Annotated in this window: 65 protein-coding genes and 1 riboswitch (1 of these 66 running past the window's edge); of the genes, 34 read left to right on the top strand and 31 right to left on the bottom strand. The window is 64.7% G+C overall.

Going from position 1 to position 53,148, the window contains the following annotated elements; translation table 11 throughout:
• Positions 1–19 precede the first annotated feature (19 nt).
• Both AKL02_RS11330 and AKL02_RS11325 read right to left on the bottom strand, forming a co-directional pair.
• On the bottom strand, positions 20–928 hold the full coding sequence (locus tag AKL02_RS11330) for a formate/nitrite transporter family protein (protein ID WP_083077171.1): 909 nt from the start codon (positions 926–928) through the stop codon (positions 20–22).
• A 51-nt stretch (positions 929–979) separates the two neighbouring features.
• Positions 980–1,954 carry a Gfo/Idh/MocA family protein gene (locus AKL02_RS11325; protein WP_083077168.1) on the bottom strand — a complete coding sequence of 325 codons (975 nt, stop codon included), beginning with the start codon at positions 1,952–1,954 and terminating at the stop codon, positions 980–982.
• A gap of 124 nt (positions 1,955–2,078) precedes the next feature.
• Between AKL02_RS11325 and AKL02_RS11320 the strand changes: the two genes are divergently transcribed.
• Positions 2,079–2,306 (top strand): hypothetical protein, encoded by a 228-nt coding sequence (locus AKL02_RS11320; RefSeq protein WP_133051939.1) that lies wholly within the window; start codon positions 2,079–2,081, stop codon positions 2,304–2,306.
• Between the two features lie 79 nt (positions 2,307–2,385).
• On the opposite strand, the gene rpoH is transcribed toward AKL02_RS11320, so the two are convergent.
• The 3 genes from rpoH to AKL02_RS11305 all read right to left on the bottom strand — a co-directional run bounded on the left by rpoH (position 2,386) and on the right by AKL02_RS11305 (position 5,955).
• Positions 2,386–3,285 carry an RNA polymerase sigma factor RpoH gene (gene rpoH, locus AKL02_RS11315; RefSeq protein WP_078520844.1) on the bottom strand — a complete coding sequence of 300 codons (900 nt, stop codon included), beginning with the start codon at positions 3,283–3,285 and terminating at the stop codon, positions 2,386–2,388.
• A gap of 178 nt (positions 3,286–3,463) precedes the next feature.
• Positions 3,464–4,906: a cardiolipin synthase gene (cls, locus tag AKL02_RS11310; protein ID WP_165756952.1), complete on the bottom strand. Its 1,443-nt coding sequence runs from the start codon at positions 4,904–4,906 to the stop codon at positions 3,464–3,466.
• The gene (locus tag AKL02_RS11305) at positions 4,903–5,955 is read right to left on the bottom strand and encodes an RluA family pseudouridine synthase (protein ID WP_078540670.1); all 1,053 of its coding nucleotides are present in this window, start codon (positions 5,953–5,955) and stop codon (positions 4,903–4,905) included. Before AKL02_RS11305 ends, cls begins: the two co-directional genes overlap by 4 nt.
• On the opposite strand from AKL02_RS11305, the gene AKL02_RS11300 reads away from it, so the two are divergent.
• The 6 genes from AKL02_RS11300 to queF all read left to right on the top strand — a co-directional run bounded on the left by AKL02_RS11300 (position 5,954) and on the right by queF (position 11,307).
• Positions 5,954–6,289 (top strand): DUF6476 family protein, encoded by a 336-nt coding sequence (locus AKL02_RS11300; RefSeq protein ID WP_083077161.1) that lies wholly within the window; start codon positions 5,954–5,956, stop codon positions 6,287–6,289. The two genes, AKL02_RS11305 and AKL02_RS11300, sit on opposite strands and share 2 nt — an antisense overlap.
• Positions 6,279–6,776 carry an rRNA maturation RNase YbeY gene (ybeY, locus tag AKL02_RS11295; RefSeq protein WP_083077159.1) on the top strand — a complete coding sequence of 166 codons (498 nt, stop codon included), beginning with the start codon at positions 6,279–6,281 and terminating at the stop codon, positions 6,774–6,776. Before AKL02_RS11300 ends, ybeY begins: the two co-directional genes overlap by 11 nt.
• 39 nt (positions 6,777–6,815) lie before the next feature.
• Positions 6,816–7,706 carry a hemolysin family protein gene (locus tag AKL02_RS11290; RefSeq protein WP_075774962.1) on the top strand — a complete coding sequence of 297 codons (891 nt, stop codon included), beginning with the start codon at positions 6,816–6,818 and terminating at the stop codon, positions 7,704–7,706.
• A gap of 18 nt (positions 7,707–7,724) precedes the next feature.
• Positions 7,725–9,290: an apolipoprotein N-acyltransferase gene (gene lnt, locus AKL02_RS11285; RefSeq protein ID WP_083077156.1), complete on the top strand. Its 1,566-nt coding sequence runs from the start codon at positions 7,725–7,727 to the stop codon at positions 9,288–9,290.
• 10 nt (positions 9,291–9,300) lie between these two features.
• A riboswitch (SAM-SAH riboswitch) is annotated at positions 9,301–9,350 on the top strand.
• A 7-nt stretch (positions 9,351–9,357) separates the two neighbouring features.
• Positions 9,358–10,524 (top strand): methionine adenosyltransferase, encoded by a 1,167-nt coding sequence (gene metK / locus AKL02_RS11280; protein ID WP_078540675.1) that lies wholly within the window; start codon positions 9,358–9,360, stop codon positions 10,522–10,524.
• 321 nt (positions 10,525–10,845) lie between these two features.
• Entirely contained in the window at positions 10,846–11,307 is a 462-nt protein-coding gene (gene queF / locus AKL02_RS11275; protein WP_083077153.1) for a preQ(1) synthase, read from the top strand.
• A gap of 101 nt (positions 11,308–11,408) precedes the next feature.
• Here queF and AKL02_RS11270 read toward each other — a convergent pair whose 3' ends face one another.
• Complete coding sequence (locus tag AKL02_RS11270; RefSeq protein ID WP_078540679.1) at positions 11,409–11,840, bottom strand: DoxX family protein; 432 nt, start codon at positions 11,838–11,840, stop codon at positions 11,409–11,411.
• A gap of 195 nt (positions 11,841–12,035) precedes the next feature.
• Between AKL02_RS11270 and AKL02_RS11265 the strand changes: the two genes are divergently transcribed.
• From AKL02_RS11265 to AKL02_RS11195, 15 genes are all read left to right on the top strand, one after another.
• Entirely contained in the window at positions 12,036–12,482 is a 447-nt protein-coding gene (locus tag AKL02_RS11265; protein WP_078540681.1) for a DMT family transporter, read from the top strand.
• Between the two features lie 33 nt (positions 12,483–12,515).
• Positions 12,516–13,262 carry a tRNA (guanine(46)-N(7))-methyltransferase TrmB gene (trmB, locus tag AKL02_RS11260; protein WP_083077150.1) on the top strand — a complete coding sequence of 249 codons (747 nt, stop codon included), beginning with the start codon at positions 12,516–12,518 and terminating at the stop codon, positions 13,260–13,262.
• 59 nt (positions 13,263–13,321) lie between these two features.
• Positions 13,322–14,671: a 3-phosphoshikimate 1-carboxyvinyltransferase gene (gene aroA, locus AKL02_RS11255; protein ID WP_083077148.1), complete on the top strand. Its 1,350-nt coding sequence runs from the start codon at positions 13,322–13,324 to the stop codon at positions 14,669–14,671.
• Entirely contained in the window at positions 14,668–15,177 is a 510-nt protein-coding gene (locus AKL02_RS11250) for a hypothetical protein (protein WP_083077145.1), read from the top strand. Before aroA ends, AKL02_RS11250 begins: the two co-directional genes overlap by 4 nt.
• Positions 15,174–15,782 (top strand): (d)CMP kinase, encoded by a 609-nt coding sequence (locus tag AKL02_RS11245; protein WP_083077143.1) that lies wholly within the window; start codon positions 15,174–15,176, stop codon positions 15,780–15,782. The genes AKL02_RS11250 and AKL02_RS11245 overlap by 4 nt, the downstream gene beginning before the upstream one ends.
• Positions 15,783–15,791: 9 nt before the next feature.
• Positions 15,792–16,358 (top strand): hypothetical protein, encoded by a 567-nt coding sequence (locus AKL02_RS11240; protein WP_083077139.1) that lies wholly within the window; start codon positions 15,792–15,794, stop codon positions 16,356–16,358.
• 96 nt (positions 16,359–16,454) lie between these two features.
• Positions 16,455–17,060: a glutathione peroxidase gene (locus AKL02_RS11235; RefSeq protein ID WP_165756951.1), complete on the top strand. Its 606-nt coding sequence runs from the start codon at positions 16,455–16,457 to the stop codon at positions 17,058–17,060.
• A gap of 196 nt (positions 17,061–17,256) precedes the next feature.
• On the top strand, positions 17,257–18,936 hold the full coding sequence (gene rpsA, locus AKL02_RS11230) for a 30S ribosomal protein S1 (RefSeq protein WP_078520828.1): 1,680 nt from the start codon (positions 17,257–17,259) through the stop codon (positions 18,934–18,936).
• Between the two features lie 301 nt (positions 18,937–19,237).
• Positions 19,238–19,525, top strand: coding sequence for an integration host factor subunit beta (gene ihfB, locus AKL02_RS11225; RefSeq protein ID WP_075774953.1), 288 nt, complete (start codon positions 19,238–19,240; stop codon positions 19,523–19,525).
• Between the two features lie 6 nt (positions 19,526–19,531).
• Positions 19,532–19,888, top strand: coding sequence for a lipopolysaccharide assembly protein LapA domain-containing protein (locus AKL02_RS11220; RefSeq protein WP_232621602.1), 357 nt, complete (start codon positions 19,532–19,534; stop codon positions 19,886–19,888).
• A 1-nt stretch (position 19,889) separates the two neighbouring features.
• Positions 19,890–20,570: a phosphoribosylanthranilate isomerase gene (locus AKL02_RS11215; RefSeq protein WP_083077131.1), complete on the top strand. Its 681-nt coding sequence runs from the start codon at positions 19,890–19,892 to the stop codon at positions 20,568–20,570.
• A gap of 114 nt (positions 20,571–20,684) precedes the next feature.
• Positions 20,685–21,917, top strand: coding sequence for a tryptophan synthase subunit beta (gene trpB / locus AKL02_RS11210; RefSeq protein ID WP_083077127.1), 1,233 nt, complete (start codon positions 20,685–20,687; stop codon positions 21,915–21,917).
• Positions 21,918–22,056: 139 nt separating this feature from the next.
• A complete protein-coding gene (locus tag AKL02_RS11205; protein ID WP_083077124.1) occupies positions 22,057–22,590 on the top strand; it encodes a PepSY domain-containing protein in 534 nt (177 codons plus the stop codon).
• Between the two features lie 82 nt (positions 22,591–22,672).
• A complete protein-coding gene (locus AKL02_RS11200; RefSeq protein WP_083077121.1) occupies positions 22,673–23,182 on the top strand; it encodes a hypothetical protein in 510 nt (169 codons plus the stop codon).
• A 30-nt stretch (positions 23,183–23,212) separates the two neighbouring features.
• Positions 23,213–23,770, top strand: a complete 558-nt coding sequence (locus AKL02_RS11195) for a helix-turn-helix transcriptional regulator (RefSeq protein WP_083077119.1) — start codon at positions 23,213–23,215, stop codon at positions 23,768–23,770.
• A gap of 4 nt (positions 23,771–23,774) precedes the next feature.
• On the opposite strand, the gene AKL02_RS11190 is transcribed toward AKL02_RS11195, so the two are convergent.
• The gene (locus AKL02_RS11190) at positions 23,775–24,668 is read right to left on the bottom strand and encodes a LysR family transcriptional regulator (protein ID WP_083077117.1); all 894 of its coding nucleotides are present in this window, start codon (positions 24,666–24,668) and stop codon (positions 23,775–23,777) included.
• A 127-nt stretch (positions 24,669–24,795) separates the two neighbouring features.
• Here AKL02_RS11190 and AKL02_RS11185 point away from each other — a divergent pair, with 127 nt between their 5' ends.
• Positions 24,796–25,200, top strand: a complete 405-nt coding sequence (locus AKL02_RS11185; RefSeq protein ID WP_078605531.1) for a DoxX family protein — start codon at positions 24,796–24,798, stop codon at positions 25,198–25,200.
• 12 nt (positions 25,201–25,212) lie between these two features.
• Entirely contained in the window at positions 25,213–26,016 is an 804-nt protein-coding gene (locus AKL02_RS11180) for a VOC family protein (protein WP_083077115.1), read from the top strand.
• A 44-nt stretch (positions 26,017–26,060) separates the two neighbouring features.
• Here AKL02_RS11180 and AKL02_RS11175 read toward each other — a convergent pair whose 3' ends face one another.
• The 3 genes from AKL02_RS11175 to AKL02_RS11165 all read right to left on the bottom strand — a co-directional run bounded on the left by AKL02_RS11175 (position 26,061) and on the right by AKL02_RS11165 (position 27,923).
• Positions 26,061–27,125: a 5-(carboxyamino)imidazole ribonucleotide synthase gene (locus AKL02_RS11175; protein WP_083077113.1), complete on the bottom strand. Its 1,065-nt coding sequence runs from the start codon at positions 27,123–27,125 to the stop codon at positions 26,061–26,063.
• Positions 27,118–27,603, bottom strand: a complete 486-nt coding sequence (gene purE, locus AKL02_RS11170) for a 5-(carboxyamino)imidazole ribonucleotide mutase (protein WP_078520818.1) — start codon at positions 27,601–27,603, stop codon at positions 27,118–27,120. The genes AKL02_RS11175 and purE overlap by 8 nt, the downstream gene beginning before the upstream one ends.
• Before the next feature lie 101 nt (positions 27,604–27,704).
• Entirely contained in the window at positions 27,705–27,923 is a 219-nt protein-coding gene (locus tag AKL02_RS11165) for a YdcH family protein (protein ID WP_078520817.1), read from the bottom strand.
• 232 nt (positions 27,924–28,155) lie between these two features.
• Here AKL02_RS11165 and AKL02_RS11160 point away from each other — a divergent pair, with 232 nt between their 5' ends.
• Together AKL02_RS11160 and AKL02_RS11155 are read left to right on the top strand one after the other, a co-directional pair.
• Positions 28,156–28,566: an Hsp20 family protein gene (locus AKL02_RS11160; RefSeq protein WP_078540722.1), complete on the top strand. Its 411-nt coding sequence runs from the start codon at positions 28,156–28,158 to the stop codon at positions 28,564–28,566.
• Between the two features lie 23 nt (positions 28,567–28,589).
• Positions 28,590–28,817, top strand: a complete 228-nt coding sequence (locus AKL02_RS11155) for a DUF1150 family protein (RefSeq protein WP_078520815.1) — start codon at positions 28,590–28,592, stop codon at positions 28,815–28,817.
• 33 nt (positions 28,818–28,850) lie between these two features.
• Here the strand turns inward: AKL02_RS11155 and AKL02_RS11150 are convergent, their stop codons facing one another.
• From AKL02_RS11150 to AKL02_RS11120, 7 genes are all read right to left on the bottom strand, one after another.
• The gene (locus tag AKL02_RS11150) at positions 28,851–29,288 is read right to left on the bottom strand and encodes a paraquat-inducible protein A (protein WP_078520814.1); all 438 of its coding nucleotides are present in this window, start codon (positions 29,286–29,288) and stop codon (positions 28,851–28,853) included.
• Positions 29,289–29,324: 36 nt separating this feature from the next.
• The gene (locus AKL02_RS11145) at positions 29,325–30,098 is read right to left on the bottom strand and encodes a DNA repair protein (protein WP_232621601.1); all 774 of its coding nucleotides are present in this window, start codon (positions 30,096–30,098) and stop codon (positions 29,325–29,327) included.
• A 127-nt stretch (positions 30,099–30,225) separates the two neighbouring features.
• Positions 30,226–30,972 carry an ABC transporter ATP-binding protein gene (locus tag AKL02_RS11140; protein ID WP_083077111.1) on the bottom strand — a complete coding sequence of 249 codons (747 nt, stop codon included), beginning with the start codon at positions 30,970–30,972 and terminating at the stop codon, positions 30,226–30,228.
• Complete coding sequence (locus AKL02_RS11135) at positions 30,969–31,760, bottom strand: MlaE family ABC transporter permease (RefSeq protein ID WP_078520812.1); 792 nt, start codon at positions 31,758–31,760, stop codon at positions 30,969–30,971. Before AKL02_RS11135 ends, AKL02_RS11140 begins: the two co-directional genes overlap by 4 nt.
• Entirely contained in the window at positions 31,757–32,806 is a 1,050-nt protein-coding gene (gene alr / locus AKL02_RS11130) for an alanine racemase (protein ID WP_083077108.1), read from the bottom strand. Before alr ends, AKL02_RS11135 begins: the two co-directional genes overlap by 4 nt.
• Positions 32,807–32,875: 69 nt before the next feature.
• Positions 32,876–33,604, bottom strand: a complete 729-nt coding sequence (locus tag AKL02_RS11125) for a hypothetical protein (protein ID WP_133051938.1) — start codon at positions 33,602–33,604, stop codon at positions 32,876–32,878.
• A 20-nt stretch (positions 33,605–33,624) separates the two neighbouring features.
• Positions 33,625–34,380: an RNA methyltransferase gene (locus AKL02_RS11120; protein ID WP_083077101.1), complete on the bottom strand. Its 756-nt coding sequence runs from the start codon at positions 34,378–34,380 to the stop codon at positions 33,625–33,627.
• A gap of 100 nt (positions 34,381–34,480) precedes the next feature.
• Here AKL02_RS11120 and AKL02_RS11115 point away from each other — a divergent pair, with 100 nt between their 5' ends.
• Both AKL02_RS11115 and AKL02_RS11110 read left to right on the top strand, forming a co-directional pair.
• Entirely contained in the window at positions 34,481–35,098 is a 618-nt protein-coding gene (locus AKL02_RS11115) for a thiamine phosphate synthase (RefSeq protein ID WP_078520808.1), read from the top strand.
• Positions 35,098–35,772 carry a nucleoside/nucleotide kinase family protein gene (locus tag AKL02_RS11110; RefSeq protein WP_083077098.1) on the top strand — a complete coding sequence of 225 codons (675 nt, stop codon included), beginning with the start codon at positions 35,098–35,100 and terminating at the stop codon, positions 35,770–35,772. Before AKL02_RS11115 ends, AKL02_RS11110 begins: the two co-directional genes overlap by 1 nt.
• Positions 35,773–35,880: 108 nt before the next feature.
• Here the strand turns inward: AKL02_RS11110 and AKL02_RS11105 are convergent, their stop codons facing one another.
• The 11 genes from AKL02_RS11105 to AKL02_RS11055 form a co-directional block, all read right to left on the bottom strand.
• Complete coding sequence (locus AKL02_RS11105) at positions 35,881–37,254, bottom strand: cytochrome P450 (protein WP_083077094.1); 1,374 nt, start codon at positions 37,252–37,254, stop codon at positions 35,881–35,883.
• Positions 37,251–38,525 (bottom strand): hypothetical protein, encoded by a 1,275-nt coding sequence (locus AKL02_RS11100; protein WP_083077091.1) that lies wholly within the window; start codon positions 38,523–38,525, stop codon positions 37,251–37,253. The genes AKL02_RS11105 and AKL02_RS11100 overlap by 4 nt, the downstream gene beginning before the upstream one ends.
• A gap of 56 nt (positions 38,526–38,581) precedes the next feature.
• On the bottom strand, positions 38,582–39,274 hold the full coding sequence (locus tag AKL02_RS11095; protein WP_083077553.1) for a M48 family metallopeptidase: 693 nt from the start codon (positions 39,272–39,274) through the stop codon (positions 38,582–38,584).
• A gap of 47 nt (positions 39,275–39,321) precedes the next feature.
• Positions 39,322–39,942, bottom strand: coding sequence for a DedA family protein (locus AKL02_RS11090; RefSeq protein ID WP_078540758.1), 621 nt, complete (start codon positions 39,940–39,942; stop codon positions 39,322–39,324).
• Complete coding sequence (locus AKL02_RS11085; protein WP_152844342.1) at positions 39,939–40,313, bottom strand: hypothetical protein; 375 nt, start codon at positions 40,311–40,313, stop codon at positions 39,939–39,941. The genes AKL02_RS11090 and AKL02_RS11085 overlap by 4 nt, the downstream gene beginning before the upstream one ends.
• Complete coding sequence (locus AKL02_RS11080) at positions 40,310–41,491, bottom strand: vWA domain-containing protein (protein ID WP_083077083.1); 1,182 nt, start codon at positions 41,489–41,491, stop codon at positions 40,310–40,312. Before AKL02_RS11080 ends, AKL02_RS11085 begins: the two co-directional genes overlap by 4 nt.
• A 13-nt stretch (positions 41,492–41,504) precedes the next feature.
• Entirely contained in the window at positions 41,505–41,672 is a 168-nt protein-coding gene (locus tag AKL02_RS11075; RefSeq protein WP_165756950.1) for a hypothetical protein, read from the bottom strand.
• 52 nt (positions 41,673–41,724) lie between these two features.
• Entirely contained in the window at positions 41,725–43,215 is a 1,491-nt protein-coding gene (locus tag AKL02_RS11070; RefSeq protein WP_083077080.1) for a DUF2927 domain-containing protein, read from the bottom strand.
• 374 nt (positions 43,216–43,589) lie between these two features.
• Positions 43,590–44,576, bottom strand: coding sequence for a methyltetrahydrofolate cobalamin methyltransferase (locus AKL02_RS11065; protein ID WP_078540773.1), 987 nt, complete (start codon positions 44,574–44,576; stop codon positions 43,590–43,592).
• Positions 44,573–45,466, bottom strand: a complete 894-nt coding sequence (locus tag AKL02_RS11060) for a methylenetetrahydrofolate reductase (RefSeq protein WP_083077076.1) — start codon at positions 45,464–45,466, stop codon at positions 44,573–44,575. Before AKL02_RS11060 ends, AKL02_RS11065 begins: the two co-directional genes overlap by 4 nt.
• 14 nt (positions 45,467–45,480) lie before the next feature.
• On the bottom strand, positions 45,481–45,792 hold the full coding sequence (locus AKL02_RS11055; RefSeq protein ID WP_078550182.1) for a virulence factor: 312 nt from the start codon (positions 45,790–45,792) through the stop codon (positions 45,481–45,483).
• Between the two features lie 315 nt (positions 45,793–46,107).
• On the opposite strand from AKL02_RS11055, the gene AKL02_RS11050 reads away from it, so the two are divergent.
• Entirely contained in the window at positions 46,108–46,548 is a 441-nt protein-coding gene (locus AKL02_RS11050) for an EF-hand domain-containing protein (RefSeq protein ID WP_083077072.1), read from the top strand.
• A 54-nt stretch (positions 46,549–46,602) separates the two neighbouring features.
• Here the strand turns inward: AKL02_RS11050 and AKL02_RS11045 are convergent, their stop codons facing one another.
• The gene (locus AKL02_RS11045) at positions 46,603–47,517 is read right to left on the bottom strand and encodes a LysR family transcriptional regulator (RefSeq protein ID WP_078540777.1); all 915 of its coding nucleotides are present in this window, start codon (positions 47,515–47,517) and stop codon (positions 46,603–46,605) included.
• 373 nt (positions 47,518–47,890) lie between these two features.
• Here AKL02_RS11045 and AKL02_RS11040 point away from each other — a divergent pair, with 373 nt between their 5' ends.
• From AKL02_RS11040 to AKL02_RS11020, 5 genes are all read left to right on the top strand, one after another.
• Positions 47,891–49,108 carry an ABC transporter substrate-binding protein gene (locus AKL02_RS11040; protein ID WP_078520796.1) on the top strand — a complete coding sequence of 406 codons (1,218 nt, stop codon included), beginning with the start codon at positions 47,891–47,893 and terminating at the stop codon, positions 49,106–49,108.
• A gap of 72 nt (positions 49,109–49,180) precedes the next feature.
• Positions 49,181–49,954: an ABC transporter ATP-binding protein gene (locus AKL02_RS11035; protein WP_078540781.1), complete on the top strand. Its 774-nt coding sequence runs from the start codon at positions 49,181–49,183 to the stop codon at positions 49,952–49,954.
• A gap of 11 nt (positions 49,955–49,965) precedes the next feature.
• Positions 49,966–50,673 carry an ABC transporter ATP-binding protein gene (locus AKL02_RS11030; RefSeq protein WP_198453301.1) on the top strand — a complete coding sequence of 236 codons (708 nt, stop codon included), beginning with the start codon at positions 49,966–49,968 and terminating at the stop codon, positions 50,671–50,673.
• A 63-nt stretch (positions 50,674–50,736) separates the two neighbouring features.
• Entirely contained in the window at positions 50,737–51,633 is an 897-nt protein-coding gene (locus tag AKL02_RS11025) for a branched-chain amino acid ABC transporter permease (protein WP_232621600.1), read from the top strand.
• Positions 51,634–51,727: 94 nt separating this feature from the next.
• The gene (locus tag AKL02_RS11020) at positions 51,728–52,648 is read left to right on the top strand and encodes a branched-chain amino acid ABC transporter permease (protein ID WP_078521040.1); all 921 of its coding nucleotides are present in this window, start codon (positions 51,728–51,730) and stop codon (positions 52,646–52,648) included.
• A gap of 80 nt (positions 52,649–52,728) precedes the next feature.
• Here the strand turns inward: AKL02_RS11020 and AKL02_RS11015 are convergent, their stop codons facing one another.
• A complete protein-coding gene (locus tag AKL02_RS11015) occupies positions 52,729–52,911 on the bottom strand; it encodes a hypothetical protein (RefSeq protein ID WP_078540785.1) in 183 nt (60 codons plus the stop codon).
• Positions 52,908–53,148: the 3' portion of a hypoxanthine phosphoribosyltransferase gene (gene hpt, locus AKL02_RS11010; RefSeq protein WP_078520791.1), read on the bottom strand. Its footprint extends 308 nt past the window's final position; the window shows 241 of its 549 coding nt (coding positions 309–549); its start codon lies off the right edge, out of view; its stop codon occupies positions 52,908–52,910. Before hpt ends, AKL02_RS11015 begins: the two co-directional genes overlap by 4 nt.

Genomic DNA, 53,148 nt, shown 5'->3' with positions numbered 1-53,148 from the left:
CGCATCCGGCGGCGTTCGCTTATCGGTCGGATGCGGTCTCCGCCTCGTCCTGTTCGCCCGTCACCTCGTTCTTCACCTGACCCCATGTGAGCAGCGTGAAGACCGCCGTGCCGCCCGCGACATTGCCCGCCAGCACCGGCAGGAAGAACCGGCTGAACGCCTCGGCAAGGCTCATCTGGCCTGCCCAGACCAGCAGCCCCGCCTCGACCGAGCCCGCGATGACGTGGGCCGAGCCCGAGGCGGCGAGCAGCCATGTCATCGCGAGGATCACGAGGAAAGAGCTGCCCTGCGCGGCGGGCATGATCCACACAACGGCGGCAATGATGATCCCCGCAGGCATCGCGCGGTAGAAATTCTGCCCCATATCGCCATCGGTCGCGTGACGCGCCACCGCAAGCAGGCTGTCGGTCATCTCGTCGGGGATGACATGCGGGATGCTCAGGAAGCCCGAGGCGATCGCGCAGCCCAGCACGTTGGAGGCGAGCACGATCGCCCAGAGCCGCAGCATTTTCAGCAGGCAGGTCAGCGAGCGGTCCGCTACCACGGGCAGCACGGTCGTGATCGTGTTCTCGGTAAACAGCTGCATCCGCCCGAAGATCACCACCATGAACCCGGCCGAATAGCCAAGCGACTCGACCAGTATCCGCCAATCCTCGTCAGGCAGACGGGCATGCAGGCTCGCCTGCGCGATGACCGAGAGGCTGATGAGGATGCCAGCGGCGAGACCCGACCACACGAGCGAGATCAGCGGGCGGTTCAGCTCCTCGTCGCCGTCATGGCGGATCACGGCATAGATCAGCCGCGCCGAGAGGCGCGACGCCTGCATCACCGAGCGCTTTTCATGCCTTTCGCGCACGGCATTCGAGGCTTTCGCGCTCTCGTCGTCGGACTGGTTCTGATCGTTACTTTGGGAACTATGTGATTTCATTCATCCTGAACACCGTCAGGCGTTCTTTGTTCCCGAGGCGCGGTTGTCTCGTCACGACGCGCTGGCGAACACCTTGTCGATCATCGCCTGCGTGCCGCGCGCGTCCTCGAGCGTCCACATATAGGGGGCGCCCTCGGTGATATGGCGCACGAAGGCCTCCACCTGGATCACATATTGATTCACGCCCGGGTAGCGGACAACCTCGTCCGGTTTGCCCTTCCGGATCAGGGTGACTTCCGCCTGATCGAAGACATTCGCGTTGAACGGGCAGGTGAGGCGGATCAGACCCTCGGAGCCCTGAAACACCGCCTCCTGACGCGGGTGCAGCCGGGTCGAGGTCATCGCGCCATAGGTGAAGCGGCCCTTGTCGGAGATCATTTCGCCGGTGACCTGTGCGAAGGTGTCGACATCGTTCTCGCGGTGGATGATTGCGCGCAGATCGCCCGGCTCGGCGCGCGCAGCGAAGCGCACGCAGGAATAGGCATAGACGCCGATATCGGGGATCGAGCCGCCGCCCATCTCCGGCTTGTTGCGGATATTGGTGGGGTCGGGGTTGTTGAAGGTGAAGGCCACATCGGCGTGACGCAGCTCGCCGATCGCGCCCGCATCGAGCCAGTCGCGCACCTGCTGCCATTGCGGGTGATGCACGATCATATAGGCTTCGGTCGCGAACTTGCCGGCCGCGTCGCGCGCTGCGATCAGCCCGTCGATCTCCTCGGCCTTCATCGAGATCGGCTTTTCCGTCAGCACATGCTTGCCTGCCGCCAGGGCCTTCTTCGTCCATTCGACATGGAGGGTGTTGGGCAGTGGGATATAGACCACGTCGATCTCGGGGTCGGCGAGCAGCGCGTCATAGCTGTCATGGACTTTAAGATCGGGCGCGAAGGCCTTGAACGGATTGGATTTTTCGGGGCTCGACGTCGCAAGCGCCGCCAGCCGCGCGCCTTCAGCCGCGTGGATCGCCCGGCCCATATGCTCGCGCGCGAATTTCGCAGCTCCCAGAATGCCCCAGTTCAAAACGGTCATGTGATAGCCTCCCTTTCTCGCCGCGATGGTAGCGCAATCAGGACGGGGTGCAACGGGGGTGCGTTGACCGGGTGTCGCGCATCGCTAGGCTGGGTCGAAACGGAGGGGGGCGCCGGAGATGCGGGTGATCACTATGCTTCTCAGCTTTGCGCTGACGCTTGCCTTCGGCTATGCTTATTACGCGCAATATTTTCGCTGGCGGGGCTGCTTCAACGAAATGGGGCGCTGCTTCGATCCGGTGGAGGGCGTAGTCTATCATGCGCAATCCGGCGCGGTCTGGCTTGCTCTCGCCTGCGTAGCCTTCGCCATTTTCCTGTACCAGTTGCGGCACATGCCGCGGGCGCGGCGATAGCGACAGGCGCTGCGCAAAGAAAATCGCCGCCCCCAGTTGGGAACGGCGAGATACTTCGACACTCGTTACCGATCGCGCGTCAGTCGGGCACGTTCATACCTTTTTCGCGTGCCAATTCGGTCATGCGCTTTTGCAGCTTCTCAAAGGCGCGGACCTCGATCTGGCGGATACGCTCGCGCGAGACGTCATAGACGCCCGAAAGCTCCTCCAGCGTGACCGGGTCGTCGCGCAGGCGGCGCTGCATCAGGATGTCCTTCTCGCGATCGTTGAGGACATCCATCGCGTCCATCAGCATCTCGCGGCGGGCTTCCATCTCTTCGGTCTCGGCATAGGCCTCGGCCTGATCGGCATCCTCGTCTTCGAGCCAATCCTGCCACTGCGCGGCCCCGCCTTCGTCACCGGCGCCGATCTGCGCGTTCAGCGAAGCGTCCGAGCCCGACATGCGCCGGTTCATCGAGATCACTTCTTCCTCGGTCACGTTCAGATCGGTCGCGATCTGCTTGACGTTCTCGGGGCGCATATCGCCGTCTTCATAGGCGCCGATCTTGGACTTCGCCTTGCGCAGGTTGAAGAACAGCTTCTTCTGCGCCGAGGTGGTGCCCAGTTTCACGAGGCTCCACGAGCGCAGGATGTATTCCTGAATCGCGGCGCGGATCCACCACATCGCGTAGGTCGCGAGGCGGAAACCCTTCTCGGGATCGAAGCGCTTAACGGCCTGCATCAGACCGACATTGGCCTCCGAGATCACCTCGGCCTGCGGCAGGCCATAGCCGCGATAGCCCATCGCGATCTTCGCGGCGAGACGCAGGTGCGAGGTCACCATCTGGTGCGCGGCCTCGGTATCCTGATGATCGGCCCAACGCTTGGCCAGCATGTATTCTTGTTCCGGCTCCAGAAGCGGGAACTTCCGGATTTCCTGAAGATAGCGGTTCAGCCCCTGCTCAGGACTCGGGGCCGGAAGGTTTGTATAGCTCGTCATCGTCTCCCATGTCTCCCTTTTGGCGGCTGCTCAATATGGGGATATCTCCCCGTTCTTTCAAGAAACGCAGGGCAGTGGCGATTGGTTCACCGAAAGCCGCCCTGACGCAGTCGCATAGAAAGATCAACGTATCGTAACGGGATTTCCGTCGCGCATGTGTAAAAAAACATCTGACGCCTCACAAGATCGGGGCGAGGACCGACATCAGATTGTTGATGATTTTCCAGTGCAGGGGCCATTCCGCGATGCGCTCCGGGCCGATCCGGCGGGCCTGCGCGATCCAGTGACGCTGGCGTTCGCCAAGTGCGAGCCCCAGTTCGTGATCCTCGATCAGCACGCAATTCTCGTAATTCAGCTCGAAGCTGCGGCGGTCGAGATTGGCCGAGCCGAGGATCGCCACGCGGCCATCGGCTAGCAGCGTCTTGGCGTGGAGCAGGCCCGGCCCGTGCTCCCAGATCTCGACGCCCGCCTCGGCCAGCACCGGATAGAAGCTGCGCGCGGCATGGGCGACAAAGCGCGAGTCGTTGCGCCTTGGCACGATCACCTGCACCCGTACGCCCCGGCGTTTGGCGGCGCGCAGGGCGGAGGCGATTTCCTCGCCCGGCACGAAATAGGGGGTCGAGAGCGTCAGCGTCTCGCGCGCGGCCCCGATCACGGCAAGGAAGACATCCGGAACCCCGCGCGTGTCCAGCATCGGCCCCGTCGCGAAGGCGACCGCCGTTCCGGGCCGGGCGGTCGGTGCGGCGGGGGTCGGGAGCACGAGGTCCGAGATTTCCTCGTGGCTGTGCGTCACCCAGTCGGTCGCGAAGATATGCTGATGCTGGGCGGCGAGCGGCCCCTCGATCCGCAGCATCACATCGGTCCAGGGGGCGAAGCGCGCCTTGATGCGGAATTCCGGGTCGGCAATGTTGCGCGAGCCGGCATAGGCGACATGCCCGTCGATCACGGCGAGCTTGCGGTGATTGCGCAGATCGATCCGCATCGTCGCGAGCTTGAAAAGCGGCCAGCGGAAGGAAAAGGCGATCGCGGTCTTCACGCCGGCCTTCTTCATCGCCTTCCAGTGACGAGACTTGATGAAGGCGCGCGCGCCAAGCCCGTCGACGAGGATGCGCACCTGCACCCCGCGTTCCGCCGCGCGGGTCAGCGCTTCGGCCATGGCGATGCCGGTCAGATCGCTCAGCCAGATATAGGTGATCAGGTGCACGCTCTGGGTGGCGGCGTCGATATCGGCGATCAGCGGTTCGAGCTGGTCGGACGGGTCGGGCAGGAAGGTGATCGCATCGCCGGTGCTGGGCGCATAGCCGTTGATGGCGGCAGCCCGCGCGAAGGCGGCACGATATTCCGGCGTGACGGCCTCGAGGTCTTCGGGCTCGACCGGGTCGGGGGCGGGCAGGGCATCCACCGTCGCCTGCAGCTTGCGCGCGATGCGCTGGTTGAGCCGCGTCTCCCCGATCAGGATGTAGAGGATGACGCCGAGAAACGGCACCGACAGGATCAGCACGGTCCAGCTTGCGCGCACCGCAGGCGGTTTGTCGGGACGGGTGAGCACCCGCAAAAGCGCGAGCACCTGAGAGCCGAAGTGAATCAGCAGCGTCAGAAGCTCGGCCCACCAGACGTTCACGGGCCCGTGCCGCCGGTTGGGGGCGCGGAGGCCGCGCGCAATGCGTCGATCAGCGCGGTCATGTCCTCGGGCAGGGGCGCCTCGAAGGACAGCTCCTCCTCGGTGACCGGATGGATGAAGCCCAAAGTCGCCGCATGAAGCGCCTGACGCGGGAAGGCACGCACGGCCTCTGCCGCCGCAGCTCCGACCGCTTTTTCCGAGATCTTGCGTTTGCCGCCATAGGTCTGGTCGCCGATCAGCCCGTGGCCCGCATAGGCCATGTGGACGCGGATCTGGTGCGTGCGCCCGGTCTCCAGCCAGCAATCGATCAGCGCGGCCGTGCCGTTGAAATCCTCGATCGTGCGGGCGCGGGTGACGGCGTGACGGCCGCCATTGGCGACCACCGCCTGTTTCTGCCGGTCGGTCTTGTGGCGCGCAAGTTGCGTTACGATCTTCAGCACACCGCCTTGCTCGAAGCTGACGCCGTTAAGCCCGCGCAGACGCGGATCAGAGGCCTGCGGCACGCCGTGGCAGAGCGCGCGGTAATGGCGATGCACGGTATGCGCCTCGAATTGCGCAGCCAGCCCGTGATGCGCCCGGTCCGATTTCGCGACGACCAGCAGCCCGGACGTGTCCTTGTCGATGCGGTGGACGATGCCGGGGCGCGCTTCGCCGCCGATCCCTGAAAGATTGCCGCCGAAATGGTGCAGCAGCGCGTTCACGAGCGTGCCTTCGGGCGTGCCCGGCGCGGGGTGGGTGACCATGCCCGCAGGCTTGTTCACCACGATCAGGTCGTCATCTTCCCACAGAACTTCGAGCGGGATGTCCTGCGCGACCGTCTCGACCTCTTTCGGAGGCTCCAGCGCGATCTGATAGACCTCGCCCTCGGCGACCTTGGTTTTCTGATCGGTCACGGCCACACCCTCGCGGCTGACCGAGCCCTCCGCGATCAGTTTCGCCAGACGCGAGCGCGAGAGCGCCGCTTCCTCTGGCACAGCCGCCGCCAAGGCCTTATCAAGGCGGGGACCCATGCCGGGTCCGATCTCGATGCTGAGGATTTCCTTATTCATGTCCGACCTGCCTGACGAAGAGCCTGCCACCACGCTGCCACCCGATCTTCGCTTTCTCAAGATACTGGTGACCACGCTTGCGGCTGTGATGATCGTCGGGCTTGTAGCGATCGTGGCGCTGCTTGTCATCCGCTTGCAGCAACCCAATCCGCTGCCGCAACTGCCCGCCGCGATCACGCTGCCCGAAGGCGCTGCGACCGAGGCCGTGACCTTTGCGCGCAGCTATACGGTCGTGGTGACCGGTGGGGGGCAAGTGCTGGTCTATGACAAGTCCGGGCAGAAGGTCGGCGATCTGACGCTTGGGGCAGAGGGCGGAATGACCGATGGAAATTGATCTCGAGATCGAAGACGCCCGCTGGGAGACGGTCGGGCTGGAAGAGCTGATAAGCCGCGCCGCAACGCTGGTGCTGGAGGATCGCGGGATCGAGGCGGAGCTCTGCCGCCTCTCGGTTCTCGCCTGCGACGATGCCCGCATCGCCGAGCTGAACGGCGAATATCGCGACAAGGCGAAGCCCACCAATGTGCTCAGCTGGCCCGCCGAGGAGCGCGGCGCGGAAGATCCCGGTGCGCATCCCGAACCGCCCGCGCCCGATGTCTTCGGCGAAATCGAGCTTGGCGACCTCGCGATTGCCTATGAAACCTGCGCCCGAGAGGCTGAAGAACAAGGCAAATCCGTCGAAGATCACACGCTGCATTTGCTCATCCACGCGGTGCTGCATCTGTTGGGCTATGACCATATTCGCGACGAAGATGCGCAAGTTATGGAACAAATCGAAATCCGCCTTCTTGAAAGCGTAGGAATTCGTAACCCATATGTGTAAGACTAGACGCAACGCCGCGTCATCTTTCGGAAAGGAACAATGGGACAGGTCGCCGACGGAGTTACCTCCGCCAATACCGGTAGTTCGGAAAACGCAGAACCCGGTCAGTCTTCGGAGCCCGCTTCGCGCGGGTTGCTCAGCCGCTTCTTCGGGCAACGCCCCATGGAAGAAGAGGCCCCACAGGTAGAAATGCCGCCCAAACCCGCGCCAGCGCCGCTGGGGCTCGGGAACCTGCGCAAGATGCGGGTGGGCGATGTTGCCATTCCCAAAGTCGAGATCGAGGCCGTTCCGGTCTCCATCACCCGCGACGAGTTGGTGGAGAAGTTCCGCCAGCACGGCTATTCGCGCCTGCCGGTCTTCAAGGAAACGCTGGATACGCCGCTGGGCCTTGTCCACCTGAAGGACTTGGCGCTGGAATATGGGTTCGGTTCGGGCAATGGCCGGTTCTCGCTGCGCAAGCTGATCCGTCCGCTCCTCTACGTGCCGCCGTCGATGCCGATCGGCGTGCTTCTGCAGAAGATGCAGGTGCAGCGCACCCATATGGCGCTGGTGATCGACGAATATGGTGGGGTCGACGGTCTGCTCACGCTCGAGGATCTGATCGAACAGGTGATCGGCGAGATCGAGGACGAGCATGACGAGGCCGACGACGCTTATTGGCGCGAGGAAAAGCCCGGCCAATGGGTCGTGCAGGCCCGCGCGCCGGTCAACGAGTTCGAAGCGCAGATCGGGATGCGGCTGTCTGACGAGGAAGCCGATGACGAGATCGATTCGATGGGCGGTCTGGTCTTCATGCAGCTTGGCCGTGTGCCCGCCCGTGGCGAGGTCGTGGTGACCGAGAACGGCGTCGAATACGAGGTGGTCGATGCCGATCCGCGCCGGATCAAACGTCTGCGCGTGCGTCTGCCGGGAGTGGCGCCCGCCGAGTGAGCGGGCTATGACGCGCCCATGATCGCGACCCTCCGAGACGGCTTCCGTGCACCGTTGCGCCCGCGCTGGCAGAGCTTGGCTCTGGCAGCGCTTTTCGGTGTGTTGTTCGCCGCCGGGCAAGCGCCCTTGGGGCTTTGGTGGATCGCGTTGCCTGCTTTGGCGGCCTCGATCTGGTTCGCATCGGCCGAACGCTGGCGCGCCTCCACGATCTGGATCGGGTTCGCCACCGGCTTCGGCTATGCGCTGGCCGCGATGTTCTGGATCGTCGAGCCTTTCATGGTCGAGGCCGATGTCTATGGCTGGATGGCGCCGTTTGCGCTGGTCCTGATGGCTGCAGGGATGGGCGTGTTCTGGGCGATCGGCTACGGGCTCGGGGCCTATGCGGGGCAGGGGCCGCGCTCGCGCGCACTGGGAATAGCGCTTGGCATGGCGGCCTCGGATGCGTTGCGTTCTTACGTTTTTACCGGGTTTCCGTGGGTGCTGGTCGGCCATATCTGGATCGGCTCGCCCGTCGCGCAGGCGGCGGCCTTTGTTGGGCCGCTGGGGCTGAGCCTGATCACGATGCTGATCGCAAGCGCACCCGCGATGACGCGCGGGATGCGGATGCCTGCCGCTCTCGGGATCGTAGGTGCGGCGCTGGTGGTTCTGGTCGGGCTGTGGCTCGGCGGGGTGGCGCGGCTCAATGCGCCGGTGGCGCCGAGGCCCGAGCCGATCACCCTCCGTCTGGTGCAGCCCAACGCACCGCAGAACCTGAAATGGCTGCCGGAATACCGGATGAAGTTCTTCCAGCGGCTGCTGGACCTGACGAAAGCCGATCCTGCGCCCGGCCAGCCGAAACCCGACCTGATCGTCTGGCCCGAGACGGCGGTGCCGTTCCTGCTCGACCGTCCGATGGGCGGGCTGGAGATGTCGACCGAGGCGGCGAATGGCATCCCGCTCGCCATGGGGGTGCAGCGCAGCCAGGGCAGCCGCTATTTCAATTCGCTGGCCGTCATCAGCCCCGATGACCAAATCGAGGCCCTTTACGACAAATCCCACCTCGTGCCCTTCGGCGAATACATGCCCTTTGGCGATACGCTGGCGAAGATCGGGATCACCGCCTTCGCGGCGCAGGTCGGCAATGGCTATTCGGCGGGGCCGGGGGAGAAGCTGCTGAACTTGGGCAAGCTCGGCCATGTTGCGCCGCTGATTTGCTACGAGGCGATCTTCCCGCAGGACCTGCGCGGCTTCGCGCAGAGGCCCGACTGGATCTTGCAGGTGACGAATGACGCGTGGTTCGGCACGCTCAGCGGTCCCTATCAGCATTTCGCGCAGGCGCGGCTGCGCGCGATCGAACAGGGCCTGCCGCTTGCGCGCGACGCCAATACCGGGGTCACCGCGATGGTCGACGCGAAGGGGCGGATCACGGCGAGTCTCGGGTTGGACAAGATGGGCAAGCTGGACGTCGAATTGCCGCCGAGCCTGCCGCCGACGCTCTATTCCAAGCTGGGTGACGCACCGTTCATCGCGCTGATTGTTGCAGCGTTAGCGCTTCTTTCAATCTTTGCGCGTATTTCGATTGACCCGACCGGCAGGCGCTCCTAGCTAGAAGGCCGAACCACCCCAACGGCTTCCTGACGGGGTGGGGATATCAACAACGGAGCACCCCTTCATGGCACGCGCGAATTACGTCTTCACCTCCGAATCCGTTTCGGAGGGGCATCCCGATAAGGTCTGTGACCGGATTTCGGATGCCGTTCTCGATACTTTCCTGGCCGCAGAGCCCAACGCGCGGGTCGCTTGCGAAACCTTCGCGACGACCAATCAGGTCGTGGTCGGCGGCGAGGTCGGTTTGGCCGACAAAACGAAACTCGCCGAATATCTCGAAGGCATCGATAAGATCGTGCGCGAATGCGTCAAGGATATCGGCTACGAGCAGGACGAGTTTCACTGGGCGACGCTGAAAGTCGCGAACTTCCTGCACCCGCAATCGGCCCATATCTCTCAGGGCGTCGACAAGGACGGGGCCGGCGATCAGGGGATCATGTTCGGCTTCGCTTCGGACGAGACGCCCGAACTGATGCCCGCACCGATTCATTACTCGCACGCGATCCTGCGTCGTCTCGCCGAGGCGCGCAAATCGGGCGCCGAGCCCGAGCTGCGCCCCGATGCGAAATCGCAGCTGTCTGTGCGCTACGAGAATGGCCGCCCCGTCGGCGTGAGCCAGATCGTTCTGTCCACTCAGCACGCGCATGAGCATCAGACCTCGGATGATATCCGCGCCATCGTCGAGCCCTATATCCGCGAGACGTTGCCCGAAGGCTGGATCACGCCGGAGACCGAATGGTGGGTGAACCCGACCGGCACCTTCGTGATCGGCGGTCCGGATGGCGATGCGGGCCTCACCGGGCGCAAGATCATCGTGGACACCTATGGCGGCTCGGCCCCGCATGGCGGCGGCGCGTTCTCGGGCAAGGACCCGACCAAGGTGGACCGCTCGGCGGCCTATGCGGCACGCTATCTGGCGAAGAACGTGGTGGCTGCCGGCATGGCGCGCAAATGCGTGATTCAGGTGTCCTACGCGATCGGCGTGGCGAAGCCGCTGTCGATCTATGTCGACACGTTCGGCACCGGCGAAGTGCCTGACGAGGTGATCGAAAAGGCCGTGGCGCAGGTGATGGACCTGACGCCGAAAGGCATCCGCGACACGCTCGATCTGTGCAAGCCGATCTACGAGCGCACTGCGGCTTATGGCCATTTCGGCCGCGCCCCGGAGGCCGATGGCGGCTTCTCGTGGGAGAAGACCGATCTGGTCGAGGCGCTGAAGAAAGCGGTCTGAGGCGAGAGCTTTCTGAATTTGCGACGGGCAGAGGGGAACCTCTGCCCGTTTGTTTTTGCCGCGTTCGATAAAGAGGGGCGCGCCCGACCCTTGGGTGGGCGCTTCCCTCCGCTTTGGCTTGGCGATTTATCTCAGCAGCCCCGAACGACGTGCGAGCCCGCGATGTTCTCGCCAAAGCGCCCTCCCATGGGGAGGGTCGGGCGCGGCCCGGGCTAGCCGCCCGGGCCATTCGTTCGATACGGGGCCGCAAGGTTTGATTTGACCTCGGGGCCTGCGTGGCCTTAGTGCCGCGCGAACGCTTCTCGACGGAAAGACCATCCCATGAGCACCGACACTTCCGGCCTGACCCAGCTGGGCCAATCGACCGACCTGCCGCAAACGCCCGAAGAGGCCGTGCTGGAGCGCGTGCCCCAGCCGCGCAAAGGCGAGCGCTATCTCGTGCGGTTCACAGCCCCCGAATTCACCTCGCTTTGCCCGCTCACCGGCCAGCCCGATTTCGCGCATATCATGATCGATTACGTCCCACGCGACTGGCTGGTGGAGAGCAAATCTCTGAAGCTGTTCCTCGGCGCGTTTCGCAATCACGGGGCGTTTCACGAGGATTGCTCGGTGATGATCGGGCAGCGTCTGCGGGATCTGCTGGAGCCCGAATGGCTGCGCATCGGCGCCTATTGGTACCCGCGCGGCGGCATCCCGATCGACGTCTTCTGGCAGAGCGCGCCGAAGCCCGAGGATATGTGGATCCCCGATCAGGGCGTGCCGCCTTATCGCGGCCGCGGATGAGCTGATCTTGCAATGAAAAAGGCCCCGCATCGGCGGGGCCTTTCGCGTTTTCAGGGAAAGGTGGAGCGCTGCCCTTGGCTGGTCGCCTCGGGCGTCGTCGCTTACGCGGTGACCCGGCCGCTGTGCTGGGTGTTTTCGCGGGCATCGAGCGACCATTTGCCCGCGCCCTGCGCCACGATCATCAGCATGCCGCCCGCGATCGAGATGTTCTTCATGAAGTTGATCATCTGGCCCTGCGCTTCCATGCCAGTCATGCCGAGGCTCGGGACGTAGTGGAACAGGAAGCCCGAGATGAGGCTGAAGCCCGCGAGCAGGAAAGCCACGATCCGCGTCTTCCAGCCAAGCAGCAATGCGATGCCGCCGCCCAGTTCGGTCAGGATCACGAGCGGCAGAAGCGCGCCGGGCACGCCCATCGCTTCCATGTAGCCTTGGGTCCCGGCATAGCCGGTGATTTTTTGAAAGCCCGCGATGATGAAGATCTGGGCGAGGAGGAGGCGGCCGAGCGGGGCCGCGAGGTCGGTGAGTTTCGTCATGGAATCTATCCTTTGTGTCGTCGTCTGATGGGCCCGAAGGCGATGGCGACAGGATCTACATTGTGCGAAAAAATTTGGAATACCGATAAAATTACAGAATATGCGCAAAAACGAACAGAAATAGCGCTTTGCGATCCACCTTGCACCCCCAGCCCTTCCGCGCCACTCTCCGCCGAAAACCGGAGGAGAAAGACCATGCCCGACGCCCTGCGCTATGCCGCGATCATGCTTGCTGCCGGGATCGGCATTCCGGTTCTGGCCGCGCTCAACGCCCAGCTTGGCAGCCGCATCGGCTCGCCTGCGGTGGCGGCGGTGGTGCTGTTCTCCGTGGCGCTTCTGGGCGCGGTGCTGGCCGTCGCGGTCACGACAGGGCCCTCGGGCTTCGCGCGCATACCCGATCAGCCGAAATACCTGTTCCTCGCAGGCGTGCTGATCGCCTTCTACGTGCTCTCGATCACCTTCATCGCGCCGCGCTTCGGGGTCGGCAATGCGGTGTTCTTCGTGCTGCTGGGACAGATGATTTCGGCCGCCGCGATCGACCAGTTCGGCCTATTCGGGGCGCTCGTCCGACCGATCACCCTGCTGCGCGGGGCGGGGATCGGCTTCATGTGCCTCGGACTGTTCCTCATTCAGAAGGCTTGAACCTTTCGAGCGACGCGGCTAGAGGCCCCTCCCATGAGCGAGAATGACACCCCCGAACAGCCCTGGCGCAACTTCTATGGTCGCCGCCACGGCAAGACGCTGAACAAGGCGCAGAAGGAATATCTGCGCGAGGACCTGCCGGGCCGTCTGCCCGGTCCCGTCGGTTGGGAGGAAAACCCCGACCGCGAGCCGCTCGACATGGAGACGCGGTTCAAGGGCAAGCCAGTCTGGCTGGAAGTGGGCTTCGGCGGGGGCGAGCATCTGGCGCATATGGCGCAGACCTATCCGGAGGTGGAATTCATCGGCTGCGAGCCTTTCGTGAACGGCGTCGCGATGCTGCTGGGCAAGCTGCGCCGCGAGAAGATCGCCAATGTCGCGGTGCATCCCGGCGATGCGCGCGACCTGATGGACGTGCTGCCCGAGGGCTCGATCTCGAAGGCGTTTCTCCTCTATCCCGACCCGTGGCCGAAATCGAAGCACCACCGCAGGCGCTTCGTGACGCAGGAGCATCTCGAGCCGCTGCACCGCGCGCTGAAACCGGGATCGGAATTCCGCGTGGCGACCGACATCCCCGACTACGTCCGCCAGACCGTCGAGGAAGTGCCGCAGGCCGGCTTCGAGCCTCTGTTCGAGGTGCCCGCCGCCTTCGATTTCGACGATCCGCAGCCGGTTTCCGGCGATTGGGATACGCCGTGGGAGGACTGGCTCTCGACGCGCTACGAGCAGAAAGCGCTGCGCGAAGGCCGCAAGCCGCATTACCTGACCTATCGGCGGATCTGAGCCCTTCCGCCTCCCGCCAGATCGCGCTAACAGGGGCGCGTTGAAATAAGGGAGGCACTATGTCCGGCCACGGCACTCCGATCAAAATGACCTCGCGCGCTTGCGGGCCCCTTAAGGGCACGGCGGAGGTTCCCGGCGACAAGTCGATCAGCCACCGCGCGCTGATCCTTGGCGCGCTCTCGGTGGGCGAGACGAAGATCACCGGCCTGCTCGAAGGCGAAGACGTGCTCGACACGGCCAAGGCGATGCGCGCCTTCGGCGCCGAGGTCACGCAGCACGGTCCCGGCAGCTGGTCGGTGCATGGCGTGGGCGTGGGCGGCTTCGCCGAGCCCGAAGACGTCATCGATTGCGGCAATTCCGGCACCGGCGTGCGTCTGATCATGGGCGCGATGGCGACCTCGCCGATCGTGGCGACCTTCACCGGCGACGGCTCGTTGCGCAAACGCCCGATGGGGCGTGTGACCGATCCGATCCGGCTGTTCGGGGCGCAGGCTTTCGGGCGTCATGGCGGGCGTCTGCCGATGACCATCCTCGGTGCACCGAGCCCCGCACCTGTGCGCTACGCAACGCCGATGGCCTCGGCGCAGGTGAAATCGGCGGTGCTGTTGGCGGGGCTGAACGCGCCCGGTCAGACCGTCGTGATCGAGAAGACCCCGACCCGCGATCATACCGAGCGGATGCTGCGCGGCTTCGGCGCCGAGATCACCACCGAGGTGACTGAGCAGGGCCATGTCATCACGCTGCAGGGCCAGCCGGAACTGAAGGCCCAGGAGGTCGCCGTGCCGCGCGATCCCTCTTCGGCCGCTTTCCCGGTCTGTGCCGCGCTGATCGTGCCGGGCTCGGAGATCGTGGTGCCGGGCGTCAGCCAGAACCCGACCCGCAACGGGATATTCATCACGCTGCGCGAGATGGGCGCCGATCTGACCTTCGAGAACGAGCGCGAAGAGGGCGGCGAGCCGGTGGCCGATCTGCGCGTGCGCTATTCCAAGCTGCACGGGATCGACGTGCCCGCCGAGCGCGCCTCGGCGCAGATCGACGAATATCCCGTTCTCTCGGTCGTCGCAGCCTTTGCCGAAGGCGTGACCCGGATGCCCGGCGTGCATGAGCTGCGCGTGAAGGAAAGCGACCGGATCGACGCTATGGCGCGTGGGCTGGAAGCCAATGGCATCAAGATCGAGGAAGACGAGGACACGCTGATCGTGTATGGCTGCGGTCCCGAAGGCGTGCCGGGCGGTGGCACGGCCGTGACCCATCTCGACCACCGGATCGCGATGAGCTTCATGGTGCTGGGCATGGCCGCGCAACAGCCGGTCTCCGTCGATGACGGCTCGCCCATTGCCACATCTTTCCCGATCTTCGAGGACCTGATGGCCGGGCTTGGCGCGGAGATCGTCCGGGCGGACCGGTGAGCCGGGCGCAGGTCGCCTTTGTCCTGCTCGCGTCCCTGACGGGGGCGGTCTATCTTGCGATGACGCTCGTTACCTTGCCGCATCTTCGGGATGCGGCGGGCGGTCTGGCGCCGTTCGATTTGCGTCCAGGTGGCTACGGTGCTGCGCAGGCCCGGGCGCTCCTCGATGCCCTGGACGCACCGGCGCGACAGTATTACCTCTCGGTTCAGCAGCGGCTCGATCTTGTCTTTCCGGCCCTGGAGGCGGTGACGCTGATTGTCGCGTTCCGTACCCTTGCAAAGGGCTGGCTTGCCGTGGTGTTGTTGATCGTGGCGGCTCTTGGTGCTGTGTTTGACTATCTCGAAAATCATGCCGTCGCCGCATTGTTGCGGACCGGCACGGTAACGGATGACATGATCGCCTTCGCGAGCAGATGGACGCTTCTGAAGAGCGTCGCAGTCACTTTGAGCCTGACGGCCCTGGCGCTATTGATCCTGCGGGCAGTTTATTTGCGGATGAAACGATGAAATTCACAGTCGCCATCGATGGCCCCGCCGCTGCGGGCAAAGGTACGATCAGTCGGGCCGTGGCCGAGCGGTTCGGGCTAGCGCATCTCGACACCGGTGCGCTCTATCGCGCGGTCGGCATGAAATCCGAGACCGAGGGGCTGGAGCCCATCGCGGCGGCCAAGGCGCTGTGCCCCGAGGATCTGGAGCGCGACGACCTGCGCACGATGGAAGCGGGGCAGGCGGCCTCGATCGTGGCCGCGATCCCCGAGGTGCGCGCGGCGCTGGTGGCGTTTCAGCGCGATTTCGCGGTGCGCGAGGGCGGTGCGGTGCTCGACGGGCGCGATATCGGCACGGTGATCTGCCCGCAGGCGGAGGTGAAGCTGTTCGTGACCGCCTCGCCGGAGGTGCGCGCGCATCGGCGCTGGCTGGAGCTGGGCGGCGATGAGGCTGACGTGCTCGAACAGGTGCGCGAGCGCGACGCCCGCGACATGGGCCGCGCCGACAGTCCGCTGCGCCCGGCGGTGGATGCGCTGGTGATCGACACCTCCGAGCTGAGCATCGAAGAGGCGGTCGCCCGCGCCGCCGATCAGATCGAGGCCCGCCGCGCGGGCGATCTGGACTAGGGGGCGGGGATGCTGCGCTGGGTTCTCCTCTCGCTGGTTCTTGCAACGCAGGCCACAGCCGAGGGGCGCCCGCAGGGGCTGTTGTGGAGCGAGACCGACCTGCCGCGCACCATGCCGCTGCAGATCAAATCCGCCCCGGATCGCGATCTCTATATCGTGCTGCGCGATGCCAAGACCGGGCAGGACGTGATGGGCGCCTATGCGCAGGGCGGTGAATTCTTTCGCCTGCTGGTGCCGCCGGGACGGTTCGAGGTGCAGGTGGCGCTCGGGCCTGCGGAAGACTGGGAGGGCGGCGCTGCGCTGTTCGGCCCCGAGACGGAAAGGCTACGCCTCGACCCGCCGCTCGATTTCGGGGTCACGGGCTACGCGCGGAAGGGTGGGCATCTGATCGATCTGCGCGATCTCGGCGATATCGGCCAGAAAAGTCTTGGAATCTGTCAGCGCCTCGCGCTCGATTTCGACAGCGTGAACACCGCGCCGGAGGCGGTGCGCCCCGGCGTAAAGCCCCGTGACCCAATGGAAATACCGGAGTTCCCGGAGCCGAAATACCGCCGCGTCGACCGCATTTGCGATTGAAGAAAAGGGACGCGTCAAATATATCTTCACGAAGTGGTGAACTTTTTTCCCGACTCTCGCGTTGGGTATTGGTGGATGTATTTCGAGGGTGGACCGATGCGCTTGTCCCTGATTTTGGCCTGCATGTTGTCATGCGTCTCCTTTGCGACCGCTCCGGCACGCGCCGACGGCCCGGCGGCGACGCCTGAACCGATCGCGGTGAAAGCCCGGTCCGCGATGCCGGTGCCGGGGGATTTGTCCTTCGATCTGGTGGAGGGCGAGACGGTCTCGCTCGCCGATTTCCGTGGCAAGGTCGTGCTCGTGGTCAACACCGCCTCGAAATGCGGTTTCGCCCCGCAATTTACCGAGTTGCAGGAAATGTCCGAAACCTATGGCCGCGACGGGCTGGTGATCCTCACCGTGCCGTCGAACGATTTCCGGCAGGAACTCTCCACGGCGGAAGAGGCCAAGCGCTATTGCGCGCTGACTTTCGGGGCCGAATTGCCGATGGCGCAGCTCGCCAAGGTGAAGGGGCCGCAGGCGCATCCGTTCTATCGCTGGATGCGCGAAACCGAGGGGTTCGAGCCGAGCTGGAACTTCAACAAGGTGCTACTGGGCCGCGACGGATCGGTGATCGCGACCTATCCCGCCAGCGCAGAGCCCCTTTCGGCCTGGATGCTGGGCGACGTCAAAGCCGCTCTCGCGACCGCGAGCCAAGGCTGAGCGAGAGGCCGCGCAGCCTGTCTATGACGCAATAAATGCTTGCGATACTGGCTGATCGCGCCTATATGGGCGCGGTCTGAGACAGGTTGGGACTCACCCGACCCGTATGCTATTGCAGCACAGACATTCCAACGAAAGACCGGCGGAGCCAACCGCAAGGCCAGAAAACCGAAGATGAAAAGGAAAATCTGAACGCATGTCGCAAAATGCAACCATGGACGAATTCGAAGCCCTTCTGAACGAGAGCCTCGAAATCGACACCCCGAACGAAGGTTCGGTTGTTAAAGGCAAGGTCATCGCCATCGAGGCGGGCCAGGCCATCATCGATGTCGGCTACAAAATGGAAGGCCGCGTCGAACTCAAAGAATTCGCCAACCCCGGCGAGGCTCCGCAGATCGAAGTCGGCGACGAAGTCGAAGTGTATCTCGACCGTGTCGAGAACGCTCGCGGCGAAGCCGTTATCTCGCGTGAGAAAGCCCGCCGCGAAGAGGCATGGGATCGTCTCGAAGCAGCTTACGCCAAAGAAGAGCGCGTCGAAGGCGCCATCTTCGGTCGCGTCAAAGGCGGCTTCACCGTCGATCTGGGCGGCGCTGTCGCGTTCCTGCCCGGCTCGCAAGTGGACGTGCGCCCGGTGCGCGACGCTGGCCCGCTCATGGGTCTCAAGCAGCCGTTCCAAATCCTCAAGATGGACCGTCGTCGTGGCAACATCGTTGTCTCGCGTCGTGCGATCCTCGAAGAGAGCCGCGCCGAACAGCGCGCCGAAGTCATCGCCAACCTCTCCGAAGGTCAGGTCGTCGATGGTGTGGTCAAGAACATCACCGAATACGGTGCGTTCGTTGATCTGGGCGGCGTCGACGGTCTGCTGCACGTCACCGACATGGCATGGCGCCGCGTGAATCACCCGTCCGAGATCCTGTCGATCGGCGAGACCGTCAAGGTCCAGGTCGTCAAGATCAACAAGGAAACCCACCGCATCTCGCTCGGCATGAAGCAGCTGCAGTCGGATCCGTGGGACTCGGTCGAGTCGAAGTTCGCTCTGGGTTCGGTGCACACCGGCCGCGTGACCAACATCACCGACTACGGCGCGTTCGTCGAGCTGGAGCCGGGTGTCGAAGGTCTCGTGCACGTGTCCGAGATGTCCTGGACCAAGAAGAACGTCCACCCCGGCAAGATCGTTTCGACGAGCCAGGAAGTCGACGTCATGGTCCTCGAGATCGACACCGCGAAGCGCCGCGTCTCGCTTGGCCTCAAGCAGACCATGCGCAACCCGTGGGAAGTCTTCGCAGAGACCCACCCGGTCGGCACCGTCATCGAAGGCGAAGTCAAGAACATCACCGAGTTCGGTCTGTTCGTTGGCCTCGAGAACGACATCGACGGCATGGTTCACCTCTCGGACCTCAGCTGGGAACAGCGTGGCGAGGATGCGATCCAGGACTACCGCAAAGGCGACATGGTCAAGGCCGCTGTCACCGAAGTGGACACCGACAAGGAGCGTATCTCGCTCTCGATCAAGGCGCTCGACGCCGACACGTTCTCCGATGCCGTTGACGGCGTGAAGCGTGGTTCGATCGTGACCGTGACCGTGACCGCGATTGAAGACGGTGGCGTCGAGGTGGAATACAACGGCATGAAGTCGTTCATCCGCCGTTCGGACCTCGCCCGCGATCGTGCCGACCAGCGCCCCGAGCGCTTCCAGGTTGGCGATCACGTCGATGTCCGCGTGACCAACGTCGACTCCAAGACCCGTAAGCTGGGTGTGTCGATCAAGGCGCGTGAGATCGCTGAAGAGAAAGAAGCCGTGGAACAGTACGGTTCGTCGGACTCGGGTGCGTCGCTGGGCGACATCCTGGGTGCCGCGCTCAAGGGCGACCAATAAGAGATCGAGCCGCTTGGCTCAACGAAAGGCCCCGCCGATTGGCGGGGCCTTTTTCGTTCCGCAAAGCCTTGGCGATCCGCAATGACGATTCGCGCAACGGGTGACGCTTGGGCGGGCGAAGCGCTGAATTTCTGCGTTTGCGAAGGCGCTTCCGTCGGCGGCAGACCGCTAGGGGCTCGATTTTACGTGGATTTTCCGGGTCTTTGCTGTTCCGCGTTGCAACGATTGGTCCTATAATTACGAAATGACGCATGTAAGAGCCGGGGGACACCCGGCCAAGCCCGTGGGGGGAGATAACAAGATGATCCGCTCTGAGTTGATCACCAAGATTGCCGAGGAGAATCCGCATCTCTACCAGCGGGATGTCGAAAAAATCGTAAATACGATCTTCGACGAGATCACCGAGGCGCTGGCCTCGGGCGACCGCGTCGAGCTTCGTGGGTTCGGGGCCTTTTCCGTCAAGAAGCGCGACGCGCGCACCGGTCGGAACCCGCGCACCGGCGAGGCGGTTGAGGTCGAGGAAAAACACGTACCCTTCTTCAAGACCGGTAAGCTGCTGCGCGACCGGCTGAACGGGAAAGAGGAATAAGAGCTAATGATTCGAGCGCTTCGGCTGCTGTTTCTCGGTCTGCTCGCCGTGGTCCTGATCGGGCTGGCGCTGGCCAATCGTCAAATCGTCACGCTGCGGGTGCTGCCGCTCGAGGCGGGCAGCTTCCTTGGCTGGGACTGGGCGGTTCAGGTGCCGTTGTTCCTCGTGATCCTCGCGGGCGTCCTGCTGGGCCTTCTGATCGGCTTCGTCTGGGAATGGGCGCGGGAGTCGCGTCTGCGCCGCAATGCCCGCCAGTCGGACCGCAAGGCGCGCAAGCTCGAAGCTGAAGTTCAGACGCTGCGCCACGACAAGACCGGCCCGAAGGACGACGTGCTGGCGCTGCTCGAACAGTCCTCGCGCTGAGATGCCCACCGTTGCCATAGACCGCAATGCGCAGGGTCTCGCCCGCGTCAAGATTTGCGGGCTGCGCAAGGCCGAGGATATCGCCGCCGCCGTCGAGGCGGGCGCGCGTTATGTCGGCTTCGTCTTCTTCCCCAAATCCCCGCGCCATCTGGAGATCGCCGAGGCGCGCGCGCTGGCCCAGGAGGTCGAGCCCGGCATCGCCAAGGTCGGTCTCGTGGTGAACCCGAGCGATGAGCTTCTCACCGAGATCACGGACGCCGTGCCGCTCGACATGATCCAGCTTCACGGCTCGGAGACGCCTGAACGCGTGACGGAAATCCGCGCCAAGTTCGGCCTGCCGGTGATGAAAGCCGTGGGCGTGGCCGATGCCGCCGATCTTCCGAAGATCGCAGAGTATGAGGCAGTGGCCGACCAGATTCTGCTCGACGCCAAGCCGCCGAAGGAGGCGGAGCTTCCGGGCGGCAACGGGCTTTCCTTCGACTGGCGGCTGATCGCCGGGCGCACCTGGGAGAAGCCGTGGATGCTGGCCGGCGGGCTGACGCCGGACAACGTGGCCGAGGCGATCCTGCTGACCGGCGCACGGCAGGTCGACGTCTCCTCCGGTGTGGAGAGCGCGCCGGGCGTCAAAGATCCCGAGAAAATCCGCGCGTTCATTCAGGCGGCCCGTCAGGGCGCGGCCTGAGCGGCGCCGGACCCCGCTCAGAGGCGAGTATTTTTGGTCAGATAGCCGGGGCGGGGATTTATCTCGTCTCGCTTTGCCGCTAGACCGATCCTCACGAATAGCGCGAGGTGTGCCATGGCTGACGATCTGATCAATTCCTTCATGAATGTGCCCGACGAGAACGGGCGGTTCGGCATTTTCGGTGGCCGCTTCGTGTCCGAGACGCTGATGCCGCTGATCCTCTCGCTCGAAGAGGAATACGAGAAGGCCAAGACCGATCCCGATTTCTGGGCGGAGATGGACGATCTGTGGGAACACTATGTCGGTCGCCCGTCGCCGCTCTATTTCGCGCCCCGTATCACCGAAGAGCTAGGCGGCGCGAAAATCTATCTCAAGCGCGACGAGCTGAACCACACCGGCGCGCATAAGATCAACAACGTGCTGGGACAGATCCTGCTGGCGCGGCGCATGGGCAAGACCCGGATCATCGCCGAGACCGGCGCGGGCCAGCATGGCGTCGCCACCGCGACGGTCTGCGCGAAATTCGGCCTCAAATGCGTGGTGTATATGGGCGCCACGGACGTCGAGCGTCAGGCACCCAACGTCTTCCGGATGCGCCTGCTGGGCGCCGAAGTCGTCCCGGTCAAATCGGGCCGCGGCACACTGAAGGACGCGATGAACGATGCGTTGCGCGACTGGGTGACCAATGTGCGCGACACGTTCTACTGCATCGGCACGGTCGCTGGTCCGCATCCCTATCCGGCGATGGTCCGCGATTTCCAATCCGTCATCGGCAAGGAAGTGCGCTGGCAGCTTGAAGAGCAGGAAGGCGAGGGGCGTCTGCCCGACACCGTGATCGCGGCGATCGGCGGGGGCTCGAACGCGATGGGCCTGTTCCATCCGTTCCTCGACGACAAATCCGTGCGCATCATCGGGGTCGAGGCTGGCGGCCACGGCGTCGACGAGAAGATGGAGCATTGCGCCTCGCTCACCGGCGGGCGTCCGGGCGTGCTGCATGGCAACCGCACCTATCTGCTGCAGGACGAGGACGGGCAAATCCTCGAAGGGCACTCGATCTCGGCCGGGCTCGACTATCCGGGCATCGGGCCGGAGCATAGCTGGCTGCATGACACGGGCCGCGCGGAATATGTGAACATCACCGACAAGGAAGCGCTGGAGGCGTTCCAGTTCTCCTGCCGTCTCGAAGGGATCATCCCCGCGCTCGAGCCCTCGCACGCGCTGGCCCATGTGATGAAGATCGCGCCCGATCTGCCCAAGGACCATATCATCGTGATGAACATGTGTGGCCGCGGTGATAAGGACATTTTCGCGGTCGCGAAGCATCTCGGCTTCGACATGGACGCATAAACTCAGGTTTACGGCGTACAACCTGAGGTTTATTGCTCCTCCATAACCCAATTGGCAATGGACCGGCGGGCGTTGTCCGCCGACCCTTTGCTCCGACGTCGCAGCCCGCGGCGGACAATTGTTCCGGAGGAGATAGAAGATGAAAATGAAATCCACCCTCGTCGCGCTGGCGGCTCTCGCGGTCTCGGCACATATGGCGCAGGCTGAAGTTTCGACCGACGGTATCGCTGCCGATCTGCAGGCCAATGGTTTCACCAATGTCGAGATCAAGGTCGGCCCGACCCAGGTGAAGGCCGAGGGTTACAACCCGAACGGCACCAAGATCGAAGTGGTCTACGACCGCGCCACCGGCAAGATCCAGAAGCAGGAAATGTCGCGGACGCGCGCCGGCTATGACATGACGCAGGGCGTCAGCGTCCGTCAGCAGTCGGAAGATTTCTACGACGGCAGCGACGACGACCATATGGACGATCACGGCGACGACCATTCGGGCAGCGACGATCACATGGATGACAGCCACGACGACGACCACACCACGTCCGATTCCGATCACAGCTCGGATGACGGCGGCTCGCATGAGAGCGGCTCTGACGATGGCGGTTCGCACGACAGTGGTTCCGACGGCGGCGGGTCGCATGACAGCGGCGGCGACGACGGCGGCGACGACGACTGATCCGAACGGACTTGCCCGGTGCCATGCGCACCGGGCATAATCCTCTGAAATGCCGCGTTCGCGCGCGGGGGGAGTTTTGCCGATGAGACTGCGCAGAGATCTGGCGATAGCCGTGCTGATCGGCGCGCTGAGCGTGCCCGTGGCGCCAGGGCTCGCGCGGGCCGAGACCGCGAGCGAAGCGGTCACCCGGCAGCTCAAATCCTACGGCTACCAGAATATCGATGTGCACCGGACCTTGCTGGGCCGCGTGCGTATCACCGGCACCCGCAAGGGCGTCGAGCGCGAAATCGTCCTCGATCCGCGCAGCGGCGAGATTCTGCGCGACCTGTCGCGCTCCAGCCGCACCCCGATCCTGAACAATAGCCCTCTGGGCGGCAGCGCCTCGGGGAGCTATTCCGCGACCTCCACCTCCGACCGCACAACGACGACCTCCGATAGCGACTCCTCCGACGACTCCTCGGACGATAGCAGTAGCGCGTCGGGCAGCGACGATGGCGGAAGCCATGACAGCAGCGACAGCGACAGTAGCGGTGGCGGCGGCGGCGATAGCGGTGGCGGCGACGATGGCGGCGGGGAAAGCGACGATGATTGACGCCTCGGACCGGTCGGCGGGAGCGGCGCAATGACGTCGCGGCTGCGCCGTGCGGTGCTTGTCGGGGCGATCTTGCTTTTCCAAGCGGTCTGCGCGCTGTTCTTCATCTCCGATATCCTGCTGTCGGTCTTCGGCCTCTATCCCGCGCCGATCAGCTGGCAGAACCGTGAAATCCTCGAGCTTGGGGCGGCGCTTGGTCTGATTCTGGGGCTCGCGCTTGGCGCGTTCGCCTTGGCAGGTGCGCTGCGCGAGGGCGCGCGGGCGAAGGCGCGTCTGCGCCGGGCGACCTCGGCCTTCGAAGACCTGCTGGAAGAGCGTTTCTCCGACTGGGGCCTCACGGCGGCAGAGCGTGAGGTCGCGCTTTTTGCGATCAAGGGGCTGAGCACGGCGGAAATCGCGGCGCTCCGTGAGACCTCCGAGGGCACCGCCAAGGCGCAAAGCGCCGCGATCTACCGCAAGGCGGGGGTGAACGGGCGCGGCGCGCTTCTGAGCCTTTTCGTCGAGGATATGATGGATCAGCGCGCCGAGGCGGCGCAGCGCGAAGATACGGCGACGAAGCGCGGCGTGACTGCGGTGGCCAAGGGCTGAGCGCTCAGCCCCGCAGAGCGCGCGTATCCTCATAGGCGAAATCGATCAGCGCGCGCAGCTTGCGCGGCAGGCGCGGCCCGTCGAGATAGACCGCATGAAGCGGGATGCGCAGCAGCGTCTCGGGCGGGAAGAGCGAGACCAGCCGCCCCGCCGCGATCTCGGGCTCCAGCACGAATTCCGGCCCATAGGTGATGCCATGCCCCGCCAGCGTCAGTTCGCAAGCGGCGCGCCCGCTATTGACGCGGATCTGCGCCGGAACGGGCAGGGTGGCGATCTCTCCGCCCTCGCGATAGCGCCAATGCGGGATCGCGCTGTGATTGGTGTCATGGATGCAGCGGTGATCGGCCAGATCGGCGATCTGGTCCGGGCGGCCCGCACGTTCGAGATAGGCGGGAGAGGCCACGACGCGCATCCCGATTTCGCCCAGCTTGCGTGCCCGCAGCGCCTGATCGCGCAGTTGCCCGATCCGGAAGGCGAGGTCGATCCCTTCGGCGGCCAGATCGGTCGCCGCATCCGAGAGCGTCAAGTCGATCACCAGATCGGGGTGGGGGGCGGCGAAGCGTGCGAGCATTTCCGCCAGATAGACCTCGCCGAAAGTGACCGGCGCGGAGATCCGCAGCACGCCCGAGAACCCGCGCGATTGCTCCGACACCGCGCCCAGAAGATCGTCGAGCCCGTCGAGCACGCTTGGCGCCTCGGCCAGCAGACGCTCGCCCGCGGGCGTCAACCCGATCCGCCGCGTCGTGCGTTGCAGAAGGCGCGTGCCAAGGCGGTCCTCTAGCTCGGCCACGTATTTCGAGGCGAGCCGGTTGGAGATGCCCAGCTGCTCTGCCCCCGCGGTGAAAGAGCCCGCGCGGGCGGTGGCGACGAAGGCGCGGAGTTGTTCGGTGATATCCATCGCTATTCAGAACAAAATGGTAAAAGTCATTCCTGATAATATCCATTTTATTCGCGAACGGAATGGCTAATTTCCTCGCTGCAACGCGAACACACCGCACAGAGCTTGCGGTTACAGGAGACAGACCATGATCGACACCAAACTCGCCCCTTACGGCATCTTCGTTTTGCGCCTTCTGACCGGCGCTCTGTTCCTCGTCCACGGGCTGACGAAGCTGTTCGTCTTTACCCCGGCCGGCACGATGGGCTTCTTTGAATCTCTGGGTCTGCCCGGCTGGCTCGGCATCCTCACGATGGCGGCGGAAATTCTCGGCGGTATCGCCTTGATCACCGGCATCTATGCGCGGATCGTGTCCTTCGGGCTCGGGTTCATCCTGCTCGGCGCGGCCTTCACGGCGCATTGGGGCAACGGCTTTAGCTTCTCGAACCAGGGCGGCGGCTGGGAATATCCGGTGATGTGGGCCATCGTGCAATTCGCGCTCGCGGCTCTGGGTGACGGCCTCTATGCGCTGCGCCCGACCAAACTGAAGTGACAGGAGGAGACGATGGCGACCAGTGACGCAAATGTTGAAATCGGCCATGTGACCCTCGTGGTCCATGACCTCCCGGCGGTGAGCGCGTTCTACGAGAGCGTGCTCGGGCTGGAGCGGATCGCAGCCGACGCAACAGAGGCGCGCTACGGCGTCGATGGGAAAGTGCTCGTGATCCTCAAGGCCGACGCATCGGCGCGCAAATCGAGCCGGTCGGAAGCGGGGCTGTTTCACACCGCCTTCCTTCTGCCCGAGCGGGCCGATCTGGGCGCGTGGCTGAACCACGCCGCCGAGGCTGGCATCCGGCTCGACGGGGCGTCCGATCACCTTGTCAGCGAGGCGGTTTACCTGCACGACCCCGAGGGCAACGGCATCGAGATCTACCGGGACCGCGCCCGCGAAGACTGGCCGCGCAAGGACGGGATGATCGCGATGGTGACCGATCCGATCGACCTGCGCGACGTGATGGCAGAGGCCCGTGGCCCGTGGCGCGGTGCGCCGAAAGGCACGGTGATCGGCCACGTGCACCTTCAGGTCGGCGCGCTCGGTCCGGCGGAGCCGTTCTATGCCGAGACGCTCGGTGCGGATGTGATGGCCCGCTATCCGGGGGCGAATTTCCACGGTTGGGGCGGCTATCACCACCACCTCGCCACCAATGTCTGGAACAGCCGCGGGGCCAAAGAGCGTCACCAGCCCGCGACCGGTCTGGTCGAGGTCGGACTGAAGGCGGACGCCGAACCGCTCGCCGCCTTTCGCGAGGCCTATGGCGACAGCGTGGCCGACCCGTGGGGCACGCGCTTCACATGGTCCGCGAAGTGATCGAGAGATAAGAGAAAGGCGCCCGCGATGGGCGCCTTTTCCGCTTACAGGATGTGGTTCACATGGCCCATCTTGCGGCCCGGCTTCACCTCGGCCTTGCCGTAGAGATGCACCTGATACCGTGCGAGCTTTGCCAGCCCCGGCACCCGATCCATGTCGTCGCCGATCAGGTTCTCCATCTCGACATCGCAATGGCGCGAGCCGTCGCCTAGCGGCCAGCCGGTTACGGCGCGGATATGCTGCTCGAACTGGTCGACAGCGCAGCCCGCCTGCGTCCAGTGGCCCGAGTTGTGCACGCGAGGCGCGATCTCGTTCACGATCAACGCGTCGCGGGTGACGAAAAGCTCGACCCCCATCACGCCGACATAATCGAGCTTGTTCAGGATCTTGGCCGCCAGCAGAACCGCATCGGTGCGCTGGTTGTCGGTGATCGCGGCGGGCACCAGCGTGGTGCGCAGGATGCCGCCCTCGTGCTTGTTCTGGCCCGGATCGAAGCAGGAGATCGCGCCATCATCGGCGCGCGCGCCAATCACGGAGATCTCCTTGAAGAACTCCACGAAGCCTTCGAGGATCGCGGGCGCGCCCTTCATATCCTCCAGCGCGGCGGCGGCCTCTTCGGGCGCTTTGATCACTACCTGACCCTTGCCGTCATAGCCGAAGCGACGGGTCTTCAGGATCGCGGGGCAGCCGATCTCGGCAATTGCCTCCTGCAGGTCCTCGAGATCGTCCACGGCGGCGAAGGGTGCGGTGGCGAGGCCCAGATCGTTGAGGAAGGCTTTCTCGACCAGACGGTCCTGACTGACCGCGAGCGCCTTGCGGTTCGGGCGGATCGGCTTGAGGCTTTCCAGAAGATCGAGCGCCGAGGTCGGCACGTTCTCGAATTCGTAGGTGATGACGTCCACCGCCTCGGCGAAGGCCCGCAGCGCGGCCTCGTCCTCGTAGCCGGCGGTGGTCACCGCATGGGCCACGTCGCCTGCGGGCGGGTTCGCGCCCGGCTCGAAGATATGGGTCTTGTAGCCCAGACGCGAGGCCGCGACCGAGAGCATCCGGCCCAGCTGACCGCCGCCGAGGATGCCGATCACCGATCCATAGGGCAGGGGCTCACTCATCTTCCGGCTCCTCCTTGATCGAGGCCGAGAGCTTCTCGCGCCAGTCGTCGAGCCGCTTCGCGAGATCCGCATCGGACACGGCCAAGATCCCCGCCGCCATCAGACCGGCATTGGCAGCCCCCGCAGCCCCGATCGCCATGGTCGCGACCGGGAAGCCCTTGGGCATCTGCACGATGGAATAGAGGCTGTCGACGCCCGAGAGTGCGCGGGTCTGCACCGGCACGCCGATCACCGGAACGCGCGTCTTCGAGGCCATCATGCCCGGCAGGTGCGCGGCGCCGCCAGCGCCTGCGATGATGACGTGCAGCCCACGCTCCACGGCCGTCTTGCCATAGGACCAGAGCCTGTCGGGAGTGCGATGGGCCGAGACGATCTTCGCCTCGTATTCCACACCGAGTTCGTCGAGAATTTCCGCCGCCTCTTTCATCGTGGACCAGTCGGACTGGCTGCCCATGATGATTCCCACTTTCACGCTCATGACGCCCCCTTTGCAGATGGAGCGCGCACTATAGGAATCTGTGCCGTCGCGGCAAGCCCCGGAGGCGCGCAGGCGCCGATCCGATTGGTCGGAGGTCAGGTTCAGGCGATGATGTCGGGGGTAAGCTGGTCTTCGATCCGCGCGATCTCGTCTTTCAGGGCCAGCTTTTGCTTTTTCAGCCGCACAAGGCGCAGCTGGTCGGAATGCACCGCCTGCGTGAGCGCCAGGATCGCCTCGTCCAGATCGCGGTGTTCGCGGCGCAGCACTTCCAGTTTTACCCGCAGCACTTCTTCATGATCCATCTCGAGATGGGCGTTCATATCCGTATCGTCCGGTTCTGGTTGCGCAAAATATCATCCGCCCGACTCGGCCAAGGCGGTCAGGTGGGAGGGTCAATATAACAGGTTTCGAACGGGTTAGGAGAAAATTTGCCGTCAGCGTAAATGGTCGGCGGGGTCTTGCAGGGGGCTTCCACGCCGCCCATATTTGATCAGTGGGCTGCCGAAGATCGGGGCCCGAACTTGCAACGTCGCTTGATCAAGGGCTTGCCGAATGACGAAACTGAGTTTTGGCGCACATCCCTACCTGCTGGGCTTCGACCAGCTGGAACGGCTGGTGGAACGCACCGCCAAGGGATCGGATGCCTATCCGCCGTATAACATCGAACAACGCGGCGAGGATGCGTTCCGCATCACGCTCGCAGTGGCAGGCTTCCGCGAGGAAGACCTCGCGATCACGCTCGAAGACCGGGCACTCGTGATCCGCGGCCGTCAAAGCGAAGAGGACAGCGAACGCCTGTTCCTTCATCGCGGCATCGCCGCACGGGCCTTTCAGCGCAGCTTCGTGCTCGCCGAAGGGGTCGAGGTCGCAGCCGCCACGATCGAGAACGGTCTTCTGCATGTCGATCTGAACCGGGCCCCGCCCGAGACGATCGTGCAGACCATCCCGATCGAGCGGAAATGAACAGGCAGGAAAGGAAACGCGCAATGAATACGGAATATGATTTCGGCGATAATGCCGAGCATCCCATCGTCTATGTCCGCGAAGTGGCGGTCGTCGATCTGCCCGAGGAAATCCGGGCCGAGCTGGACGATGTCGATCACCTCTATGCGGTGCATGACAGCGATGGCGAACGGCTCGCGCTGGTGAAGGACCGCAAGCTGGCCTTCTCGCTGGCCCGGCAGAACGATCTGGACCCGGTCTCGGTCCATTGATCGGCTGAAAGGACGCGAAAGGCGCCCGGGGGTTCACCCTCGCGGCGCCTTTTTCATTTCCAGATGCGAGATCGCGAAAGAAGCCGCGACGCATCCGGTAAACAGGTACAGCCCCCAAGCCGTCTCGAGCCGCCCGACGCCCACGCCCTTTGCCACCACGATATAGATCGCGATCAGGAAGATATCGGCCATCGCCAGTTTGCCGAGGATATTGAGCGCGGGCAGCAGGCGCGGCGCGGCCAGATCGAACTGGATCAGCGCAACGCCGATCACCTTCAGATAGGGGGCAAACAGGGCGAGGAAGCTGACGAGCAGGGCGAGGAACACATCCGTCCGCCAAAGCGTCTGCAACCCGCTGAGCACCGAAATCTCTTCCAGCCCGAAGAAGGGCAACAGCCCCGCGCGCAGAAGCGGCGCGGCCCAGGCGAGGGGGAAGAGAAGCAAGAGCGCCAGATTGGCGTATTTCAGCATCGACCGGCGCTCACCCCTAGGGGCGCGCAGGCCCCGTTACGACTTGGATTCTTTCTTCGCGATCGGCACCACGTTGGGCTGCGGACCGTCTTCGATTTCGTAGCCCAGCAGCGGCAGGATGTCACGCAGGTCGCGCTCCAGCAGGCTAAACTCGGCACTGAGCTCGCGCTCTTCGGTCTCGACATCGGTCAGCCATTCGCGCAGCTCCGAGCAGGTCCGGCGGGCGACAGAAATCTGATCGCTCAGGGTCTCGGCCTCTTGCTGGCGCTGTTCGAGGAAGGCGCGGGCGCGTTTGACTTTCTCGGCGGAATAGACCTCAGCGAGATCGCGCGATTGCAGGCTCATCTGCGCGGCCAGTTCCAGAAGTTCGGGCTCCAGCCCGCCCAGATCGGGATGCTGGCGCAGATGGGTGATCCGCTCGCGTACGGCGTCGAATTCACCCGAGAGTGCGAAGACGCCCGCGCGGTCGGAGTCGTGGGCGCTGCGATAGGCGCGGGCTACGTCATCCATGCCGACATGAAAGCGGCGATGGCTGCCTTCGAGCTTGGACACGCGCGAACAGGAGGGCAGATAAAGCAAGAGGATCAGCGCCAGCAAGGCCGCGCCCACCTGCAGCCAGACACCGAAATCGGGCAGGGCGGTTTCGCCGAATTGCGCCTCTAGGCTGAGCCACGGCATCAGCCCGAGCGAGGCGGCTGCGACCGCGCCGATGGCGGCGAGTGCGGTGACTGCGACAGTGACGGTGAGCGTTTGGCCAATTGCCGCGTTGAAACGGTCTAGATTGGCGCTTCCTACCTGTTCGGTTTGCATGATGTGACCTCCCCCCGGTTCCCATATTGAAGATAGCGGCCAGTTCCGGTCCGAGATTGAGTCTCGTTGGCGGATCAAGCACTTGGGGAGAATGCGCGGAAATTCGCTTGGTTCCGCAGCCGGTGTGTTAACGAAGCGTTTCGATCGGCCCTTCGGCGCGTCCATGGATGAACTGCTGGACGTAAGGGTCTGAAGTTTTGTCCATTTCCGCGATCGGACCCTCCCAGCGAATTTTGCCCGCGTGAAGCATCGCCACGCGGTCGGCAATCGCGCGGACCGAGGTCATGTCATGGGTGATCGTCATTGCGGTCGCGCCCATCTCGGTGACGATCTCGCGGATCAGCTCGTTGATGACGCCTGCCATGATCGGGTCGAGCCCGGTCGTGGGTTCGTCGAAGAAGATGATCTCGGGCTCAGCGGCGATGGCGCGGGCAAGGCCTACGCGTTTCTGCATCCCACCCGACAGTTCCGCCGGATACAGGTCCGCCACATCCGGCGACAGGCCGACGCGGCGCAGCTTCTCCACCGCGATCTCGCGCGCCTCCGCCTTGGGCCGTTTCAGCGCGCCGCGCAGCAGGCGGAAGGCCACGTTTTCCCAGACCGAGAAGCTGTCGAACAGCGCGCCGCCCTGAAACAGCATTCCGAAGCGGGCGAGGAACGCGTCGCGCTCGCCCTCGTGGACGTCGACCCCGTCGAGGGTGATTTTGCCGCCATCGGGCTCGATCAGCCCGAGGATGCATTTCAGCAGCACCGATTTGCCGGTGCCCGAGCCGCCGATGATCACGGTTGATTGGCCCGTCGGCACCACAAGATCGACGCCGCGCAGGACGTGTTTCGATCCGAAACTGCGGGTTATGGCGTCGAGGGTGATCATGCCGAGAAGAAGGCCTCCGTCAGCACGTAATTCGCGGCGAGGATCGCGACCGAGGCGGCGACCACCGCCGATTTCGTGGCCCGGCCCACGCCCTGCGCGCCGCGGCCCGAATTCATCCCGTGATAGCAGCCCATCGTGGCCACGATGAAGCCGAAGGCCGCCCCCTTCACGAGGCCCGATCCCACGTCCCAGAATTCAAGGAAGTCCCAAGTGTTCTTGAGATAGGTGGCCGAGTTGAAGCCGAGGCGGTTCACGCCGACCATCCAGCCACCCATGATCCCGATCACGTCGCCCACGCCGACGAGCATCGGCACGCAAAGCGTCGCGGCCAGCACGCGCGGCACGGTGAGATATTTCATCGGGTTGGTCGAGAGCGTGGTGAGCGCGTCGATCTGCTCGGTCACTTTCATCGTGCCGATTTCGGCCGCGATGGATGAGGCCACGCGCGCGGCCACCATCAAACCGCCCAGAACCGGGCCCAGCTCGCGCACCATGCCGATCGCGGTGATCGAGGGCACGACCTGTTCGGCCGAGAAGCGCGCGCCGCCCGCGTAAATCTGCAGCGCGAGCGCGGCGCCGGTGAACAGCGCCGTCATTCCCACGACCGGCAGCGACAGCCAGCCGATATTGAGGCACGCAAGCCAGAACTCGCGCAGGTAGAAGGGCGGGCGGAGCAGGTGGCTCAGCGTCTCGCCCACAAAGAGCGACAGCCGCCCCGTCGCCGCCATCAGCGCAAGCGTGGCCCGCCCCAGCGCGGCCAGCGGTCGGCTGAGCGCCGCTGCATTCATCCGGTGGGCTCCGCGTAATTCCGGGCGTAGCGGGGACCGAGCGAGGTCAGGATCTCATAGCCGATCGTGCCCGCCAGATCGGCCAGCGTATCGACACCCTGATGAGGCCCCAGCAGATCGAGCGTGTCGGGCACCGTATCGAGATCGGTCACATCCACCGTCAGCAGGTCCATCGAGACGCGACCCCGCAGCGGACATGCCGTGTCGCCTGCATAAAGCGCGGTGATGTTCGACAGCACGCGGTGAATCCCGTCGGCATAGCCCGCCGAGAGCGTCGCGATTTTGGTCTCGCGCTCGGCGGTCCAGGTGTTGCCGTAGCCCACGGTCTCGCCGGGCTGGACCACGCGGGTCTGGATCACCGGCAGCGACAGGGTCGCCACGTGGCGGGCCTCCTCGAAGGGGCGCCCGCCGTAGAGGCCGATGCCGGGCCGCGTCACGTCGAAATGATAATCGGGGCCCAACAGAATGCCGCCCGTCGCCGCGAGCGAGCGGTTCAGCCCCATGCCGTCGGTCATCCGTTTGAACTCGGCCAGCTGCTTGGCGTTCATCTCGTGCTCGGGCTCGTCGGAACACGCGAGGTGGCTCATCACCAGCTCGATCCCGCGCTCCATCAGCTGCGGGGCGGTGGCTTGCCACTCGGCTGCCTCCATCCCGAGCCGGTTCATCCCGGTGTCGAGCTGCACGCCCACGGGGCTCTCGGGGATCGCCTGCAGATGCCGCTGCGCCTGTTCGGCGGAGTTCAGCATCGGGATCAGCCGCGCGTCGCGCAGGAAACCCGCATCGCCCGCCATATGACCGCCGAGGATGAAGATCCGCGCGTCCTCACCCAGATGCGGGCGCAGCCGCGCGCCTTCCTCGGCCAGCGCGACAAAGAAGTCCCGCGCACCCGCCTGATACAAAGCCGGTGCCACGCGCCCTGCGCCCAAGCCGTAGCTATCGGCTTTCACCACCGCCGCCGTGCGCGTCGCCGCGCCCGATTGCGCATCGAGAGCGCGCCAATTGCTGACCACTGCGTCGAGGTCGATATGAAGATTTGCCTGTGCCATGGCCCCTTTTTCTGCGCACACGGTCTCAGGTCAAGGGCAATCCGCGCAAGCCGCGTGCATGGCTGCGTTTCAGGGAAAGCTGCGCCCGTCTTCCAGCCGCGCAAGGATGGCCTCCGGCCCGCCCTGATGCGCCTCCCAGATCAGCACGGCGCAAGCGGCCTCGGCATAAAGCCCGTTGTCGCGCCCGGCCTGCGGCGCCCAGTCGAAAGGCGAGCTGGGCAGGTCGGCGCGCGGCAGGGCCTGACAGCGTTCGATACCCGTTCCCGGCCCGAGATAGCGCGGATCGTTCGAGACCAGCACCGAGAGCCCCTCGTCGAACCATGCGGGCATGCGGCCGCGCACCTGACCCAACACGCCCACCCGGGCATGGGTCTCGGTATGGGCCAACTCATGGGCGAGGATCGTCTCGGTCAGCCCGCGCGGAGCCACGCGAACGACGGCCCAAGCCCCGAGCGAATAGGTCACCGCCGCCGCCCCCCGTCCGCCAAGGCGGCGGTCGCAGGCGTCGCTCGTGCAGGCGAGAATGCGGGTATGGGCTTCGCGCGTGGGATAGAATTGGCCGACGGTGTCGCGCGCCGCATCGACCGTCTCGACCAGATCGCGGCGCTCTGCGCGGCTCATCTCATGTTCGACGAAAATGCCGGGCGCGGCCCGGTCCATCCCGAAACAGCGCGGGCACAGCCCGGCCGCCAGCACCGGGTAGAACCACAAAAGCGCGAGCAGACCCAAAAGCCCACCCGCCAGAAGTGCCAATACTGAGACCCGGATGACGCGCCACATGCTGCCAAGATGGCGCAAGCGGCGTCTTTGACCAAGCGTCAGTCGCGCGGGCGGAGAATTTGTCGCAGAGCGCCGTGCAGCGTCTGCACTTCCGAGCGCGTCATCGCGAAACGCGTCCACATGTTGCGCAGGTTGCGCTTCATCATCGGCGCCTTCGCGGGCGGGTGGAAGAAGCCTGCCTCCTCGAGCCGCTGCTCGAAATGATCGCCCAGCTTCTCGACCTCGACCGCGCTCGCCGGATCATGGCCCGCAAGCCCCGGATCGACCGGCACCGAGTCGAGCGTGTGGCGCGAATACTCATAGGCCGACAGCAGCACCGCCTGCGCGAGGTTGAGCGAGAAGAATTCCGGGTTCACCGGCACCGTGATGATCGCATTGGCGCGCAGGATGTCGTCATTCTCCAGCCCGGTGCGCTCGGGCCCGAAAAGCACGCCGACCTTCTGGCCCACGACGATGCGCTTCCTCGCCTCCTCCATCGCCGCCTCGGGCGTGTAGATCGGTTTGGGCAATTCGCGGCCCCGCGCGGTGGTCGCGAAGACGTAATCGCAATCGGCCACCGCCTCCGCCACGCTGTCATAGACACCCGCGAAATCGAGCACCTGACCGGCAGCTCCCGAGGCCATCGCCACCGCTTTGGGGTTGGGCCAGCCGTCGCGCGGTTCCACCAACCGCATCTTGCGCAGCGAGAAGTTCAGCATCGCGCGCGCCGCTGCCCCGATATTCTCGCCCATCTGCGGACGCACGAGGATGAAGGCAGGCTGGGCGGGATCGGGAATTTCGGGCGTATTGGGCATGGGCGGTCCTTTCGCGCCTCTCCTAGTCGCGCAAGCTGGCACTGGCAAGGCCGCGCCGCTTGCGTTAATAGGCGGCCAAGACCCGCAAAGGAGCCTGCCCATGGCCGAAGACCGCCCGCAGATTTACCTGATCACGCCGCCCGCTTTCGACGCCGAGGAATTCGCGCCGAAACTGGCCTCGGTGCTCGATGCGCATGACATCGCCTGCATCCGCCTGTCGCTGGCCAGCCGCGACGAATACGAGATCGGTCGGATCGCCGATGCGATGCGCGAAGTGGCCCATGCCCGCGACGTGGCGCTGGTGATCGAATCCCATGTGGCCCTCGTCGAACGCCACGGGCTCGACGGGGTGCATTTCACCGACGGCGCGAAGCAGATCCGCTATGGCCGCAAGGAGCTGGGCGACGACGCGATCGTCGGAAGCTACTGCGGCAATTCCCGCCATGAGGGGATGAACGCGGGCGAGGCGGGGGCCGACTATGTCTGCTTCGGCCCGATCGGCGAGACCAATCTCGGCACCGCCGAACCCGCCGAACATGAGCTGTTCGCATGGTGGTCGGAAGTGATCGAAGTGCCGGTGGTGGCCGAAGGTGCGCTCACCGAAGAGCTCGTCACGAAATTCGCCCCCGTCACCGACTGGTTCGCCTTCGGCGACGAGGTCTGGCGCGAGGACGACCCGGCCGCAGCTCTGGGACGGTTCATCAAGGCGATGTCGTGATGCCGGATTGGCTCGGCGATAGCGACGGCCCGATGGGCGATCATGGGGCCTTCATGGAGAGCGAGCTGCAGGTGCCGCGCGCTGATCTGGCCTCGCATATCCGCCAGCTTCCGGGCAAGCGGCTGCTGATCGGGCTGGTCGGCGGACCCGGTGCGGGCAAGTCGCATCTCGCGCATGCGCTGGCCGAGGCGCTCGGGGAGCAATCGGCCATCGTCGCGATGGACGGCTTTCACCGCGATAATGATTGGCTCGACGCGCGCGGCTTGCGCAACGTGAAGGGCGCGCCGGAAACATTTGATACGGAAGGGTTTTCGCAACTTCTCGCGCGGCTGAAATCGAGCCGTCAGGACGAACCCGTGCCGACCTTCGACCGCGATCTGGACGCCACCGTTCCGGGCGGCGCAAGCGTGCCGGGCTCCGCGAAATACCTGATCGTCGAAGGCAATTATCTGCTGCTGACGCGGCCCGGTTGGACCGATCTCTATCCGCTTTTCGATCTCACGATCCGCATCGATCTGCCAGAAGAGGTGCTGCGCGAGCGGCTGACCCGACGCTGGCGCGATCAGGGCTGCGATCTGGCCGAGACGCGCCGCCGCGTCGAGGAAAACGACCTGCCCAATGGCCGTACCATCACGCGCGAGAGCCGCGCCGCCGATCTGGTTGTGCGGGACTGATCCCTTCGGCTTGGCTGAAATATCCCGGGGGGCTGGCAAGGCCAGCGGGGGCGGAGCCCCCTCTTTCTTTTAAGATTTTCGCCCTCCGGCGACGGGGATGGAGACCCCTCAACGCTCTGAAATACTGAGAAAAATCCCGTCCTTTCCTCGCACCGTCAGATGCGCGACGGGGACCGGTTCGCGCCCCTCGACCGCCTCAAACCGAAACGCCCGCAGCAGCATCGCGAGCAGAAGCGGCCCCTCCGCCATTGCGAAGCCTGCGCCGGGACAGACCCGCGCGCCCGAGGAGAACGGGATATAGGCCCGGCGCTGGCAGGCCTTGCCGTTTTCGGTCTCCCATCGGCTCGGGTCGAACCCGTCGGGATTGTCCCAGAGCCGTTCGTGGCGATGCAGATGCCACGGTGAGATCACCACCTGGCTGCCCGGTTTGACCGCGCGGTTGCGGAAACGCTCCGGGCAGGTCGCCTCGCGGACGAACATCGGCACGGGCGGATAAAGCCGCATCGCTTCGCGGAAGGTCGCGCGGTTCAACTTCAGCTTGGAAAGCACGGAAAAGTCGTGACTTTCCGCCAGCGCGGTCTCGGCTTCTTCGGCCAGCCGATCCTGCCATTCGGGATGCGTCGCCAGCAGATAGAGCGCCCATGCCAGCGCCGAGGCGGAGGTCTCGTGGCCCGCGAGAAAGAAGATCGCGACCTGATCGACCATCTCGGCGGTGTCGAAGGTCTCGCCGGTTTCGGGATCGGCGGTGGTCATGATCTTGGTCGCCAGATCGTCGGGCGCGGTGCCGGCGGCGATCCGGGCGGCGCGCTCTGTCGTCAGCCGCTCGATCAGCGCGCGGATATGGGCCGCCGTGCGCTTCGTCTCGCGCGAATGGAACCGCGGGAACCAGCGCGGCAGCGGCAGCAGCGCGCCGAGATTGACCACCGGGGAGGCGCGTTGGTGGCGCTTGAAGGCTGCGAACACGGCGCTGGCGGTCGCATCCTCGATCGGGATCGAGAACAGGGTGCGGAAGATGATATCGGCGGCAACGTGAGAGGTTTCCGTTTCAATATCAATCGGTTCGGCGTCGGTCTTCACCTTCATCCGCTCGACGCAAGCCTCGCCCGCCGCCCACATCGCCGGGAAAGTCTCGCGCAGTTTGCCGCCTTCGAAGGCCGGGTCGATGATCCGGCGCTGGCGCTGCCACTGCGCGCCGTTGGTGATGAACACGCTCTCGCGCAGAAGCGGTTTCAGCCCCTCGCGCACGCGGTCGGATTTCGGGAAATGCATCGGGCGTTTGTTGAGCACCAGATCGACCAGATCGGGGTCGTTGCACATGTAGGAGCGGAAGAACGGCGTGCGGAACTCGGCCATCCACGCGCGGTAGAGACGCGCGGGCTGGGCCGAGAGGATGTCGGATTTGAACAGCCGGAAATAGCGCCAGAGCGAGACGCGATCCGGGCGCGGCGTCGGTTTCGGGGGCAGGCGGGACGGCTGGCTCATGCGACGCTCGTGAACCGGTTCGCGGGCGTCGTGATCCGGCTTTTCGACGGGGCGCGGCCGCGGAAGCGCTCGGCCAGTGTCAGCGGCCCGGCAGTGAGGCGGAAATAGTCGTAATCTCCGGGCCGGTCGAAGGCGCAGAGATACTGGAAATGCAGCCGGAAGAAGCGCCAGCGGAGGGTGCGCCAGCGCTCGGGGCTGAGCGTTTGGGTGAAGGCGGCGGAGATCACCAGCGGGTGGATCTGGCCGTCCGGTGCCACGCCCGAGACCGCGACCGGATCGCAGAGCGCGAAGGCGCAGCCATCGCCCGGCGCGGTGACGTCGAGCCAGAACAGCTCCGGCCGGGTGGAGAGGTAGGCGAGATCGGCGCGCAGGCGGGTCGCGCGGGGCAGGTAGCTTACCATCGGGACGACCTGACCGAGCGAGAGGAAGGCGAGCGCGGGGGGCGCTGCCCCCCGGCCTGACGGCCTCCCCCCGGGATATTTTTGCCAAGAGGAAGGGGGGAGGCGGTTCTCGCGGATCAGGTCGGCGAGGATCGAGACGGCGAGATGGGCGCCCGAGGAATGGCCGACGATCAGCACCTCGTCCCAGTCCTCGCGCATCGCCTCTTCGATGCGGGCGGCGAACTCGGCCATGCGGGCTTCGAGTTCCGGCGGGTTCGCGCCGCCCCAGCGCGCGGTGAAGGCGTAGTCATGCATCAGGTAATGGGCGAAGAGCTTGCCGTCCTTGGCGCGGAACCAGCGTAGGGTCAGGGTGAGGATCGCGGCGCCGAGGATGAGGCCCGCGAGCCAGTCGAGCGGGAATCCGGGCAGGAGCGCCAATGCGAGTGCGGTCGCAGCCCAGCCGAGGCCGATCCCGATCAGCGCCTGCACGATCAGCGCGACGATCGGGTAGAGCGCGGCGATCACCGGGCCCTTGCGCAGCCGCATCAGCCGGAACAGCGCGCCGGAGGCGATATAGGCCCAGGCGGTGCGGACCAGTTGCGCGTAGGTCGCGGGGATCGATTTGCCCATGGATGAGCGCACGATATCGGACCAGACGAGCACCTCGACATCGGCCTCGACCTCCGCGCCGTCCTGCGTCGACGTGATGTGCCAGCCATAGGGGCCGCCCGCGCGTTTCGGGGCCAGCGCGATCTCGTAGCCGGAGATGCGGGCCTGGGCTGCGCCTTCCTTGCGGTAGAGCTCGCGATAGCGGCGGGGATGAATCGGGTCGTAGCCGGGGATGTAGAACACCCGGCGCCTGTGCACCCGCCCTTTAGGTCCGCTTGTCATTCACTGCCCTTCCTCGCGGGCAGATTAGCGGTCCTGCGCGGCGAAAGTAAGGAAAATCAGTGCTCTGCGCGCGACCAGCGCAGCTGGTTCGCCTCGATCGCGGCGATGCGCTTTTCGGTCTTGGGGTGGGTCAGCAGCCAGGCGGGTGTGGTCTGGCCCGCGTTCTTGGTCAGCGCGTCGAGCTTGTGAAACAGCGTGACCTGCGGCTCGGTGCCGAAGCCCGCCTTGATCATCAGCGCGGAGGCGAATTCATCGGCCTCGAACTCGTCGCGCTGGCTGAGGCGGGCGGCGAGCGCGGCGGTGATCAGATTGGCGATCCACGGGCCGATGAAGGGGATGAAGCGGCCAAGCACCGTCATCAGCACGGCGCGCAGGGCGTTCTGGCCCGAAAAGTCGATCATGCGGCGGCGCGAATGGCCCAAGGCGACATGGCCCAACTCATGCGCGATCACCGAGGTCAGTTCTTCCGGAGACACTTCGCCCGCGCGATATTTGCGCATGAAGCCTTCGGTGATGAAGACGCGGCCATCGGGGGCGGCGAGGCCGTTCACCGGCTCGATCTGGTAGACATGGACGGGGATTTCCGAGACTTCGAGCGCGGCGGCGAGCCGGTCGAGATAGGGCTCCAGCTTGCTGTCGCGCAACCGGCGCGAATTCCCGTTCAGCTGGCGTTTGAGTTGCCAGGTCGAGAAGTGCCACATGGCGAAGCCGTAGAGGACCAGCAGCAGGATCGGGAGAAGGCGGAACAACATGGGATGGATATGGCGGCTCGCAGGCCCGTGATCAAGCTTCGTGATCAGGCGTCGGATTGAGGGGCTTTCGGGGCGCGCTTGGCCGCGTGCCACAGCCACCAGCCGAAGGCGAAGGCGGCAGCACCCGCGCCCAGCAGCCCCAGCGCGTTGCCTGCAAGCTCGGCCGCGGCGTCCAGATTGGCCCCGAAGGTGATGCCGAGGCCCACATAGGTGGTGACCCAGACCGCTTCGCCCGCCAGATCCGCGAGGGTGAAGCGCCGATGCGCGAAGCCGGACGCGCCAGCTGCGAGGTTCACCCAAGGCCCGAGCGCGGAGAACATCCAGCGGGTGAAGAAGACGGTGACCGCGCCGCGTTTGCGCAGGGCGGCCATCGCTTTCGCGACCAGTGCGCCGCGTTTGGTGTCGGGATGGGGCAGAAAGCGCTCGGCCCGGCGGCCCAGCTGGAACCCCACCTGATCGCCGATCACCGCGCCGGTGAAGGCTGCGCCGCCGACGGTCGCGAGGTCCAGATCGCCCGAGGCCACGAAGGCGCCGCTTGCGATCATCATCAGCGAGGACGGCGCCGGGATCGCGAGGCAGCTCAGGAAGGTCGTGAGACCCAGCAGCCACGGCCCGTAAAGCGGCACCTGCGCGAGCAGCCAATCTGAAAGGTCGGAGAAGCTCATTGCTGTGGCTGCGCCTCTTTGTCGGCGATGGTCTTGGGCAGGCCGAGCGAGAGTTTGCGGATCAGGTCCTGCAGCGGCTCGCCCTTGGCCTTTGCGATACGTTCCAAGGTCGGGCGGCCCGCGCCGACCAGCGCACGCCCATCCTCGATGCCGAGGATCGCGTCGACCTCCTCGATCTCCAGATGCCAGCTGCGCGCGATATAGCCCGGCGTCATCCATTCCTCGGGGCTTTGATGCAGATGGGCGGGATCCGACCAGTAGATCGCGCGCGAGACGAACCTTGCGCCGAAGAACAACGACAGCGCGACCGCGAGAATGAAGCCCAGCGAGGCGATCTTGTGATGCCCCCAGAGGTAGCGCAGCCGGTTCATCCGAGTTCCTTCATGGCCGCGGTGATCCCCTCAAGCGTCAGCGGATGCATCCGGTTCTCGAAGATCTCGCGGATGATCTGGATCGACTGCGTGTAGCCCCAGCCGCGTTCGGGGATCGGGTTGAGCCATGTGTGATCGGGCCATTGCTCGCGCGCACGGGTCAGCCAGACATGGCCCGCCTCGTCGTTCCAATGCTCGTTCGCGCCGCCGCGATGGGTGATCTCATAGGGGGACATCGACGCGTCGCCCACGAAAATGCATTTGTAATCGGGACCATAGCGGTGGAGCACGTCCCAGGTCGGCGTCGCCTCGTTCCAGCGGCGCTTGTTCGATTTCCAGACGCCCTCGTAGAGGCAATTGTGGAAATACCAGTGTTCGAGATGTTTGAACTCGGACTTGGCCGCCGAGAACAGCTCTTCGACCAGTTGCACATGGGCGTCCATCGAACCGCCCACATCAAGGAATAGAACCACCTTCACCGCATTGTGCCGCTCGGGTCGGGTTTTCACGTCGATATAGCCCGCCTCTGCAGAGGCGCGGATGGTGCCGGGCAGGTCCAGTTCCTCATTCGCGCCATGCCGCGCCCATTGGCGCAGGCGTTTCAGCGCGACCTTGATGTTGCGGGTGCCCAGTTCCACAGTGTCGTCGAAATCGCGGAACTCGCGCTTGTCCCAGACCTTCACGGCGCGATGGTGGCGGCTCTCTTTCTGGCCGATGCGGACGCCTTCGGGATTGTAGCCGTAAGCGCCGAAGGGCGAGGTGCCCCCCGTTCCGATCCATTTGCTGCCACCCTGATGGCGGCCTTTCTGTTCCTCGAGCCGCTTTTTCAGCGTCTCCATCAGGTTGTCGAACCCGCCAAGCGCCTCGATCTGCGCTTTTTCCTCGTCGGTGAGGTGTTTCTCCAGCTGCTTGCGCAGCCATTCCTCGGGCAGATCAACGGCGTTGAGCACATCGTCCGGGGTGATCGCCTCCAACCCCGAGAACGCCTCGGAAAACGCCCGGTCGAACCGGTCGAGGAAGCGTTCGTCCTTCACCATCGCGGCGCGGGCGAAATAGTAGAAGCCGTCGATATCGTAGGTGCAAAGCCCTGCGGCCAGCCCTTCGAGGAAGCTCAGATATTCGCGCAGAGAGACTGGAACACCGCCGCGCCGCAGAGCATCGAAGAATGGCAGGAACATCGCCGCCCTCCGATTATGCCCAGATGCGGTTGATGATCACGGTGACGAAAAGGCCCACCAGCGCCAGCCCGATCGCATGGACGGCTGCATATTGCGCCCGGTCGAGCTTGTTGCCGCCGCGTTTGCGGGCCTTCCAGTCGCCCCAGATCAGCCCGATCACGACACCTGCCAGAACATACATGCTGCGCCCCCTTACGGTCTTGGTCCGGGCGCGCCCGGTCCGCCTTTTGCGGTCAGTTCACGCGAGCGCCCGCATTGGCGAGGGCCGCCACCTCATCCGCGCGGCGTTTCACCGCCGCGTCAGAGCCAAAGCCATAGCGCGCCCATTGCTGCATGTCGAGACGGGCCTGATGTTCCTTCGTCGCGTCACCAAGCTGGCCATAGGCTTCGGCGCGGATCATGTAGAGTGTGGCCATCAGCGAGGCGTTCTCACTCGACACATCCGAGGCCAGCGCGCGGTTCACCAGCGACACTGCCTCCTGCGCGCGGCCCGTGCCAAGCGCGTAGGCCGCAAGCTGCATGTCGATATGGGCGGCCTGAATTTCCGCGCCCGGGGTCGCGCGATAGATCCGGCCCGCTTTCTTGTAGGCCGCGACCGCTTTCTCGGGGTCGGTCTTCATCGTCAGCCGCCCGACCGCGAACCACGCGAAGGCGGCGCGGCTGTCATGCCAGCCCCGGCTGGTGGCGATCTTCGTGGCGCGTTCGGCAGCGGCCCGGCGGCGGTTGTCGTTCGCCCCTTGGCCGAGCGCGGTGGTGATCGCCTTCACATAGGCGCGCGGCGTCGGATCGGCGGGCAGCGTGCGCATCGAACCGCCCGACGGGTGGATCTTCGACAGGATCGCGGGCAGGGCCGCGCGCACTTCGGCGGGGCTCATGCCGGTATGCAGCGCCGGATCGTAATAGGCGCGCAGGATCGTCATGTCGAACTTGGTCAGCACGGTGTGGAAATTGTCGTCGTTCCAGACCGTGTCGGGCAGGCGGTAGAGATCGTTCACCGGCCCGAGCGCCTGGCTGACCTCCTCATGCAGGCAGTCGCGGATTTCCTGCGGCGTGGAGTCGGCCGGGATGAACACGGTGGCGGATTGGCGTTGCGTCAGCTTGGCCCAATCGCTCGCCTCGTCGCCATGCGAGTTGCGGTAATCCGTCCAGCTTTCGACGTTAGGCACCACGAAACAGGCGACGTTGGGAACCTCTTGGCGCATCTGCCGTTTGGGTACGAATTGCACCGAGATCGTGTTGGCATTGCCCGGCTCGGTCGAGACGTTCAGCCCCGCCTCGCTCTGCAGCCGGTGGACCAGATGGCCAAGCTCGGTCTGCGCCACGGGCGGCGCGTTGCCTGCGAGCGTGATCGAGACCGGGCCTTCGAACCGGGTGAAACGCGGCAGGGCGCGACCGGATTCGAGGAAGAAGCTGAGCTCCATGAAGTCGGCGCCCAGATGGCTGTTATCGGGGAGCCGCTCAGACGGGGGGCCGTTCTTGAGCCCCGGCGCCAGATCGGGCGCGGACAGATCGAGCAGCTGGGCCGTGCCGCGGGCCGTCGTCACTTCGGGGCTGTTGGTCGAACAGGCGGCGAGGGCGCCCGCGATGATCAGCGCGGCAAGCGTGCCCGCCCGCGCAGCAGCACGTCCGGGGGACGCGCCTTTCAGCAGGCCTGAGCGCGGTGCCGTCCCGAGGCGCGTCGGCGCCGGGGAGGCCGCGCTGAGCGGTTTGAATGCTAAGCGCATGGCAGCGTGTGATCCCTGTTCGTTGCCGCAAAGGTACACATACGGGTTTAAGCCCGACCAGTAAATCTTTGCCTTATAATTGGAATTTTGACCCTGCGCGCCCTGAAGCGGCGACATCCCGCCGGTTTGCTGCACAGCCAAGGCTGCAAAGCGCTGAACGAGACGGTTTCTGTGCGTGGGCGCTCGGATTGATCACGGATCCGCGAATCGCGCCGTGATCATCGCCATTGTCGCGGATCTACGGACGTTTTGTGGCTGTTTGCGCAACAATCGCCGCTGAAACGGCCGCAACTCCGGGCTGGAGGAGACGCGATGCGCAAAATGCGAAACGCCCGGAGCGAGCCCCGGGCGTTCGACAGTCTTCGTGGGGCGGATCAGGCGCGGCGACGGCGCCCACCACGACGCCCACCGACCGAGGAGGTCGCTGCTGCGGCGGAGGCTTCGGCGAAGCTGAGACCGCCCTCCTTCATCGCGTCGAGCGTCTTCGACAGGCGGATCCATTCCATCCCGTTCGGGTCGTGGTTCATCAGCAGGTTGGCGGCGCGGATCGCCTCCATCTCCTGATTGCGCACCGGGTTCATGATGGCCGAGGTCATGCCCGCGCCGATCGCCATAGGCAGGTAGGCCCCGTTGATCCCGTGGCGGTTCGGCAGGCCGAAGGAGATGTTCGACGCGCCGCAGGTGGTGTTCACGCCCAGCTCGTCGCGCAGGCGGTTGACCAGCGTGAAGACCTGACGGCCCGCGGAGGCCATCGCGCCCACCGGCATCACAAGCGGATCGACGACGATGTCATGCGCGGGGATGCCGAAATCGGCGGCGCGCTCGACGATCTTCTTGGCCACGGCGAAACGCACGTCGGGATCTTCGGAAATCCCCGTGTCGTCGTTCGAGATCGCGACGACCGGCACGTTGTATTTCTTCACCAGCGGCAGAACCAGTTCCAGACGCTCTTCCTCGCCGGTGACCGAGTTCAGAAGCGGACGGCCTTCGGCGGCTTCGAGACCCGCCTCGAGCGCCGCCGGGACCGAGCTGTCGATGCAGAGCGGCACGTCGATCACGCCCTGCACGCAGTTGATCAGGTCGCGCATCAGCGAGGGTTCGACGAAGTTGTTATCCGCATAGCGCGGGTCTTCCGCCATCTTGTTCGAGAACACCGCACCCGAGTTGATGTCCAGAACCGTCGCGCCGCAGGCGACCTGCTCGAGCGCGTCTTTCTCGACGGTCGAGAAATCGCCTTGCTCCAGCTCGGCTGCCAGCTTCTTGCGGCCGGTGGGATTGATCCGCTCACCGATGACGCAGAAGGGCTCGTCAAAGCCGATCACGACGGTTTTGGTTTTGGACTCAAGGACGGTGCGGGTCATTCATGGCCTCTCTGTTCGGCGATCCAATTGGCTGTGGCGGTGATACCGCCCAGCGGGAAGAAATGCACGGCTTCGATATTCGACGGGCAATCGGCGGCCAGATCGGCCAGCAATTCGGTCGGCTCGAAGGGCATGAGCAGCTTGGTCACGTCGCGGGCGCGCTTTTGCAGCACTTTCAGCGAAGGGCCGACGCCGCAGGCGATGGCGAATTTCAGAAGCGTCTGCAGCTTCGCGGGGCCCGCGATGCCCAGATGGACGGGCATTTCGATGCCGTTGGCTTCCAGACGCTTGGCCCAGTCGCGGATCGGACCGGCCTCGAAGGCGAATTGCGTGGCGATCGCCATATCCGCATCGGTGCGGTTCGCGAAATCCTGCTTGAGCTTCAGCGCGGCCATCACCTCGGCCTCGCCGCCTTTGGGGTCGATGTCGCGGTTGCCCTCGGGGTGGCCGGCGACGTGCAGACGCGCGAAGCCGTCGAAGGCGCCGGTTTCGATCATCTGCATCGCGCAGTGGAAGTCGCCCTTCGGCTCGGCCACGCCGCCACCCAGCAGCAGCGCCTGCTCGACGCCTGCCTCGCCGCGATAGCGCGCGACCCAGTCATTGAGCTGCGCCTCGTCGCGGATGATGCGCGCGGGGAAGTGCGGCATCGGCTCGAAGCCCTCTTCGCGCAGACGCTTGGCGGTGGCGAGCATCTCCTCGATCGGGGTGCCGTCGATATGAGCGATATAGACGCGGGAGCCCTTCGCGAACAAAGGCGCGAAGCTTTCCACCTTGGCGGCGGTGCGCGGCATGACCTCGACCGAGGCGCCTTCCAGCAGAGCCACCATCTTGCCGTTGACCGGCGGGCGGGCCGGTTTCGCAGCCTCACGGCGGAAATTCACAAGAGCCATGCGCCTATTCTCCCTTACGCGTCGGGCTGGGTGTTCCAGCCGTCATTGGCAATCAACGCACGCAACCGCGCGTCGTCATAGTCAGAGAGAATACGCGCCAGAACGGCTTCGGCCGCCTCGGCATCGTCGCCGGGCTCCTCGCCCTCGGGCACTTTGCGCCACTCGGCCAGATAGGCGTCGCTGTCGCGGGCGCCGATCTTCATGGCCGCGCGGTCGATCGCCTGCTCGAACCGTTCCGGCAGCGGTTTCTTGACGCCACGCCGTCCCTTGCCCGCAATGATCTGGGCCGGGATGTCGCGCCAATAGACCAAGGTGATCTGTGCCATGCGAATCTCTCCTCGTATGCGCAGAATTGCCCGAAACCGAAGCGGGACAGGGTGGATTTTCGACATTCCGTCGCGGCTGAGCGACGTGCCGGCGACTGTGGGGCAGGTGATAGCAGCCGGGCAGGGGGCTGGGCCACCTCTGTGCATCGGAATAATTCGCGCCAAGATCATGAGCGTCGCTCAAGCGGCCTGCGGCACAAACGCCGCGCGGCGATCTGGCACATTCTGTGACGCGCCGCACTGTCTACATCCTCCGGGCAACCCGAAAACAGGCCGCCCCTGTGCGGTGCGGCCAAGTCAGAGAGATGATCCGAGATGACCAAGACCCCCATTCTGATCGCGGCGCTGTTCACCGCGCTCCCCTTCGCCGCCCAGGCCGAGAGCCCCGGCGAGCAGTTCATGTCCACCTGGGATCTCGATGGCAACGGCACCGCGACGCTGGCCGAGCTGGAGCAGATGCGCTCGGATGTCTTCGCCTCTTTCGATGCCAATGAAGACGGCAAGCTCGACGCCGAGGAACACGCGGTCTTCGACGAGGCGCGCGCCAATGACGTGGCGGGCTACGAGGGCCAGCAGCGCGCGCAGATGCAGAAGATGGCCGATGGCATGACGATGGCCGCGACCGATGCTGACGGCGACAAGCTGGTGACGCTGGCCGAGTTCCAGACCAGCACGGCCAAGTGGTTCGCCCAGCTCGACAAGAATGCCGATGGCGGGATCACCATCGACGATTTCGCGCGCAAGCCCGCACAGTAACGCCCGCACAGTCAGGGCAACGCCATGACGCCCGGTCGCCTTGCGGTCGGGCCGTCAGGTGCTGGTGGCCGTGATCCGGGGCAGGAACTCGGCGCGGTTCTTGGAGACCTCCTCGGCGATGAAGCGCATCGCGGCGCGGACGCGGGCGATCTCGTGCAGGTCTTCATGGGTCACCAGCCAGAAGGTGCGGCGGATCTCGATCTCGTCGGGCAGGATCGGCACCAGCTTCGTCGAGTGGCGGGCGAGGAAGTCGGGCAGCACCGCGATCCCGCGTCCGGCCTCGGCGACATGTTTATGCGCGAAGAGGTTGGTCGAGGACAGGCGCGGCGTGTGATCGCCCAGCGTGACCGACAGGTAATCCAGCTCCGGTGTGTAGATCAGCTCGGGGATATAGCCGACCAGAGGGTGCTTCAGCAGATCCTCCTTGCGGTTGATCGCCGAGTTGCGTGCGAGATAATCGGGGGAGGCGTAGAAATGCAGCGTATATTCGGTGAGCTTTCGTGACACGAGCCGCCCCTTTTCGGGCCGCGACAGGGTGATCGCGATATCCGCCTCGCGCTTGGACAGCGAGAAGAGGCGCGGCGTCGCGACCAGCTGCGCCTCCAGTTCGGGATTGGCCTTGATGAATTCCGCCAGACGCGGCGCGAGGAAGAACGCGCCGAAGGCATCGGGCGCGCCGATCCGCACCGTACCCGACAACGCATAGAGCGTGCCCGACAATTCGTCCTGCACGCGCGCCGCGACATTCTCGATCTGCTCGGCCTTCGCCAATAGCCGCTCGCCATGTTCCGAGAGCGCATAGCCCCGCGGGCTCCGCTCAAACAATTGCGCGCCAAGCTGGGTCTCCAGAGATTTGACCCGACGTGATACAGTGGCATGATCGGTGCCCATCGCACGGGCGGCGACGGTCAGGCGACCGGCCCGGGCCACCGAGAGAAAGAATCGGAGATCGTCCCAATCGAAGCTCATTGACGGTCCTTTTTGCGGTCTCGCGTCGGAAAAACGGGAGATATGGGCATTTTCGCACATGCGTTTGGCAATACGTGGCATGGTCGCGTGCATTTTCCCACCTAGCCTTTTGCACATGGCCGGTTTCTGCCTAAGGTGCGTGCACTGACGGGAAGTTTATCGGGTCATCGGGAACCGCGGCGGCGCAAGCACTTGAATGTCCGTCCGTTTCCACGCTGAATTCACTGGCGGCCGCGTTGAGGAGCAGGGACGGCCGCACGAGGAGAAACACAAGATCTTATTCCGGCAGGGACCGAAAAGGCGTCCCGTCGGTGTGCTCTCATGGCGCCGCGCGCCGGGGAGTCAAATCTATCAACCAATGGGAGGAATGTTGATGAAATCAGCTATTTACGCAGGTGTGAGTGCCGCGGCGCTGAGCTTGGCCGCAGGCGGCGCGATGGCGCAGGACGCGATCTCGAACGGCTCCGTGAAAATCGGTGTGCTGGGCGATATGTCCGGCGTCTATTCGACCGGTTTCTCGGGTAAGGGCGCGGTCGACGCGGTCAAGATGGCCGTGCGCGACTTCGGCGGCGAAGTTCTCGGCAAGCCGATCGAAGTGATCTCGGCCGACCACCAGAACAAGGCAGACGTCGGTTCGGCCACCGCTCGCGAGTGGATCGACCAAGAGCATGTCGACATGATCGCCGACCTGACCAACTCGGCCGTGGCGCTTGCCGTGCAGCAGCTCGCCTCCGAGAAGAAGACCATCACCTTCGCCACCGGTGCTGCCACCGCGGCCCTGACCGGCGAGAACTGCTCGAAATACGGTATCCACTACGGCTACGACACCCACGCGCTGCCGGTCGGCACCGCGACGGCCGTTGTGAAGAATGGCGGCGACAGCTGGTACTTCATCACCGCCGATTACGCCTTCGGTCACGCGCTGCAGGACAACACGTCCTCGGTCGTGGAAGATCTGGGCGGCTCGGTCGTGGGCAGCTCGGACGTTCCGCTGGCGACCACCGACTTCTCCTCCTACCTGCTGCAGGCGCAAAGCTCGGGCGCGAAGGTGATCGGTCTCGCGAATGCGGGTCAGGACACCGTCAACGCCATCAAGCAGGCGCATGAATTCGGCATCGTCGCAGGCGGCCAGCAGCTCGCTGGTATGCTCGTGCTGATCTCGGACGTGAAGTCGCTCGGCACCGACGTCGCCAAAGGCCTCCAGTTCACCAGCGGGTGGTACTGGAACATGGATGACGAGAGCAGGAAGTGGAAAGCGGAGTACGAGAAGTTCTCGGGCGGCGAAGCGCCGACCTTCGTGCACGCAGCCGACTACTCGCTGACCATGGCCTATCTCGAGGCGATCAAGGCAGCTGGCACCGACGACGCCGACAAAGTGCGTGAGCAGCTTGGCAAGATGAAGATCGACGACTTCTTCGCCAAGGGCGGCACCATCCGTCCCGACGGCCTGCTTGAGCACGACATGTACCTGCTCAAGGTGAAAGACGGCGGCGAAGATCCGTGGGATGTGGCCGACGTGGCACGCACGATTCCGGGCAACGAGGCCTATGCCTCGCTCGAAGCGGGCGGCTGCAAGCTGGTCAACAAGTGATCTGAACAAATCCTTGGCGCAGGGCGGCATTGCGACCGCCCTGCGCCTGCGTATCAGTCCGAAAGCGAGACCATGAGCGACGATATCATTCTCGAGGCCAAGAACCTGACCAAGAGTTTCGGCGGCTTCGTGGCCGTCAATGACGTGAACCTGCGCATCAAGCGCGGCGCGATCCACGCGATCATCGGCCCGAACGGCGCGGGTAAGACGACGATGTTCAACCTGCTGACGAAATTCATCACGCCCACATCGGGCAAGATCCTCTTCAACGACCGCGATATCACCAATCGCAAACCCGCGGAGATCGCCAATATGGGCATCGTGCGGTCGTTCCAGATTTCCGCCGTGTTCCCGCACCTGACGGCGCTGGAGAACGTGCGCCTCGCGCTGCAGCGCTCGCTGGGCGTGAGCTACCAGTTCTGGCGCTCCAAATCGGTGCTGCACGATCTCGACGCGAAAGCGGTGGCGGCGCTCGATCAGGTGGGTCTGAAGGAGTTCGCCCATCTCAAGGCGGTGGAGCTGCCCTACGGGCGCAAACGCGCGCTGGAGATTGCGACGACGCTGGGGCTGGAGCCGGAACTCATGCTGCTCGACGAGCCGACCCAGGGCATGGGCACCGAGGACGTGGGCGCCGTGACCGAGCTGATCGGCCGTGTCCGCGAGGGGCGCACCATCGTCATGGTGGAGCATAACCTCGGCGTCGTGGCCGAACTGGCCGACACGATCACCGTGCTGGCGCGCGGCGAAGTTCTGGCCGAAGGGCCCTATTCCGAAGTGTCGAAGAACCCGGCTGTCATGGAGGCCTATATGGGCGTCTCCGCCGATGAGCAGGAGGAGGTCGCATGAGCACCGAAACGATGATCAAACCGATGCTCAAGATCGAGAACCTGCATGCATGGTATGGCGAGAGCCACGTCCTGCACGGGATCAATCTCGAACTGGGCGAGGGGCAGCTGATCACCCTTCTAGGCCGCAACGGCGCGGGTCGTTCGACCACGCTGCGCTCGATCATGGGGATGGTCGATCGCCGCGAAGGCTCGATCAAGATCAATGGCGAGGAGTTCCTGACGAAACCCACGCACAAGATCTCGCCCGATGCGCGGATTGGCTATTGCCCCGAGGAGCGCGGCATCTTCGCCTCGCTTAATGTCGAGGAAAACCTGATGCTTCCGCCGAGCGTGGGCGAGGGCGGCATGTCGGTGGAGGAACTCTTCGAGATGTTCCCGAACCTCGCCAATGTCCGCAAGCGGATGGGCACTCGGCTCTCGGGCGGCGAACAGCAGATGCTGGCCATCGCGCGTATCCTGCGCACCGGCTCGCGGCTGCTGCTCCTTGACGAGATCACCGAGGGTCTTGCGCCCGTGATCGTGAAAACGCTGGGCCGCGTGATCCGCGACCTGAAATCGCGTGGCTATACGATCGTTCTGGTGGAGCAGAACTTCCGCTTCGCCGCCCCGCTCGCCGACCGCCATTACGTCATCGAACATGGCGAGGTGATCGACGTGATCGAAGCCGATCAGGTCGAAGCCTCGATGGACCGGCTGAACCATTACCTGAGCGTGTAACGAGAAACCGGGCCGGGCTCAGGCGCCCGAGACCCGACAGGGAGGACAACCCCGATGGATCCGATGATCCGACTTATTCTTGCCCAGGGGATGCTGGGCCTAAACAACGGCGTGTTCTACGCGATGCTGAGCCTCGGGCTCGCGGTTATCTTCGGCCTCTTGAACGTGGTCAATTTCGCGCATGGCGCGCTCTATATGCTCGGCGCGTTTCTCGCGCTGATCCTGTATTCCTATGTCGGTCAGTGGATCGGCATGGCGGACCTGCATATCGGCTTCTGGCCGGCGCTGATCCTCGCGCCGATCCTGGTGGCCTGTTTCGGGATGCTGATCGAGCGCTTCCTGCTGCGCAGGCTCTACAAGCTCGACCCGATCTACTCGCTGCTGCTGACCTTTGGGATCACGCTGGTGCTGCAGGGCCTGTTCATCAACTTCTTCAACGCGTCGGGCACGCCCTATCCGGGGATGCCGGAGAGCATGAAGGGCGTGACCAATCTCGGCTTCATGATGTTCCCGAAATACCGCCTCTTCGTGATCGTCTTCTCGATCGTGGTGTGTTTCGTGACCTGGTTCGTGATCGAGCGGACCCGGATCGGCGCACGGCTGCGCGCAGGCACCGAGAACCCCGAGCTGGTGAAAGCCTTCGGGATCAATGTGCCGCTGATGGTGATGCTGACCTTCGGCTTCGGCACCGGCCTTGCGGGTCTCGCAGGGGTGCTGGCGGCACCGATCTACTCGGTCAGCCCGCTGATGGGGGCGAACCTGATCATCGTGATCTTCGCGGTCGTCGTGATCGGCGGCATGGGCTCGATTGCGGGGGCGGTGATTACCGGCTTCTCTCTGGGGCTGATCGAGGGCGTGACTAAGGTCTTCTACGCGCCCGCTGCGAACACGGTGATCTTCCTGTTGATGGTGATCGTGCTTCTTGTGCGCCCGTCGGGCCTCTTCGGACGTCAAGGGTGAGGGTGAAGACATGAGCAATACGACAAGTACGACGAGCGAAATCGGCGAATTCGAACAGGACGACGTCAGCCCCGAGACCCATAAGCGCGGCCGCATGGTGCAGGCGGTGTTCTGGGTGGTGCTGCTGGGCTTCCTCGCGGTGGCCCCGTTCTTCCTCTACCCGGTCTTCGTGATGCAGCTGCTGTGCTTTGCGCTGTTTGCGGCGGCCTTCAACCTGCTGATCGGCTTCACCGGCCTGCTGAGCTTCGGCCATGCCGCCTTCTTCGGGGGCGCGGCCTATGTGGCGGGCCATGTGCTGAAGGTCTGGGGCTTCCCGCCGATCCTCGGCATCATCGCAGGCACGCTCGCAGCGGCTGCGATGGGCTGGGTCGTGGGCTCGCTCGCGATCCGCCGGCAGGGCATCTACTTCGCGATGATCACGCTGGCGCTCGCGCAGATCGTGTATTTCTTCGCGCTGCAAATGCCCTTCACCGGGGGCGAGGACGGCCTGCAGGGCATCCCGCGCGGCAACCTGCTGGGCATCTTCAACCTCAGCGATCCGATCACGATGTATTACTTCGTGGCGGCCGTCTTCATCGTTGGCTTCCTCGCGATCTACCGCATCGTGCATTCGCCCTTCGGCCAGGTTCTGCAGGCGATCCGCGAGAACGAGCCGCGCGCGCTGTCGCTCGGCTATAACGTGGACCGGTTCAAGCTGCTGGCCTTCGTGCTCTCGGCGGGGCTGGCAGGGCTGGCGGGCTCGACCAAGGCGCTGGTGTTCCAGTTCGCCTCGCTGACCGACGCGCATTGGCAGATGTCGGGCGAGGTGATCCTGATGACGCTCTTGGGCGGCATGGGCACGATCTTCGGCCCGGTCGTGGGCGCGTTCATCGTGGTCACGCTGCAGCACTTCCTGTCGGGCATCGGCTCGTGGGTGCAGGTCGTGATCGGCGGCACCTTCATCGCCTGCGTGCTGCTGTTCCGCCGCGGCATCGTCGGCGAGATCGCGCGTCTGCTGCGCATTTCGTCGCTGTAAAACTGGCGTGGCGGGGGCTCTGCCCCCGCTCGCTTTGCGAGCCTTCCGGGATAATTTTGGCAAGCCCGAGAAAGGGACGCTTACGGTCTGGGCGCGCGCAGGGCGCGCGGGTTCACCGTCGCCCAATCCGGCCAATATCCCAGCTTTTCAATGATAACGATCGCGATCACGGCCAGCGCCACGACGGCGACGATCTTCACCTGCGTCATCGACGGTGGGCGACGTGCCCACCGCGCCATGCGCAGCAGCCACGTGTAATTCACGAAGCATCCTCGGTGAAGCGCACCTTGCCGATGAAGGGCAGGTTGCGATTGCGCTGCGCGAAGTCGATGCCGTAGCCCACGACGAATTCGTCGGGGATCTCGAAGCCGGTCCAGGTGGCGCGCACATCGACCTCGCGCCGCGAGGGCTTGTCGAGCAGGGCACAGCATTCGATCCGGCCCGGTTTGCGCGCGCGCAGCATGCCCATGACGTGGTGCAGGGTGAAGCCGGTATCGACG

The sequence above is a fragment of the Thioclava electrotropha genome, assembly GCF_002085925.2.
Classification (GTDB): domain Bacteria; phylum Pseudomonadota; class Alphaproteobacteria; order Rhodobacterales; family Rhodobacteraceae; genus Thioclava; species Thioclava electrotropha.
This window is presented reverse-complemented; position numbering and strand designations above follow the sequence as displayed.

Bases quoted from the DNA above. Each gene is read 5' to 3' on its own strand.
- AKL02_RS11220 (WP_232621602.1), top strand. From the start codon at position 19,532: ATGATTCGAGCGCTTCGGCTGCTGTTTCTCGGTCTGCTCGCCGTGGTC.
- AKL02_RS11135 (WP_078520812.1), bottom strand. From the start codon at position 31,760: ATGAATGCAGCGGCGCTCAGCCGACCGCTGGCCGCGCTGGGGCGGGCC.
- AKL02_RS11040 (WP_078520796.1), top strand. From the start codon at position 47,891: ATGAAATCAGCTATTTACGCAGGTGTGAGTGCCGCGGCGCTGAGCTTG.
- AKL02_RS11305 (WP_078540670.1), bottom strand. From the start codon at position 5,955: ATGAATAAGGAAATCCTCAGCATCGAGATCGGACCCGGCATGGGTCCC.
- metK (WP_078540675.1), top strand. From the start codon at position 9,358: ATGGCACGCGCGAATTACGTCTTCACCTCCGAATCCGTTTCGGAGGGG.
- AKL02_RS11185 (WP_078605531.1), top strand. From the start codon at position 24,796: ATGATCGACACCAAACTCGCCCCTTACGGCATCTTCGTTTTGCGCCTT.
- AKL02_RS11195 (WP_083077119.1), top strand. From the start codon at position 23,213: ATGACGTCGCGGCTGCGCCGTGCGGTGCTTGTCGGGGCGATCTTGCTT.
- AKL02_RS11140 (WP_083077111.1), bottom strand. From the start codon at position 30,972: ATGATCACCCTCGACGCCATAACCCGCAGTTTCGGATCGAAACACGTC.
- AKL02_RS11165 (WP_078520817.1), bottom strand. From the start codon at position 27,923: ATGAACGCCCATCTCGAGATGGATCATGAAGAAGTGCTGCGGGTAAAA.
- ihfB (WP_075774953.1), top strand. From the start codon at position 19,238: ATGATCCGCTCTGAGTTGATCACCAAGATTGCCGAGGAGAATCCGCAT.
- AKL02_RS11055 (WP_078550182.1), bottom strand. From the start codon at position 45,792: ATGGCACAGATCACCTTGGTCTATTGGCGCGACATCCCGGCCCAGATC.
- AKL02_RS11200 (WP_083077121.1), top strand. From the start codon at position 22,673: ATGAGACTGCGCAGAGATCTGGCGATAGCCGTGCTGATCGGCGCGCTG.
- AKL02_RS11265 (WP_078540681.1), top strand. From the start codon at position 12,036: ATGCCCGACGCCCTGCGCTATGCCGCGATCATGCTTGCTGCCGGGATC.
- AKL02_RS11325 (WP_083077168.1), bottom strand. From the start codon at position 1,954: ATGACCGTTTTGAACTGGGGCATTCTGGGAGCTGCGAAATTCGCGCGC.
- ybeY (WP_083077159.1), top strand. From the start codon at position 6,279: ATGGAAATTGATCTCGAGATCGAAGACGCCCGCTGGGAGACGGTCGGG.
- AKL02_RS11080 (WP_083077083.1), bottom strand. From the start codon at position 41,491: ATGTTCCTGCCATTCTTCGATGCTCTGCGGCGCGGCGGTGTTCCAGTC.
- AKL02_RS11175 (WP_083077113.1), bottom strand. From the start codon at position 27,125: ATGAGTGAGCCCCTGCCCTATGGATCGGTGATCGGCATCCTCGGCGGC.
- trpB (WP_083077127.1), top strand. From the start codon at position 20,685: ATGGCTGACGATCTGATCAATTCCTTCATGAATGTGCCCGACGAGAAC.
- AKL02_RS11025 (WP_232621600.1), top strand. From the start codon at position 50,737: ATGATCCGACTTATTCTTGCCCAGGGGATGCTGGGCCTAAACAACGGC.
- AKL02_RS11075 (WP_165756950.1), bottom strand. From the start codon at position 41,672: ATGTATGTTCTGGCAGGTGTCGTGATCGGGCTGATCTGGGGCGACTGG.
- AKL02_RS11110 (WP_083077098.1), top strand. From the start codon at position 35,098: ATGCCGGATTGGCTCGGCGATAGCGACGGCCCGATGGGCGATCATGGG.
- AKL02_RS11180 (WP_083077115.1), top strand. From the start codon at position 25,213: ATGGCGACCAGTGACGCAAATGTTGAAATCGGCCATGTGACCCTCGTG.
- rpoH (WP_078520844.1), bottom strand. From the start codon at position 3,285: ATGACGAGCTATACAAACCTTCCGGCCCCGAGTCCTGAGCAGGGGCTG.
- AKL02_RS11145 (WP_232621601.1), bottom strand. From the start codon at position 30,098: ATGCAAACCGAACAGGTAGGAAGCGCCAATCTAGACCGTTTCAACGCG.
- AKL02_RS11045 (WP_078540777.1), bottom strand. From the start codon at position 47,517: ATGAGCTTCGATTGGGACGATCTCCGATTCTTTCTCTCGGTGGCCCGG.
- AKL02_RS11245 (WP_083077143.1), top strand. From the start codon at position 15,174: ATGAAATTCACAGTCGCCATCGATGGCCCCGCCGCTGCGGGCAAAGGT.
- AKL02_RS11085 (WP_152844342.1), bottom strand. From the start codon at position 40,313: ATGAACCGGCTGCGCTACCTCTGGGGGCATCACAAGATCGCCTCGCTG.
- AKL02_RS11155 (WP_078520815.1), top strand. From the start codon at position 28,590: ATGAATACGGAATATGATTTCGGCGATAATGCCGAGCATCCCATCGTC.
- AKL02_RS11270 (WP_078540679.1), bottom strand. From the start codon at position 11,840: ATGACGAAACTCACCGACCTCGCGGCCCCGCTCGGCCGCCTCCTCCTC.
- AKL02_RS11100 (WP_083077091.1), bottom strand. From the start codon at position 38,525: ATGACAAGCGGACCTAAAGGGCGGGTGCACAGGCGCCGGGTGTTCTAC.
- AKL02_RS11300 (WP_083077161.1), top strand. From the start codon at position 5,954: ATGTCCGACCTGCCTGACGAAGAGCCTGCCACCACGCTGCCACCCGAT.
- AKL02_RS11070 (WP_083077080.1), bottom strand. From the start codon at position 43,215: ATGCGCTTAGCATTCAAACCGCTCAGCGCGGCCTCCCCGGCGCCGACG.
- AKL02_RS11050 (WP_083077072.1), top strand. From the start codon at position 46,108: ATGACCAAGACCCCCATTCTGATCGCGGCGCTGTTCACCGCGCTCCCC.
- AKL02_RS11160 (WP_078540722.1), top strand. From the start codon at position 28,156: ATGACGAAACTGAGTTTTGGCGCACATCCCTACCTGCTGGGCTTCGAC.
- queF (WP_083077153.1), top strand. From the start codon at position 10,846: ATGAGCACCGACACTTCCGGCCTGACCCAGCTGGGCCAATCGACCGAC.
- purE (WP_078520818.1), bottom strand. From the start codon at position 27,603: ATGAGCGTGAAAGTGGGAATCATCATGGGCAGCCAGTCCGACTGGTCC.
- lnt (WP_083077156.1), top strand. From the start codon at position 7,725: ATGATCGCGACCCTCCGAGACGGCTTCCGTGCACCGTTGCGCCCGCGC.
- AKL02_RS11090 (WP_078540758.1), bottom strand. From the start codon at position 39,942: ATGAGCTTCTCCGACCTTTCAGATTGGCTGCTCGCGCAGGTGCCGCTT.
- AKL02_RS11240 (WP_083077139.1), top strand. From the start codon at position 15,792: ATGCTGCGCTGGGTTCTCCTCTCGCTGGTTCTTGCAACGCAGGCCACA.
- AKL02_RS11205 (WP_083077124.1), top strand. From the start codon at position 22,057: ATGAAAATGAAATCCACCCTCGTCGCGCTGGCGGCTCTCGCGGTCTCG.
- AKL02_RS11020 (WP_078521040.1), top strand. From the start codon at position 51,728: ATGGTGCAGGCGGTGTTCTGGGTGGTGCTGCTGGGCTTCCTCGCGGTG.
- AKL02_RS11150 (WP_078520814.1), bottom strand. From the start codon at position 29,288: ATGCTGAAATACGCCAATCTGGCGCTCTTGCTTCTCTTCCCCCTCGCC.
- AKL02_RS11065 (WP_078540773.1), bottom strand. From the start codon at position 44,576: ATGACCCGCACCGTCCTTGAGTCCAAAACCAAAACCGTCGTGATCGGC.
- aroA (WP_083077148.1), top strand. From the start codon at position 13,322: ATGTCCGGCCACGGCACTCCGATCAAAATGACCTCGCGCGCTTGCGGG.
- AKL02_RS11190 (WP_083077117.1), bottom strand. From the start codon at position 24,668: ATGGATATCACCGAACAACTCCGCGCCTTCGTCGCCACCGCCCGCGCG.
- AKL02_RS11330 (WP_083077171.1), bottom strand. From the start codon at position 928: ATGAAATCACATAGTTCCCAAAGTAACGATCAGAACCAGTCCGACGAC.
- AKL02_RS11215 (WP_083077131.1), top strand. From the start codon at position 19,890: ATGCCCACCGTTGCCATAGACCGCAATGCGCAGGGTCTCGCCCGCGTC.
- trmB (WP_083077150.1), top strand. From the start codon at position 12,516: ATGAGCGAGAATGACACCCCCGAACAGCCCTGGCGCAACTTCTATGGT.
- AKL02_RS11235 (WP_165756951.1), top strand. From the start codon at position 16,455: ATGCGCTTGTCCCTGATTTTGGCCTGCATGTTGTCATGCGTCTCCTTT.
- AKL02_RS11105 (WP_083077094.1), bottom strand. From the start codon at position 37,254: ATGAGCCAGCCGTCCCGCCTGCCCCCGAAACCGACGCCGCGCCCGGAT.
- AKL02_RS11115 (WP_078520808.1), top strand. From the start codon at position 34,481: ATGGCCGAAGACCGCCCGCAGATTTACCTGATCACGCCGCCCGCTTTC.
- AKL02_RS11290 (WP_075774962.1), top strand. From the start codon at position 6,816: ATGGGACAGGTCGCCGACGGAGTTACCTCCGCCAATACCGGTAGTTCG.
- AKL02_RS11035 (WP_078540781.1), top strand. From the start codon at position 49,181: ATGAGCGACGATATCATTCTCGAGGCCAAGAACCTGACCAAGAGTTTC.
- rpsA (WP_078520828.1), top strand. From the start codon at position 17,257: ATGTCGCAAAATGCAACCATGGACGAATTCGAAGCCCTTCTGAACGAG.
- AKL02_RS11030 (WP_198453301.1), top strand. From the start codon at position 49,966: ATGATCAAACCGATGCTCAAGATCGAGAACCTGCATGCATGGTATGGC.
- AKL02_RS11120 (WP_083077101.1), bottom strand. From the start codon at position 34,380: ATGCCCAATACGCCCGAAATTCCCGATCCCGCCCAGCCTGCCTTCATC.
- alr (WP_083077108.1), bottom strand. From the start codon at position 32,806: ATGGCACAGGCAAATCTTCATATCGACCTCGACGCAGTGGTCAGCAAT.
- AKL02_RS11060 (WP_083077076.1), bottom strand. From the start codon at position 45,466: ATGGCTCTTGTGAATTTCCGCCGTGAGGCTGCGAAACCGGCCCGCCCG.